Source organism: Streptomyces inhibens (genome assembly GCF_022221585.1).
Taxonomy (GTDB): Bacteria; Actinomycetota; Actinomycetes; order Streptomycetales; family Streptomycetaceae; genus Streptomyces; species Streptomyces inhibens.
In genome coordinates this window covers 8,148,913-8,205,902 of record NZ_CP084681.1, presented here as the reverse complement: position 1 = coordinate 8,205,902, position 56,990 = coordinate 8,148,913, and the positions used below count along the sequence as shown (strand labels likewise).

52 protein-coding genes and 1 tRNA gene are annotated in these 56,990 nt (G+C 71.2%); 16 read left to right on the top strand and 37 right to left on the bottom strand.

The genetic code is table 11. The annotated features are described in order from the left end of the window. Positions 1–25: 25 nt before the first annotated feature. From KI385_RS36815 to KI385_RS36780, 8 genes are all read right to left on the bottom strand, one after another. Entirely contained in the window at positions 26–631 is a 606-nt protein-coding gene (locus KI385_RS36815) for a GAF domain-containing protein (protein WP_238576358.1), read from the bottom strand. Further along, the gene (locus KI385_RS36810; RefSeq protein ID WP_128508163.1) at positions 628–1,248 is read right to left on the bottom strand and encodes a GTP-binding protein; all 621 of its coding nucleotides are present in this window, start codon (positions 1,246–1,248) and stop codon (positions 628–630) included. The genes KI385_RS36815 and KI385_RS36810 overlap by 4 nt, the downstream gene beginning before the upstream one ends. After that, positions 1,226–1,624, bottom strand: coding sequence for a DUF742 domain-containing protein (locus KI385_RS36805; RefSeq protein WP_238576357.1), 399 nt, complete (start codon positions 1,622–1,624; stop codon positions 1,226–1,228). Before KI385_RS36805 ends, KI385_RS36810 begins: the two co-directional genes overlap by 23 nt. A gap of 2 nt (positions 1,625–1,626) precedes the next feature. Further along, positions 1,627–2,076 carry a roadblock/LC7 domain-containing protein gene (locus KI385_RS36800; RefSeq protein ID WP_128508161.1) on the bottom strand — a complete coding sequence of 150 codons (450 nt, stop codon included), beginning with the start codon at positions 2,074–2,076 and terminating at the stop codon, positions 1,627–1,629. Then, on the bottom strand, positions 2,066–4,177 hold the full coding sequence (locus KI385_RS36795; protein ID WP_238576356.1) for a sensor histidine kinase: 2,112 nt from the start codon (positions 4,175–4,177) through the stop codon (positions 2,066–2,068). The genes KI385_RS36800 and KI385_RS36795 overlap by 11 nt, the downstream gene beginning before the upstream one ends. Before the next feature lie 156 nt (positions 4,178–4,333). Continuing rightward, positions 4,334–5,545 (bottom strand): MBL fold metallo-hydrolase, encoded by a 1,212-nt coding sequence (locus KI385_RS36790; RefSeq protein ID WP_238576355.1) that lies wholly within the window; start codon positions 5,543–5,545, stop codon positions 4,334–4,336. 340 nt (positions 5,546–5,885) lie between these two features. Next, positions 5,886–6,740, bottom strand: coding sequence for a GNAT family N-acetyltransferase (locus KI385_RS36785; RefSeq protein ID WP_238576354.1), 855 nt, complete (start codon positions 6,738–6,740; stop codon positions 5,886–5,888). Positions 6,741–6,893: 153 nt separating this feature from the next. Then, complete coding sequence (locus KI385_RS36780; protein WP_238576353.1) at positions 6,894–8,300, bottom strand: NAD(P)/FAD-dependent oxidoreductase; 1,407 nt, start codon at positions 8,298–8,300, stop codon at positions 6,894–6,896. A gap of 427 nt (positions 8,301–8,727) precedes the next feature. On the opposite strand from KI385_RS36780, the gene KI385_RS36775 reads away from it, so the two are divergent. Next, positions 8,728–9,744, top strand: a complete 1,017-nt coding sequence (locus KI385_RS36775; protein ID WP_238576352.1) for a carbohydrate kinase family protein — start codon at positions 8,728–8,730, stop codon at positions 9,742–9,744. On the opposite strand, the gene KI385_RS36770 is transcribed toward KI385_RS36775, so the two are convergent. After that, positions 9,720–10,700, bottom strand: coding sequence for a DUF6745 domain-containing protein (locus KI385_RS36770; protein ID WP_238576351.1), 981 nt, complete (start codon positions 10,698–10,700; stop codon positions 9,720–9,722). The genes KI385_RS36775 and KI385_RS36770 overlap by 25 nt on opposite strands. Positions 10,701–10,887: 187 nt before the next feature. Then, entirely contained in the window at positions 10,888–11,214 is a 327-nt protein-coding gene (locus tag KI385_RS36765) for a hypothetical protein (RefSeq protein ID WP_238576350.1), read from the bottom strand. A 168-nt stretch (positions 11,215–11,382) separates the two neighbouring features. Between KI385_RS36765 and KI385_RS36760 the strand changes: the two genes are divergently transcribed. The 5 genes from KI385_RS36760 to KI385_RS36740 all read left to right on the top strand — a co-directional run bounded on the left by KI385_RS36760 (position 11,383) and on the right by KI385_RS36740 (position 16,820). Beyond that, entirely contained in the window at positions 11,383–12,342 is a 960-nt protein-coding gene (locus KI385_RS36760; protein ID WP_238576349.1) for an STM4015 family protein, read from the top strand. Further along, a complete protein-coding gene (locus KI385_RS36755; protein WP_238576348.1) occupies positions 12,343–13,560 on the top strand; it encodes an STM4014 family protein in 1,218 nt (405 codons plus the stop codon). A gap of 100 nt (positions 13,561–13,660) precedes the next feature. Continuing rightward, a complete protein-coding gene (locus KI385_RS36750; RefSeq protein ID WP_238578009.1) occupies positions 13,661–14,467 on the top strand; it encodes an STM4013/SEN3800 family hydrolase in 807 nt (268 codons plus the stop codon). Then, a complete protein-coding gene (locus tag KI385_RS36745; RefSeq protein WP_238576347.1) occupies positions 14,464–15,876 on the top strand; it encodes an STM4012 family radical SAM protein in 1,413 nt (470 codons plus the stop codon). Before KI385_RS36750 ends, KI385_RS36745 begins: the two co-directional genes overlap by 4 nt. 11 nt (positions 15,877–15,887) lie before the next feature. Continuing rightward, positions 15,888–16,820: an STM4011 family radical SAM protein gene (locus KI385_RS36740; RefSeq protein WP_238576346.1), complete on the top strand. Its 933-nt coding sequence runs from the start codon at positions 15,888–15,890 to the stop codon at positions 16,818–16,820. On the opposite strand, the gene KI385_RS36735 is transcribed toward KI385_RS36740, so the two are convergent. Genes KI385_RS36735 through KI385_RS36725 form a run of 3 tightly spaced genes read right to left on the bottom strand, consistent with a single transcriptional unit; the run spans position 16,793 to position 18,843 of the window. Beyond that, a complete protein-coding gene (locus tag KI385_RS36735; protein ID WP_238576345.1) occupies positions 16,793–17,698 on the bottom strand; it encodes an SAM-dependent methyltransferase in 906 nt (301 codons plus the stop codon). The two genes, KI385_RS36740 and KI385_RS36735, sit on opposite strands and share 28 nt — an antisense overlap. Continuing rightward, entirely contained in the window at positions 17,695–17,973 is a 279-nt protein-coding gene (locus KI385_RS36730; protein WP_088801073.1) for a DUF397 domain-containing protein, read from the bottom strand. Before KI385_RS36730 ends, KI385_RS36735 begins: the two co-directional genes overlap by 4 nt. A 3-nt stretch (positions 17,974–17,976) precedes the next feature. Beyond that, positions 17,977–18,843: a helix-turn-helix domain-containing protein gene (locus KI385_RS36725; RefSeq protein ID WP_238576344.1), complete on the bottom strand. Its 867-nt coding sequence runs from the start codon at positions 18,841–18,843 to the stop codon at positions 17,977–17,979. Positions 18,844–18,979: 136 nt separating this feature from the next. Between KI385_RS36725 and KI385_RS36720 the strand changes: the two genes are divergently transcribed. Next, positions 18,980–19,441 (top strand): ATP-binding protein, encoded by a 462-nt coding sequence (locus tag KI385_RS36720; RefSeq protein ID WP_238576343.1) that lies wholly within the window; start codon positions 18,980–18,982, stop codon positions 19,439–19,441. 69 nt (positions 19,442–19,510) lie between these two features. Here the strand turns inward: KI385_RS36720 and KI385_RS36715 are convergent, their stop codons facing one another. After that, the gene (locus tag KI385_RS36715; RefSeq protein ID WP_238576342.1) at positions 19,511–20,311 is read right to left on the bottom strand and encodes an SGNH/GDSL hydrolase family protein; all 801 of its coding nucleotides are present in this window, start codon (positions 20,309–20,311) and stop codon (positions 19,511–19,513) included. Positions 20,312–20,573: 262 nt separating this feature from the next. On the opposite strand from KI385_RS36715, the gene KI385_RS36710 reads away from it, so the two are divergent. Further along, positions 20,574–21,383 carry a tyrosine-protein phosphatase gene (locus KI385_RS36710; RefSeq protein ID WP_238576341.1) on the top strand — a complete coding sequence of 270 codons (810 nt, stop codon included), beginning with the start codon at positions 20,574–20,576 and terminating at the stop codon, positions 21,381–21,383. 31 nt (positions 21,384–21,414) lie between these two features. Then, complete coding sequence (locus KI385_RS36705) at positions 21,415–21,834, top strand: GNAT family N-acetyltransferase (protein WP_238576340.1); 420 nt, start codon at positions 21,415–21,417, stop codon at positions 21,832–21,834. 74 nt (positions 21,835–21,908) lie between these two features. Here KI385_RS36705 and KI385_RS36700 read toward each other — a convergent pair whose 3' ends face one another. The 17 genes from KI385_RS36700 to KI385_RS36620 all read right to left on the bottom strand — a co-directional run bounded on the left by KI385_RS36700 (position 21,909) and on the right by KI385_RS36620 (position 42,320). Next, complete coding sequence (locus tag KI385_RS36700; RefSeq protein ID WP_238576339.1) at positions 21,909–23,075, bottom strand: serpin family protein; 1,167 nt, start codon at positions 23,073–23,075, stop codon at positions 21,909–21,911. 20 nt (positions 23,076–23,095) lie between these two features. Then, positions 23,096–24,478, bottom strand: coding sequence for an aspartate aminotransferase family protein (locus KI385_RS36695; RefSeq protein ID WP_238576338.1), 1,383 nt, complete (start codon positions 24,476–24,478; stop codon positions 23,096–23,098). Then, the gene (dxs, locus tag KI385_RS36690; RefSeq protein ID WP_238576337.1) at positions 24,475–26,355 is read right to left on the bottom strand and encodes a 1-deoxy-D-xylulose-5-phosphate synthase; all 1,881 of its coding nucleotides are present in this window, start codon (positions 26,353–26,355) and stop codon (positions 24,475–24,477) included. The genes KI385_RS36695 and dxs overlap by 4 nt, the downstream gene beginning before the upstream one ends. 133 nt (positions 26,356–26,488) lie before the next feature. Next, positions 26,489–27,514 (bottom strand): adenosyl-hopene transferase HpnH, encoded by a 1,026-nt coding sequence (hpnH, locus tag KI385_RS36685; protein WP_128502666.1) that lies wholly within the window; start codon positions 27,512–27,514, stop codon positions 26,489–26,491. Positions 27,515–27,519: 5 nt separating this feature from the next. Next, positions 27,520–28,188 (bottom strand): phosphorylase family protein, encoded by a 669-nt coding sequence (locus KI385_RS36680; RefSeq protein ID WP_238576336.1) that lies wholly within the window; start codon positions 28,186–28,188, stop codon positions 27,520–27,522. Next, positions 28,188–30,236, bottom strand: a complete 2,049-nt coding sequence (gene shc, locus KI385_RS36675) for a squalene--hopene cyclase (RefSeq protein ID WP_238576335.1) — start codon at positions 30,234–30,236, stop codon at positions 28,188–28,190. The genes KI385_RS36680 and shc overlap by 1 nt, the downstream gene beginning before the upstream one ends. A 105-nt stretch (positions 30,237–30,341) precedes the next feature. Then, entirely contained in the window at positions 30,342–31,463 is a 1,122-nt protein-coding gene (locus KI385_RS36670; RefSeq protein ID WP_425357019.1) for a polyprenyl synthetase family protein, read from the bottom strand. After that, a complete protein-coding gene (gene hpnE / locus KI385_RS36665) occupies positions 31,460–32,917 on the bottom strand; it encodes a hydroxysqualene dehydroxylase HpnE (protein ID WP_425357018.1) in 1,458 nt (485 codons plus the stop codon). The genes KI385_RS36670 and hpnE overlap by 4 nt, the downstream gene beginning before the upstream one ends. A gap of 100 nt (positions 32,918–33,017) precedes the next feature. After that, positions 33,018–33,971, bottom strand: a complete 954-nt coding sequence (gene hpnD / locus KI385_RS36660) for a presqualene diphosphate synthase HpnD (RefSeq protein WP_425357017.1) — start codon at positions 33,969–33,971, stop codon at positions 33,018–33,020. Then, the gene (hpnC, locus tag KI385_RS36655) at positions 33,968–34,834 is read right to left on the bottom strand and encodes a squalene synthase HpnC (protein WP_238578007.1); all 867 of its coding nucleotides are present in this window, start codon (positions 34,832–34,834) and stop codon (positions 33,968–33,970) included. The genes hpnD and hpnC overlap by 4 nt, the downstream gene beginning before the upstream one ends. Positions 34,835–35,283: 449 nt before the next feature. Next, on the bottom strand, positions 35,284–36,087 hold the full coding sequence (locus KI385_RS36650; RefSeq protein WP_238576332.1) for an ABC transporter ATP-binding protein: 804 nt from the start codon (positions 36,085–36,087) through the stop codon (positions 35,284–35,286). Next, positions 36,080–37,009, bottom strand: coding sequence for an ABC transporter permease (locus KI385_RS36645; RefSeq protein ID WP_238576331.1), 930 nt, complete (start codon positions 37,007–37,009; stop codon positions 36,080–36,082). The genes KI385_RS36650 and KI385_RS36645 overlap by 8 nt, the downstream gene beginning before the upstream one ends. 78 nt (positions 37,010–37,087) lie before the next feature. Then, entirely contained in the window at positions 37,088–37,960 is an 873-nt protein-coding gene (locus KI385_RS36640; RefSeq protein WP_238578006.1) for a glycosyltransferase family 2 protein, read from the bottom strand. Positions 37,961–37,974: 14 nt separating this feature from the next. Continuing rightward, positions 37,975–38,754: a CDP-alcohol phosphatidyltransferase family protein gene (locus KI385_RS36635; protein WP_128509965.1), complete on the bottom strand. Its 780-nt coding sequence runs from the start codon at positions 38,752–38,754 to the stop codon at positions 37,975–37,977. Then, positions 38,732–39,793, bottom strand: a complete 1,062-nt coding sequence (locus KI385_RS36630) for an iron-containing alcohol dehydrogenase family protein (protein ID WP_128509964.1) — start codon at positions 39,791–39,793, stop codon at positions 38,732–38,734. The genes KI385_RS36635 and KI385_RS36630 overlap by 23 nt, the downstream gene beginning before the upstream one ends. After that, complete coding sequence (locus KI385_RS36625; protein WP_238576330.1) at positions 39,781–40,518, bottom strand: phosphocholine cytidylyltransferase family protein; 738 nt, start codon at positions 40,516–40,518, stop codon at positions 39,781–39,783. Before KI385_RS36625 ends, KI385_RS36630 begins: the two co-directional genes overlap by 13 nt. Then, positions 40,515–42,320, bottom strand: a complete 1,806-nt coding sequence (locus KI385_RS36620) for a DUF5941 domain-containing protein (RefSeq protein WP_238578005.1) — start codon at positions 42,318–42,320, stop codon at positions 40,515–40,517. The genes KI385_RS36625 and KI385_RS36620 overlap by 4 nt, the downstream gene beginning before the upstream one ends. Before the next feature lie 547 nt (positions 42,321–42,867). On the opposite strand from KI385_RS36620, the gene idi reads away from it, so the two are divergent. After that, entirely contained in the window at positions 42,868–43,479 is a 612-nt protein-coding gene (gene idi, locus KI385_RS36615; RefSeq protein WP_238576329.1) for an isopentenyl-diphosphate Delta-isomerase, read from the top strand. On the opposite strand, the gene KI385_RS36610 is transcribed toward idi, so the two are convergent. The 4 genes from KI385_RS36610 to KI385_RS36595 form a co-directional block, all read right to left on the bottom strand. Continuing rightward, complete coding sequence (locus KI385_RS36610; protein WP_238576328.1) at positions 43,454–43,945, bottom strand: ATP-binding protein; 492 nt, start codon at positions 43,943–43,945, stop codon at positions 43,454–43,456. The two genes, idi and KI385_RS36610, sit on opposite strands and share 26 nt — an antisense overlap. A gap of 137 nt (positions 43,946–44,082) precedes the next feature. Next, complete coding sequence (locus KI385_RS36605) at positions 44,083–44,739, bottom strand: HdeD family acid-resistance protein (RefSeq protein ID WP_238576327.1); 657 nt, start codon at positions 44,737–44,739, stop codon at positions 44,083–44,085. 161 nt (positions 44,740–44,900) lie between these two features. Further along, a tRNA-Met gene (locus tag KI385_RS36600) sits at positions 44,901–44,974 on the bottom strand. Positions 44,975–45,057: 83 nt separating this feature from the next. Beyond that, positions 45,058–46,701 (bottom strand): ABC-F family ATP-binding cassette domain-containing protein, encoded by a 1,644-nt coding sequence (locus KI385_RS36595; protein WP_238576326.1) that lies wholly within the window; start codon positions 46,699–46,701, stop codon positions 45,058–45,060. Positions 46,702–46,755: 54 nt separating this feature from the next. Here KI385_RS36595 and KI385_RS36590 point away from each other — a divergent pair, with 54 nt between their 5' ends. Further along, complete coding sequence (locus KI385_RS36590) at positions 46,756–47,526, top strand: enoyl-CoA hydratase/isomerase family protein (protein WP_238576325.1); 771 nt, start codon at positions 46,756–46,758, stop codon at positions 47,524–47,526. A gap of 33 nt (positions 47,527–47,559) precedes the next feature. Here KI385_RS36590 and KI385_RS36585 read toward each other — a convergent pair whose 3' ends face one another. Both KI385_RS36585 and KI385_RS36580 read right to left on the bottom strand, forming a co-directional pair. Next, a complete protein-coding gene (locus KI385_RS36585) occupies positions 47,560–48,204 on the bottom strand; it encodes a DJ-1/PfpI family protein (protein WP_238576324.1) in 645 nt (214 codons plus the stop codon). Positions 48,205–48,268: 64 nt separating this feature from the next. Beyond that, a complete protein-coding gene (locus tag KI385_RS36580; RefSeq protein ID WP_238576323.1) occupies positions 48,269–49,240 on the bottom strand; it encodes a GlxA family transcriptional regulator in 972 nt (323 codons plus the stop codon). A gap of 145 nt (positions 49,241–49,385) precedes the next feature. On the opposite strand from KI385_RS36580, the gene KI385_RS36575 reads away from it, so the two are divergent. The 5 genes from KI385_RS36575 to KI385_RS36555 all read left to right on the top strand — a co-directional run bounded on the left by KI385_RS36575 (position 49,386) and on the right by KI385_RS36555 (position 56,935). Next, entirely contained in the window at positions 49,386–50,255 is an 870-nt protein-coding gene (locus tag KI385_RS36575; protein ID WP_238576322.1) for an SCO6745 family protein, read from the top strand. Positions 50,256–50,404: 149 nt separating this feature from the next. Beyond that, entirely contained in the window at positions 50,405–52,873 is a 2,469-nt protein-coding gene (locus KI385_RS36570) for a Tex family protein (RefSeq protein WP_238576321.1), read from the top strand. A 113-nt stretch (positions 52,874–52,986) separates the two neighbouring features. Further along, on the top strand, positions 52,987–53,565 hold the full coding sequence (locus KI385_RS36565) for a hypothetical protein (RefSeq protein WP_238576320.1): 579 nt from the start codon (positions 52,987–52,989) through the stop codon (positions 53,563–53,565). A 95-nt stretch (positions 53,566–53,660) separates the two neighbouring features. Continuing rightward, positions 53,661–55,067, top strand: a complete 1,407-nt coding sequence (locus KI385_RS36560) for a DUF2201 family putative metallopeptidase (RefSeq protein WP_238576319.1) — start codon at positions 53,661–53,663, stop codon at positions 55,065–55,067. After that, the gene (locus KI385_RS36555; protein WP_238576318.1) at positions 55,064–56,935 is read left to right on the top strand and encodes an AAA family ATPase; all 1,872 of its coding nucleotides are present in this window, start codon (positions 55,064–55,066) and stop codon (positions 56,933–56,935) included. The genes KI385_RS36560 and KI385_RS36555 overlap by 4 nt, the downstream gene beginning before the upstream one ends. Positions 56,936–56,990: the final 55 nt, after the last annotated feature.

Here is a 56,990-nt window from a genome sequence, read left to right as displayed (position 1 = left end):
TGCCGCCCGGCCCGGGGCGGTCCGGTCAGGAGACGTCGCTCTGCCGCTGCTCCATCTGATGGATCTGCTCGACGAGTTCGGCGGCCATCGACTTGATGGTCTCCAGCCCCTCGCGCCCCCAGGGGCGCGGTTCCAGATCCACGACGCAGACGGTGCCCAGCGCCATGCCCGTACGGTCGATCAGCGGCGCGCCGAGGTAGGAGCGGATACCGATCTCGTCGACGACGGGATTGCCGGCGAACCGCGGATAGTCGCAGACGTCTTCGAGGACCAGGGCCTTGCGGCGGACGATGACATGCGGGCAGTAGCCGTGGTCCCGGTCCATCACCCGGCCCGGCTGGGCGCTGGCGGGTGCCGGTCCCAGCTCGACGGCCTGGTCCTGGGCGGGCGTGTAGAGACCGGCGAAGTACTGCCGGCGCTCGTCGATGAAGTTGACCATCGAATACGGCGCCCGGGTGGTCCGGGCGAGCTTGCGCGCGAACTCGTCGAAGGCCGGCAGCGGGGAGTCGCCGATACCCAGGGCGCGCAGCCGGGCGACGCGCGCCGGGGCCTCGTCGTCCTCAGGGGTGAGCAGCAGATGACGCGTCGGATCGAAGGACATGTACGGGACGCGGGAGACGGGGTGGTTCATGGCAGCTCCGGGGTCGCGGCGAGGGCAGGGGTGAGCAGATGCTGGACGAGCGAAACCAGGATGTGGGTGGCCGAGCTGCACCGGCGGGCGTCGCAGAGCACTACGGGGATGTCCGGATCGAGGTCTATGGCGCTGCGGACCTCGTCCGGGTCGTAGTGGTAGGAACCGTCGAACTCATTGACGGCGACGATGAATTGGATGCCGCGCCGCTCGAAGAAGTCGACGGCCGCGAAGCACTGGTCCAGGCGCCGGGTGTCGGCGAGGATGACCGCGCCGAGCGCACCGTTGGACAGCTCGTCCCACATGAACCAGAAGCGCTGCTGCCCCGGCGTCCCGAAGAGATAGAGGATGTGCTCGGGGGTGAGGGTGATCCGTCCGAAATCCATGGCGACGGTCGTGGTGTTCTTGTCCTCGACGCCTGCCAGATCGTCGGTGTCGACGCTGATCTGGGTGAGGAGCTCTTCCGTACTGAGCGGCTCGATCTCGCTCACCGCTCCGACGAAGGTCGTCTTGCCGACCCCGAAACCGCCCGCGACCAGGATTTTGAGCGCGGCGGGAAAGAGGTCGGGCGAGGGATCCCCCTGGGGTCGGGGGTCACAGTCGTTTGCGAAGTCCATTCAGCACCGCCTCCAGCAGGGCTCGGTCGGTACGGGACGCGGGCCCTGCCGAAACGGCCGCGGGGGCCCGCGCGGTGAGCGCCCCGCAGTCGACGAGGTCGGCGAGGAGCACTTTGGTGACCACGGCGGGCAGCCGTATGTGGGCGGCGATCTCGGCGACCGAGACCGGCCCGCCGCACAGCCCCAGCACCTGGGCGTAGTCGGGGCCCTGGCAGGCGGCGGGCCGGCGGCCGGTGGCCATCACCATCGTCAGCAGGTCGAAGTGCGCCGTCGGACGGGTCCGGCCGTTGCTGATGGTGTACGGGCGGACCAGCCGGCCCGCCGCGTCGTCGTACCACGGTTCCCCGCCCTGCCGCCGTCGGCGACGCACGGTCATGGTCAACGACCGCCCGCGGGCGCTTGTTGACGCGCGGGGGTGGACAGATACGAGCGCACGCTTTTGACCAGCATCGACATCTCGTAGCCCAGCACCGCCACATCGGCTTCGCGCCCGGCGAGCACGGCCAGGCAGGCGCCCGATCCGGCGGTGGAGACGAACAGGAAGGTGGATTCCAGCTCGACGACGACCTGCAGGACGTCGTCGCCGTCACCGAAGCGCACACCGGCGCTGCGGGCGAGGGAGTACAGGCCGGAGGACAGGGCCGCCATATGGTCGGCACTGTCCGGGTCGAAGCCATGGGCGGCCTTGACAAGGCCGTCCGAGGACAGCAGGAGCGCGCTCCGGGCGTGCGGCACACGCTGTACGAGCCCGGTCAGCAGCCAGGACAGATCGGTGTGCTGGCCTCCCTGCAGCTGCGAATGTGCCTGCGCACGCACATCACTCACCATGGTTGCGGTCGTCTCCTCGGGGGCGGGCCATCGGGGCGTCGTGGTCACGGTCGTAGAGCAGGTCGTTGCCGCCCAGGCTGCTGGTGTCGCCGCTCTGGGCCGGGGTGGTGCCGTTGGTGCCGGCGGAGTAGCTGTCGTCGGCGAGGCTGAAACCGCGCCGGAAGGCGGCCATCAGACCGGGGTCGTGCTCGGGCTCCGGGCCCGTACGGGGCGTCGCGGACGGCAGGATCGGGTCGCCGCGCAGCTCGGGGACGAGGTGCGTCTGCTTGCGCCGCCGGGGCAGCCGCGGGCGGGCGCCGTTGTCCACTGCGGGCGGCGGCGGGGGCGGCAGCACGACGGGGCCGGGGTCGGCTCGGCCGGCGGGGGTGCTCTCGGCGGCGTCGGGGGTGTGGGTGTCAGGGGTGTGGGTGTCAGGGGTGTGCGCCTCATGCACAGGGACTTCGGGGAGCCGGCTACCCGATGCGCGGACCAGCCGACGGCGGGTGGAGCCGGAATCGGGGGCGAGGTCGATGTCGATGTCGATGTCGATGTCGATGTCGGCGGGGGCCGGCGTCGGCGTCGGCGTCGGCGCCGTACGGTCGCCGTAGTCGCGCTGCGGTGTGTCGTACGCATGATCGGGGGCGGGAGTGGGACCGGGGATGGTGACGGTCCGGTGCCCCCCGCCGATGTCATGGCGGTCGTAGCGGTCATAGCCGCTGTCCTGGTCGTCTTCGTAGACGTCGCCGTACCCGTCGTCGTAGCCGTCGTGCTCGCGCGCCGGGTCGGTGTCCGGGGATCCGGTGCGCGACGCGCCCTCTCCCCCCGCCTCGGCGCTGCCCGAATCCGCGCCGAGCAGCCCCTGCGGCACGATCAGCACGGCCTGCACCCCGCCGTAGATGTTGCTCTGCAGCCGGACGACGATGCCGTGCCGCCGGGCCAGCGAGGAGACCACGAAGAGTCCGATCCGGCCGTCGCTCAACAGCTGGGCGACATCGATGTGTTCGGGGTCGGCCAGCAGGGCGTTCATCCGCGTCTGCTCGTCCGCCGACATGCCCAGACCGCGGTCCTCGACCTCGACCGCGAGGCCGGCGGTGACAAGTTGGGCGCGCAGCAGGACCGGGGTCTGCGGGGCGGAGTAGACCGAGGCGTTCTCGACGAGTTCGGCGAGCAGATGGATGACGTCGGCGACGGCGTGCCCGCGCAGGGTGCCCTCGATCGGCGGCACCAGCTTGATCCTCGGGTACTGCTCGACCTCGGCGATCGAGGAACGCAGCACCTCGGTCATGGAGACCGGCCGGCTCCACTGACGACGCGAGATGGCGCCGCCGAGGACGGCGAGGTTCTCGGCGTGCCGGCGGATGCGGGTGGCCAGGTGGTCGACGTGGAACAGGCCCTTGAGCAGGTCCGGGTCCTCGACCTGGTTCTCCAGCTCGTCCAACAGCTCGATCTCACGGTGCACCAGGGACTGCAGCCGGCGGGCGAGGTTCACGAAGACCTCGACCTTCTGCTCGCTGCCGCTGGCGTTGCTGCGGGCGATGGCGACCGCGTCGATGACGGCGGACGCGGCGGCCCGGCCCGCGGCGGCCATTTCGTGGGCGAGCAGATCGAGGGTGTCGCCGGTGGGCACGAGAGCCGGCTCGGGCTCGCGGCGCTGGAGCCATTCGCCCTGTCGTACGCGGTCCAGCAGGTCGTACAGATCGGACTGGCTGCGGGCGCAGACCTGGCGCAGCCGGGCATAGCGGGTGACGGCGGCGCGGGCCTCGGAGTTGGCGGCGGCGCCCGCGGTCAGCACGATGACGCAGACCACGGCGAGGCCGCCGGACAGCACCACCCACTCACGGCCGGTGATCCGGGCGCCGCCGGCCTGGACGACGAAGGCGGCAACGCCGGTACAGATGACGGCGGTGAGGAGGCAGGGGACGGCGGCGAGCCGGACCAGCCGGGACCGTATCGCCGAGTCGGCGGCCGACTCGGGGAACGAGGCCCGGCCGTGCCGTCCGCCCTCACGCTCCCGCCGCCGGGCGGAGGCGGGTACGGGGGCGGCCCCCGGGGAACCCTGGGCCCATGGGGACCTTGGAGCCTCCTGGGACGTCTGGGTCCCCTGGGGGAATGCGGTAGGCATCGGCGCCCTCCGGATCGGCCGTTGGCAGTTCGCGGAGCACGCACGCTAGTTGTTGCAGGGGTGGGGTTCGGACCCACTTCGAGGTTTCGCTACCCCTCGCCACCTCCTTGGGTGGGCGTCACGCGCACGTCAGTACGAATCAATCCGAACTCCCGTTCAGAAAGAGGGAGTTGACGCCTCTGCGGATGCCTCTTTCGGTGACTCCAGGACGGCGCTCGGTGCCGCTGCGCGCGCCGGGGGCCAGCTCGGCCAGCCCTGCACGGGCGGCACGGCCACCGCACGCCACCAGGGCTCCACGATCTGCTCGTCGGCGGGCTCGAACGGTTTGCCCGGCGGGGGCGCGGCCACCTTCGCGCCGGCCCGGCGCGCCGCCGCGACCGTACGCTCCACGGGCTCCGACCACGGATGCGGCGCGAGATTGAAGGTGCCCCAGTGGATCGGCAGCAGCACGCCTTCAGGGGTACCGCCCGAGAGGTCGGCGTGTGCCCGCAGCCCCTCCTCCGGGGTCATATGGATGTCCGGCCAGAAGTCGCTGTACGCGCCGATCTGAATCATCGTCGCGTCGAACGGGCCGTGCTGCGCGCCGATCTCCGCGAATCCGGAGAAGTAGCCGGTGTCACCGCTGTGGTAGATCCGGTGGTCGGGTCCCGCGACCACCCAGGAAGCCCACAGGGTGTGCTGCGGGCCGCGCAGACCGCGGCCGCAGAAGTGCTGGGCGGGGGTGGCGGTGAGGGTCAGCCCGCCGATGTGGGTGGACTCGTGCCAGTCCAGCTCGGTGATCCGCTCCGCGGGCACGCCCCAGAATTCCAGGTCGGCACCGATCCCGAGCGGCACGACGAAGGCCGCGCCGGTGGCGGTCAGGCCCTGGATCGTCGGCATGTCGAGATGGTCGTAGTGGTCGTGCGAGATCACCACGACATCGACCGGATCGAGCGCGTCCAGCTCGACGGGCACCGGATGCATCCGCTTGGGGCCGGCCCAGCTGAACGGCGAACAGCGCTCGCCCCAGACCGGGTCGAAGAGCACCCGCCGGCCGTCTATCTCGGCCAGCACGCTCGAATGGCCCATCCAGGTGAGCCGCAGCCCGGAGGCGGGCGGCCGCCCCCAGTCCGCTTCGGTCGGGCGGTGCACCGGAATCCGGCCGACCGGCGCCCGGCGCAGCCGCCCCTCACGACTCAGCTGGGTACGCGCCATCGGCAATGCGGAGCCGTGGAGCAGTTGCCTGGTTTGCACCGGATTGCGGAACTGGCCGTCCACGAACTGCGGCGACCTGCGCATCCTGGCCAACCGCTCCCCTGTGGGCTCGGCGCCGAAGCTCGCGGGGCGCAGCGCGGAAAGTCGAGTGCGGCGGGGTCGGGAACCGGTCACGGCACCTCCATGGTCGGGGCAGTCGCGAAGTGAACGGGCCGCGTGAGCGGTGGGTTCCGGCGCACCGGGCCACACGGCGCCCTCGTACGGTTTGCGCACCACGACACCCGGACTCCACACCATCACCCTCCCGCACAAACCGCGCGACCGGCCGTGACATTCCGGAACGGGGGTGTGAGGTGTTCCGGCGGGCCGCGCGGAGGGGGCGGGCGCGGGGGCACTACCGGGCCGCGCAACTCGGGCGCGTCCGGTGCGGTGAGCGCGGGCCCGGCGATGGCAGGCGAGCGCATCGTCCGCCCGGGGGCCGGTCGCCGCGATCGTCCAGGCCCGGGGCGGGCCGCTAGCCGCTCCCGAACTCCAGGACGAGATGATCCTCGACGGGCCGGTAGCCGAGCCGCTGGTAGAGGGCGTTGCTGGTCGGGTTGGCGAGGTCCGTGAAGAGCAGCAGCTCATGCACCCCCTCGTCCCGTGCGGCGCGGGAGACAGCGGCGGTCGCCGCCCCCGCATAGCCGCGTCCGCGCAGCTCGGGCGGGGTGTAGACGGGAGCGACCCGGGCCATGCCGAAGAGCGTGCGGGTGACCCCCGCCATCGCGACGGGGCGGCCGTCGGCCTCCCACAGCAGGCAGCGGCCGTGGGCGATACGGTCGTCGACCGCTCGGGCGTCACGGGGCGGCGGATCGCCGACCTCCGCGGCGAAGGCCGCGAACCAGGCGAGCAGGAGGTCCCGGTCGGCCGTCGTGGCGAGCCGGGCCGCACCGGGAGGTGCGGGGGCCGGTGGCGTCAGCTCGCCCAGCCGGTAGAGCCGGTGGTGTTCGGCGGCGCGCACCGTGCCGCCGTGCCGTCGCTGCCAGGCCGCGGCGACCGCCTCGGCCGTCGCCCGGCCGGCGTTCACGCCCGGTAGCGCGAGCTGCTCGTGTGCCAGCACGTCCACCAGCTCGGCCGCCGCCCCGTCCGGCATCGGCGAGAGCAGCACCGTACGCGGCGGCGTCCACACGAACGCGGCTCCGACCGCTGACCGCCCGTCCCGCCGCCACCAGCCGAACGACGGTGCGCCCTCCCCGTAGGCATCCGTGCCGATCACCCGCAGGGAGGATGCCACCGACAGCAGCACGGTGTGCTCGGCCGGCCGGCCGCGCAAGAACGTGCCGGCGGCCGCCTCGAATGCGTCGAGGTCCCGGGTCGTGGTCCAGGTCATGCCACACCTTCCCGTGGATTCCCGGCCGGCCGCATCCGGTTTTCGGGGCGGGCTCCGGGGCCGGTTCCTGCCTTCGCACGGTCACGCCATCACGCCATCACGCCGTCACGCCGTCACGCCGTCACGCCGTCACGCCGTCACGCCGTCGAACGGTCACACGCCTTCGACGACGAGGGGCGGACTCGGAAGGCCGGGGCGGCGGGGCAGGAAGACGGTGCGCAGGACGATACGCGGGGCGACGAGGCGGGCGGGCGGCGCGGTGAGGCAGAAGACGTCCCGCCAGATCGCGCCGACGACGGGGTCGATGGCGGCGCGGGCGAACAGCCGGTCGAGGTACCACGTGCTCAGCCGCTCGCCGAGGCTCGCCTTGGTGTCGTCAGGGCTGGCATACGGCCGGTCCGCGCCGACCGCGGCGAGCCAGGCGGGTTCCACCGCACGAGCCACCGCCCGCTGCGCCTCGGCGATGACCCCGGGGCGCAGACCGCCACCGTCCGCGAGCGTGCTGCGCACCGCCAGCGCGCCGAGCGCGGCGACCGACATCCCCTGCCCGTACACGGGGTTGAAGGTGCAGCCGGCATCCCCCAGGACGAGGAACCCTTCGGGGAGGGCGCCGGGCCGCTCGAAATGGCGGCGACGGTTGTAGGTGTCGCGGAAGCCGTGCACCGGCGAGAGCGGTTCGGCCTGCGCGAGCAGTTCATGGACGTACGGATCGCCGATCGTGGCACTGAAGGCGGTGAACTCCGCCGCGTCCGTGGGCGGGTGGTGCCCGCGCACCCCGGACAGCGTCAGCAGCCACTTGCCGTCCTCGACCGGTACGTAGGCGGCGCCGCGCGGGCACTCCGGCCAGCCGGGGATGTTGACGCCGGCGTCGGGCGCGGTGTCCGGGTCCTTGGGGCGGTACATACGGGTGGCGTAGGCGAGCCCCGCGTCCACGGTCTCCTCCTGCGGCGCGGACCTGCCCAGTTCGGCGTACCACTGGGGCGTACGGGAACCGCGGCCCGAGGCGTCCACGACGAGCGAGGCCGACAGCACCCGCCCGGATCCCTCGGCGCGCTCGCCGTCCCGCGACCGGACGCGTACCCCGGTCACCCGGCCGGCGTCCCCGGTCAGCCCGACGGCCTCGGTCGCCTCCAGAACCTCGACGCGGGTGGGCGAGTCGGCGGCCGCCCGCAGGACCCGCTCCCGTACGACCGCGTCCAGCACCGGCCGGGTGACGCTCAGCGTGAGATGACGGCGCTCGTCGAAGCGACGCTGCCAGCCGGTGGGTGTACGGGTGAGCAGATCGCGCGGCAGACAAAGGCTGCGCGCACCGGCCTCGGTGAGCGCGGCGACCGTGCCGGGCAGCAGCTCTTCGAGGGCATGCCGGCCGCCGCTGAGGAGAACGTGCAGATGGCGGGCCTGCGGGACGCCCTTGCGGAAGGCGCGCCCCTCGGGGTAGCGGTCGCGCTCGACGACTGTGATCGCGTCGACGTGTCCCACCAGGGAGGTGACGGCCAGCATTCCGGCGAGCCCGCCACCGATCACGATCGCGGTGCGCCCGCCATTGGAGTGCTCTGCCATCCCTGCCTCGCTCCCCCGCCGGCCGGCCCGTCGGCCGAACCGCCTGCTCGTTGCCGGTACCGGATCCGGTGCGCCATGTCCGGGATCCGCTCGCCGGGCCCGGAACCGGTCACCGTCCGCGGAACCTGATCACTGACGCTCTCAGACTTCAGCGCACACAACACCGATGTCAACGCCCCTTTCTGCCAACCGACTCGATGGGGCCACAGGGTTCACCGCGGGCCACCGGCCCTCGCCCGCTCATCACCGGCCACGGACCGTCGGCACGGCTTCTTGCGCGTCCTTTCCTCCCTCGCATCACCTCAGTCCCCGACATCCCGCTATGAGGTGAGCCGGCGTCTAGACTCCCGGCTGCGGACGTACCTCGTCCGGCAACGGTCTCACCAGCAAGGGATTCGTCTCACCAGCAAGAGATTCAAGGACGCTTGTGACATTCCAGCAGGTTTCTGAGCCGTCTGACGTATATGACGTACTCGTCGTCGGTGGAGCGGGCGTGGACACCATCGTGCCGGTCGGCGCGCTGCCTCTGCCGTCCGCCGATTCCCATCCGGTGCCGCCCATTCGTGAATGGGTGGGGCACACCGGCACCGGCGTCGCGCTGGGCTGCGCGGCGCTCGGACTCGCCACCGGTTTCGTGGACTTCATCGGCGACGACCACCCCGGCAGCCTGGTCCGCGAACGGCTGGCCGGTACCGGCGTCGACTTCCGGCCGCTGATCTCTCCGCACGGCACCCGGCGTGCGGTCAACCTTGTCGCCCCCGACGGCCGTCGGATGTCGTTCTACGACGGCCGCGACCCTGTCGACCTGCGCATGCCCGCCGAGCACTACCTGCCGGCTCTGCGCCGCGCCCGGCACGTCCATCTGTCGATCATGCACTTCACCCGCTTTCTGTATGACGACATCGAAGCGCTGGGCCTCCCCGTCTCCACGGATCTGCACGACTGGGACGGCCTGACGGACCATCACCGGGAGTTCGCGCTCCGCTCGGATGTGGTGTTCCTCAGCACGGCCGGGGCGGGTGAACGGATCGGGTCCGTCATGCGCGAGATCCTCCACGACGGGCGCGCCGAGGTGGTGATCGCGACGGCCGGTGCGGGCGGCGCCTACCTCCTCACCCCCGACGACCGCACCCCGCGACTGGTGCCGGCCGCGGTCCCGCCCGGCCCCGTCGTGGACAGCAACGGCGCGGGCGACGCCTTCGCCTGCGGTTTCCTCTACGGCCGGCTGGCGGGCCGGCCGCTCGAGGACTGCGCGCGCCTGGGCGCCGTAGCGGGGGCGTATGCGTGTACCTCGCCGGGCACCCACACCACCCTGGTCGGCCCGGACGATCTCCGTGCCGTGCTCGCCGATACCTCGGCCGCCGCCAGCGTCACCGCACCGCACGGTGACGGACCCGGACTTCCGGAGCCGCCGGCAGCTCAGGTCTCCCGCACCGGGGCATAGGCCTCCGCTCCCAGTCCGAAGGTCCAGGCGACGCCTTCCCGCGCCGTACGGGTCCAGGGCGGCACCCGCAGCCAGTAGGTGCGGTGGGTGCCGTCCGGCTCCGGCGTGGAGTTGACCACCTCGACCATCGCCACCGGCTCGTCGTCGTCGAGTTCGATACGCCACAGAATGCCCGCCTCGTCGCGGTGCCTCGGCTGCGCTCCGGACTCTTCGAGGTAGCGGTCATAGCCGTAGAACTCCAGCATGACCCGGCGGAGTTCGGCGTTCTCCTCCTTCCGTATGTGCTCCGGTGTGAGGTCGGCCAGCCCGTCCAGGAAGGTTGCCGGGACCGGCATCCCGCGCCAGGCGTACAGGGCGAAGCCGTCGGGGAAGGCGAGCACCGGGCCGTCGCCCCGGTCCAGCCGCCCGGCCTCGTCGCGATGCAGCTCGACCGGTCGCTCGGCGATGATCGCCACCTTCTCGTACGGCCACCACCACCCGGCGGTGCGGGCCACGGCGGCGATGCCCGCCAGCCGCTCTCCCGGCCCCGCGAGCGCGGCGAGCCAGGGCGCGTCATGCTGTCCATGGACCGCGTCCAGCAGCGCCAGCCGCACCGCGGGCTCACCCCCGGGCGTTTCGGCCAGCGCCTCGACGACGCCGGTGCGGATCCGCTCGGTGAGCGCCCGGGTGGTGTCCCACAGCCGTCCGCCGGTCAGCTCCCATCGCTCACCCCAGCCGGCCCGGCCCAACTCGTCGTGCAGCGCGGCCCGTTCGGCTGCCCAGGGCCGGGTCCGCACCGCGTCCCGCACACTCACCCCCAGCTCGGCCCGCGACGCTGCCAGCACCCGCGCCGTCGCCTCCCTCGGCGATCCGGCCCACTCCACCCGCTCCGGCTCCGCGAGCCCGGCGAGGCGATAGGCCAGCCGCACCCCCGCCTCCGCGGCCACCCGGTCCGCCGGCCCGGTCGCGGCCGCCACCGCACGCCACCCCGCCTACGCGGCGCCCCGACCGTCCCCCTGACCCTCTTCGGCCCCCCGCATACCCAACTCCCCGTACCCACTTGCCATTTCGCCGCTCACCCTGCCGTCCCCCGTTCCCCCTGCTGCTGCCGCCTCGTGCCACCCCCGTGGCTCCGTATCCCCCGCGTGCCCCGCCGGACACGCCTTAGTCCGCCACCAAGCGCACCGAGCCCGGCACGTACTCGCGCTGGCGCACCACGCGGTACCAGCCCTTGGGCAGCGATATCGCGGCATGCTCCTCGTGCACCACCCGGCCGCCCTCGGGCAGATGCAGCAGCGCGGGCCCGAACGCTCCCGTCTCGCGCCTCAACGCACCGGCGCCGACCACCGCATGGGCATGGCCGGTGACCTCGCCCAATGCCAGCACCATCCGCCCCCGGACATCCCGCGGTTCTTCCGGCAGCCCGCTCACATGCTCCGACAGCGCGGCTTCCGCAACCGGCACGATCAGCACATCTCCCTGTCGGAACACGGCTGCTCCCTCCCCCTCGTTCGCACTCTTCCGCTCTGCCGAAAACGTTAGGGAGTGGGTCTGACAATCGGCTCTGACCTGCGGAAAGCCGGGGGAGAGTTCGTCATACGTGGCCGGCGACCCGGGCGCCGGCGGCGTTGTCAGTGGCGGTTGATAGGAATAGCGGCCATGAGCATCCACCAGCACGTGGAAGAGTGGGACGGCCTGCCCGTCCACGACTTCCCGCAGGCCACGGACGATATGTCCGCCCTCCCCGAGCCCGGGGCGGTCGCCTGGCGGCTGTCCGTCCATCCGTACGACGACAGCGACGACGAGACGTTCGAGCAACGCTGGCAGCGCTTCACCGAGAGCGTGGAGCTGTCGGGCGTCCGCGCGCTGATCCTGGGGCAGTGGGGCGAGGTGTACGACGAGTCCTCGGAGGTCGTCGTGGCGGCGGTCGTCGCGGCCAAGGACCGGCTCACGGGCCTGCGCGCCATCTTCCTCGGCGAACTGGTGGCGGAGCAGGCGGAGATCTCCTGGATCCAGCAGTCCGATGTCGCACCGCTGCTCACCGCCTTCCCCGCGCTGACGCGTCTGACCGTGCGCGGCGGCAGCGGCCTGGTCTTCCCGCCGGTGCGGCATGATGCGCTGCGCGAGCTGCGGTTCGAATCGGGCGGGCTGCCGGCCGCCGCGGTCCGGGGGATATGCGAGAGCGACTTCCCCGCACTGGAGTCGCTGGTCCTGTGGCTGGGTGTGCCGGAGTACGGCGGCGATTACGAGATCGGCGATCTGGCCGCGGTGCTCTCGGGCAGCCGTCTGCCCGCGCTGCGCCATCTGGGGCTGCAGAACAGCGAGATCCAGGACGAGATCGCCACGGCGATCGGCTCGGCCCCGGTCGTGGCCGGCCTCCAGACGCTGGATCTGTCGATGGGCACGCTCACCGATGCCGGCGCGGAGGCGTTGCTCGCCGGCCAGCCGCTCACCCACCTCAAGAAGCTCGACCTGGATCACCACTACCTCACCGACGCGATGGTGCACCGGGTGCGCGAGGCGCTGGAACCCAGCGGCGTCGAGATCGTCATCGACGAGCGGGGCGAGGAGGACGAGGACGACGGCACGGTGTGGCGCTATGCCGCGGTGACCGAGTAGATGACCGCCCTCGCCCGCCCCGCCGCCCTCACCGGGGCCTCCACCGCCGCCGTCACCCGCGCCTCCACCGTCGCCCGCTCCGCGGCCGGTGGCCTGCCCCGCTTCGCCGTGGTCGGCAACCCCGAGAACCGCCGGGTGACGCTGTTCGCCGATGCGGTCCGCGCCGCGGGTCTGCCCGCGCCGCGCCTGCTGGCCTGGGCCGATGTGCTGCGCGACGGCGCCCGGTTCACGCCGGGCGAGATCGTACGGATCGACTCGCCCGGGGAGAACGCCGAGGTCGAACGGCTGCTGCGAGGGCCCGCCGACCCGACCCGGGTCGAGGGCACCGCGCGGTGGTACACCCGCTTCACGGCGGCGGTGCGGGAGGTCGCCCGTGCCGCCTCTGCGGGCGGCGCCACGCTTTTGGACGATCCGGCCGAGCTGGCGGTGCTCTTCGACAAGCGGCGATGCCACGGCGTGTTGCGTACCGCGGGAGTGCCGGTTCCCGAGTCGCCCACGTCGGGGCCGGGCGCCGCGACCGTCGGCAGCTGGGCGGAGGCCAGGTCGGTACTGGGTGCGGCCGGGTTGCGGCGGGCGTTTCTCAAGCCGGCACACGGCTCCTCGGCGTCCGGTGTGCTGGCGCTGGAGAGCGACGGCCGAGGGCGCTTCCGTGCCACGACCTCGGTCGAACTGGGCCCGGACGGCAGCCTGTTCAACTCCCTGCGGGTGCGTCGTTACGGCAGCGAGCCGCAGATCGCCGCCATCGTCGACGCGCTGGCACCGGACGGTCTGCACATCGAACGCTGGATTCCGAAGGCGGCGCAGGCCGGCCGGGTCGCCGATCTGCGGGTGGTGGTCGTGGACGGCCGGGTGACCCATGCCGTCGTCCGCACGAGTCTTTCACCGATGACCAATCTCCATCTCGGTGGGGCGCGCGGTGATCTCTCCGCGGCGCGGGCGTCCGTCGAGGCGTCGGGGGCCCGTTGGTCCGATGCGCTGGCCGTCTGCGAGGCGGCCGCCGCCTGCTTTCCGCGCACTCTGTGCGTGGGTGTGGATCTGCTGCCCAAGACGGGCTGGCGGGGCTTCGTGGTGGGCGAGGTGAATGCCTTCGGCGATCTGCTGCCCCGGCTGACCGGCCTCCCGGGAAGCGGGGCCGAGGGCCTGGACACGTACGGCGCGCAGGTCGCCGCCGTACGCAGCACACGAGGAAAGAGCGGAACGTACCGTGCACGCCCCTGAAATACCTGCGCACGCCCCTGAATCACCAGCGCACGCCCCTGAACTGGTGGCCGCGGCGGCCGGCACGGCCGAGACCCCGGACAGCGACGAGAACCTCGACATGAACGAGATCGTGGGCAGCCACGACCTCCTTCTCCTCACTCTCGACACGCTGCGCCACGACGTGGCGCAGGAGCTGGCGGCGGACGGCCGGATACCGCATCTGGCCCGGTATCTGCCCGGCGGCCGCTGGGAGCGCCGGCACGCCCCCGGAAGCTTCACCTACGCCTCCCACCAAGCGATGTTCGCCGGTTTTCTGCCGACCCCGGCAGCTCCGGGACCGCATCCCCGGCTGTTCGCCGCGCGGTTCGCCGGCAGCGAGACCACCGCGCCCGGCACCTGGGTCTTCGACACCCCCGACCTGGTCTCCGGCCTGGCCACGGCCGGCTATCGCACGGTGTGCATCGGCGGGGTGGGCTTCTTCAACCGGCAGGCGGCGCTGGGCTCCGTGCTCCCCGGGCTGTTCCAGGAGAGCCACTGGGAGCCGGAGTTCGGTGTCGCCTCCCCCACCTCGTTCGAAGCACAGGTCGCTCGCGCCGAAGAGGTCGTCGCCGCGCTCCCGGCGCAGCAGCGACTGTTCCTGTTCGTCAATGTCGCGGCGCTGCACCAGCCGAACTGGTTCCATCTGCCCGGCGCCACCCGCGAGGCCGGTGACAGTCGCGCCACCCACGCCGCCGCGCTGGAGTACGTGGACCGCCATATCGGCCGGCTCTTCGCCGCCGTGAGCAGCCGCCGCCCGTGCTTCGCCATCGTCTGCTCCGACCATGGCACGACCTACGGCGAGGACGGCTATACGGGCCACCGCCTCGGCCATGAGGCCGTCTGGACCGTCCCCTACGCCCAGTTCACGATCGAGGCCGCCCGATGACCGCCACCGAAACCGCCACCGCCGCGCGCCCGCTCGGCTCGCCGGCCCCTGCCCCTGCCCCTGCCCCGACCGCCGCCCCTCCGTACTCGCCGTACGAGAGCTATGTCTACGCCTACCCCCACAAGACCGCCTACCGCCGGCGCCCGGACCGTCCGGCGCTGCGTGACCTGTGGGCGGCCGAGCCGCAGGACGCGCTCTCGCTCTATCTCCACATACCGTTCTGCGAGGTGCGCTGCGGCTTCTGCAATCTCTTCACCCGTATCGGCGCCCCGGGGGACATGACCTCGGCGTATCTGGACGCCCTGGAGCGCCAGGCGGTGGCCGTCCGGGACGCGCTGCACACCGATGCCCGGTTCGCCGCGGCGGCGTTCGGCGGCGGCACACCCACGTTCCTCAGCGCCGCCGAGCTGGCGCGGCTCTGCGATATCGCGGAGCTGCGGATGGGCGCCGAGCTGCGCACGGTGCCGCTCTCCGTGGAGACCTCCCCGTCGACCGCCACCGCGGACCGCCTGGGTGTGCTGGCCGAGCGCGGTGCGACCCGGATCAGCATCGGGGTGCAGAGCTTTGTCGAGGCGGAGGCGCGGGCCGCGGTCCGTCCGCAGCGCCCGGCCGAGGTGGCGGCAGCCCTGGACCGGATCCGGGAGTCGGGCGTCCCGGTGCTCAACATCGACCTGATCTACGGCATCGACGGCCAGACGGAGCGCAGTTGGCAGCGGTCCCTGGACACCGCGCTGGGCTGGCGGCCCGAGGAGCTGTATCTCTATCCGCTGTATGTGCGTCCGCTGACCGGCCTGGGCCGCAAGGATCCCGCGGCGCCCGACCCGGAGTGGGACGCCCAGCGGCTGCGGCTGTACCGCTACGGTCGCGACCATCTGCTGGCCGCCGGCTATGAGCAGGTGTCCATGCGGATGTTCCGCCGCCGGGACGCGGCCACGCCCACCGCGGGCGGTGCCGACCACGCCTGCCAGACCGACGGCATGATCGGTCTGGGCTGCGGCGCCCGGTCCTACACCTCGGCCCTGCACTACTCCTTCGACTACGCCGTCGGTATGACCCGGATCCGTTCGATCATCGACGACTATCTGTCCCGCCCGGCCGCGGACTTCGCACACGCCGAATTCGGCTGGGAGATGACCGGGGACGAGGCGCGCCGCCGCCATCTGCTGCAGTCGGTGCTCCAGGCGGAGGGCATGGCGGTCGCGGACTACCGTGCCCGGTTCGGCGGTTCGCCCGCGGACGACTTCCCGGCGGAGCTGGCGCGCTGCGCCGAGCGTGGCTGGCTGGACGATTCCGCGGCCCCGGGGCTGCTGCGGCTGTCCCCCGAGGGGCTGGCGCATTCCGATGCCCTGGGCCCGATGCTGTTCTCGCCCGCCGTACGGTCCCGCATGGCCGCCTACGACCTCAAGTAAGGCCCGCAGCCATGGACTTGACGATTCTCTACCGCGGCCCGCTGGCGTCCTGCGACTACGACTGCCCGTACTGCCCGTTCGCCAAGCGGCGGGACAGCCGCGAGCAGCTGCGCGCCGACCGCGCGGCGCTGGCCCGCTTCGCCGACTGGGCAACGGCGCAAGGAGAAGGGGACGCGACCGGTCCCGGTGACCGGCTGTCGATCCTCTTCACCCCCTGGGGCGAGGGTCTGGTCCGCTCCTGGTACCGCCGCACCCTCGCCGAACTCAGCCGCCTCCCGCACATCCGACGGGTGGCGATCCAGACCAATCTCAGCTGCCGCACGGACTGGCTGGCCGAGGCGGACCTCGACACGCTGGCCCTGTGGTGCACCTACCACCCGGGCCAGACGCCGTACGACCGGTTCCTGGCGAAGACCCGGGAGCTCGCCGCGCGCGGCGCCCGCTTCAGCGTGGGCATCGTGGGCCTCCCCGGCCATCTCGACCATGCCCGCAGGCTCCGCGCCGACCTTCCCGAGCAGGTGTATCTCTGGGTCAACGCCGCCGAGGGCCACGGCTATACGGACGAGGATGCCGCCCTCTGGACGGAGCTCGATCCGCTCTTCCCGTTCAGCCGCCGGCCGCACGAGAGCGCCGGTCTCCCCTGCCGGACGGGCGAGTCGGTGATCTCGGTGGACGGCGACGGCACGGTCCGCCGCTGCCATTTCGTCCGCGCCGAGCTGGGCAATCTCTACGACGGCAGCTACCGCGCGGCGCTGCGCCCCCGCCCCTGCCCACTGGCCGTGTGCGACTGCCATATCGGCTATGTCCATCTGGAGACACTGCCGCTGTACGACGTGTTCGCGGGCGGGGTGCTGGAGCGGATCCCCGGGGCCGCGGCGCCGGCCGGCCGGGGAGCCCGGTCCGTGCGCCTGGCGGGTCAGGCCTTGCGGCCCACCCCACCGTAGAAAATGGTGTTGTTGAGGTCCTGCGGGCTGGGCACCTCGCCGTCCGGCCGCCACAGCGGCACCCGTACGACGCCCGGCTCCAGCAGCGCGAACGGCCCGAAGAGCGGCTCGATCTCGGCCTTGGAGCGCAGATTGAGGGTGGCGGTGGCGCTCTTGTAGACGTTGATGACACCGTCACGCGCCTGCACGTCCGTGCGACCCTCCGCGTATGCCTCGTAGGGCTCACCGGTCGCATGCGACAGGACGAGATGGCTGCCCGCGGGGAGCGCATCGGCGAGGGTCGCGACCAGGGCGGCGGGGTCCTCGTCGTCCCGGACGAAGTGGAGTACGGCGACCAGCAGCAGCGCCACCGGCCGGTCGAAGTCGATCAGCTCCCGGACGGTCGGGTGGTCCAGGATCGCCTTGGGGTCGCGGACATCGCCGAGCACGAAACCGGTGCGCTCGGTGTTGGTCAGCCGGGCCCCGGCGTGGGTGGCGACGATCGGGTCGTTGTCGACGTAGACGACGCGGGTGTCGGGGGCGGTCTCGCGGGCCACCTCATGGGTGTTGGGCGAGGTGGGGATGCCGGTGCCGATGTCGATGATCTGGCGGATGCCACCGGCGACGAGTTCGCCCACCGCCCGGCGCAGGAACGCCCGGTTGGCGCGGGCGCTGTGCCGTACCTGGGGGTGGACCTCGATGACCCGCTCCGCGGCCACCCGGTCGACCTCGTAGTTGTCCCAGCCGCCGAGGTAGTAGTCGTACATCCGGGCCGGGTGCGGCCGGCTGGTGTCGATCTCCTCGGCCGAGAAGCCCGAGTGCTCGGGTCCTTGGACGTACGGTCCGATCTCCGGGACTTCGGAGTCCGGTGCCCCCTGGGGTATGTCCTGCTCGCTCACGCCGTCCTCCGTTCGGTGCGCCGACCCGGCGCCGCGGAGAGCAGGAAGTCGGCGTGGCCGGCCTTCGCGCCCTCGATGAAACTCACCATTTCGTGGTGGGTGTAGATCAGCGCCGGGCCGTCCGGGTCGGTCGACTGCCGGAGCGCGATCCGGCCGTCCCCCAGCCGCATGGCCTCGACGCACTCGCCGCCGTTTCCGCCGCTCCACGGCTTGTGCCAGCCCTCGGTGCCCAGTTCTTTGGCGGGCATGCCGTTGTAGATGCGTATGCGATCCATGGTTCAGATCTCCTTGCGAAAGCCACCCAGAATGGCCTCGGTGGTGTGTGCCGGCGCGGCCTGCGCACACATCCGGTCCAGGGCCTCCAGGTACTGCGAGACGTCATTGCGCTGGTCGAAGTACACGGCTCCGACGAGGCTTTCCGCGTAGGCGATGTCCGGGAGTTCCGGGATCGGGAAGCGGAAAATGTGGAATGGTCCGTACATGGCGGGGTGCGGGCCCGCGGCGAAGGGCATGATCTGCAGCCGGACGTTCGGCAGCGCGGCGCCCTCCATCAGCCGGGTGATCTGGTCACGCATCACCTTGGGCCCGCCGATCGGGCGTCGCAGGACGGTCTCGTCCATCACCACCCACAGCATCGGTGCGTTGTCGCGGGTCAGCAGGGACTGCCGTTCCATGCGCAGCGCGACGATGCGGTCGATGTCGGCCCCGGAGGCGTGCGGCATACCGGCCCGCAGGACGGCCGCGGCGTACTCCTCGGTCTGCAGCAGCCCGGGGATGTAGTGCGGTTGGTAGGCCCGGATGAGGTTGGCCTCGCTCTCCAGGCTGACGAATGCGCTGAACCACTCGGGCAGTACGTCCCGGAAGCGGTGCCACCAGCCGGGCTTGTTGGCCTCGCGGGCAAGGGAGAGAAAGCCCTCGATCTCGTCCTCGTCGGTGACGCCGTAGGTCGCCAGCAGCTTCTCGACGTACGGGAGTTTGAGGCCGACCTCGGCCTTTTCCATGCGTCGAATCGTGGCGTGGGTCACATCGAGGGCCGCCGCGGCCCGTTCGAAGGAGAGTCCCGCCTTCTCGCGCAGGTCCTGCAGTCGCTTGCCGAGCACCACCCGCAGGACGGTCGGCGCGCCTGCCGACCGTGGGTCCGCCACGTCCGATCGCCTCCAACTGACTTCAGTGATCAGCAGTGTGTCATGCCGTCAGCAACACGAACAGACTGCACTTACGATTCTGCAAATTGCAGAGTGATCCTTGCCATCGGTGACCAACATCGCACATAGTTACGTCGTGGCTTCCTCCAACAACGCTCCTTCGTTAGGGCGCTGTGGCGGCTCCGTCGCCCAGTACCCGCAGGACGCGTTCCACTTGCCGGCGCGACGCACGTCCGTGCCCGAGGCGCGCAGACGCGTCAGTGCGCTGCTGCGCGAGTGGGGCGCGGATCAACCAGTCCGCGACGACGTGGAGTTGGTGGTCTCCGAGCTGTTCACCAATGCGGTACGGCACACCGACAGCGAGACGGTCGGCTGCGAGCTCACCCTCGTCGGGGCACACATACGCATAGAGATCACGGACCAGGGCGGGCCGGGAGTTTCGGCCCCGCATCTCCAGCCCGGCAGCGTGGACAAGGAGTGCGGACGAGGGCTGTTTCTCGTCGGCGCACTGTCCGAAAGCTGGGGGTCGCGGCCGGCCGACGGCGGTCGGGGCCGGGTCGTCTGGGCGGACCTGCCGTACTCTTCGCACGCACACTGAGGCCCCGCTCCGCATCGGCGAAACGGGGCCTCCGTCATGCCATGGGGCCGCTCTCGGGCCGTGGCCGTATTACAGCGGCAGCAGATCGGGCCGCTTGGGCTCGACATGGTCGCCGGAGGACTCACCGCGCAGCCGGCGTCCGATCCACGGCACCAGATGCTCACGCGCCCAATGGATGTTGTCCCGCCGCGCCTCGGCCGCCGACCGCTCGGCCTCCGGGGGCCACGGCTGGTCCGGGTCGGCCGGCACCCGCAGACCGAGCACCTGGGCCGCGCGCAGCGCCACCCGGGTGTGGCCGTCGGCCGACAGATGCAGCCGGTCATCGCTCCAAGCCCGCCGGTCCTGCACCGACTTCAGCGACCACAGGTCCAGGACCGGGCAGTCATGCCGGTCCGCGATGGCCCGGACGTGCGCCGTGTATGTCGCGATCTTGCCACGCAGATGCTTGAGCACGGGGACACCGCGGGTGTCGAAGCCGGTGCAGAGCAGGACCGTGCCGACCGTCTGACGCAGGTCGGCGACCGCCGTCTCATAACGCTCGGCGACCGCGTCCGGGTCGGAGCCCGGCCGCAGGATGTCATTGCCGCCGGCACAGAATGTGACCAGCGCGGGGGCGAGCTGTTTCACCCGGGGCACCTGCTCCTCGATGATCTGGTCCAGGAGTCGCCCCCTGACCGCGAGGTTCGCGTAGCGGAAGTCCCCTTCGGCCTGCTGGTCCGAGAGAAGGACCGCCAGCCGGTCCGCCCAACCGATGTACGCCCCGTCAGGGCCGGGATCCCCGACCCCCTCTGTGAAGCTGTCCCCGACGGCTGCGTACGACCCGATGGCGCCGTGGGCGCCGTTGCTGATGTTCTTCGAATCGTCTGCCACGTCAGGACATACTTCACCTTGAGAAGTGACTTACGCCACCGTAACCAGGGGTTGACGAGGGGTGATTAATACCACCAGGTCAAATTCTCCTCAAATTGGAATAATGATCGATCACACACTGCTCCTCGAGCGCCGCAACGCACACCTTCACACCACTGATGCGCTTGTTACGACCTGATTGTCTATTGCATCAATGTCGTATCGTCGGGGATGCCTCGCCTCGTCGACGAGCAGCGTCGGCGAACGACCACAAGGAGCGCCCGTGACGCAGCAGACGCCGCAGGTCCCCCAGGCCCAGCCCGAGCTCGCGGAGGTCCGCAACTTCCGCGACGTGGGCGGACTGCCGACCGTGGACGGGCGTCGCGTACGGGAGGGCAGGCTGTTCCGCAGCGGACACCTTGCCCATGCGACCGAGGCGGACGCCGACTTTCTGGCCGGCCTCGGGCTGCACACCATCTTCGATTTCCGCAATGCCTCGGACATCAAGCTGGAAGGCCCCGATGTCGCGCTCCCCGGCGTTCGCAACGTGAACATTCCGCTCACCGACCCGGCCGACGGCGCAGAGTTCTGGACGATGGTGCGCGACGGTGAGCTGGAACAACTGCGCTCCGCGCTCGGCGACGGCAAGGCCGCGGCCCGTATGGCCACGACGTACCGCCACATCATCACCACCCGTACCGAGGACCACAGCCGAGTGCTGCACGCCCTCGCCGAGGACAGCGTCCCCGCGCTGATGCACTGTGCGGCCGGCAAGGACCGCGCCGGGCTCTCCGTCGCGGTGACCCTGCTGGCGGTCGGTGTGGAGCGGGACGCCATCGAGGCGGACTACCTCAAGTCCAACGACCCGCACCGCCGCTACAAGATCCGCCGCTCCGACAACTCCGCGGTCGGGATGTCGCAGGAGGTCATGGAGCTGCTCGCGCCGCTGTTCGGGGCGCATGTCGACTACCTCACGGCCGCCTACGACACGATCGAACGGACCTGGGGCTCGACGGAGAAGTACCTCGCCGAGGGCCTGAAGCTGACGCCCGCCACCCGCGAACGACTGCGGAACCAGCTGCTGACGGACTGACGATAGGCCGCCTGCGGCAGGCTCCACAGGCATGATCGACAACTATGAGTTCTCGGGCGACCCGGCCCGTCTGGACGCCGCGCTGGTCCACCGGTGGCTCTCCACCGACGCGTACTGGGCGCTGGGCCGTACGCGTGCCCAGCAGGACCAGGCGATAGCCGGTTCGCTGAACTTCGGTGCCTACGACACCGTGACGGGCGCCCAGGTCGCCTACGCCCGGGTGATCACCGACCGGGTCACCTTCGGCTGGCTCTGCGATGTCTACGTCGCCCGTGAGGTGCGCGGCAAGGGGATCGGCAGGGCGCTGGTGGCAGCGGTCCGCGACCACCTGGCGCCGTACGACCTGCGCCGCATCCTGCTGGCCACCTCCGACGCCCACGGGGTCTACGAGAACGCCGGCTTCCAGCCGCTGGAGAACCCCGGCCAATGGATGGCCTACGGCCGCCAGTAGCGCCCGTTCACCGGCTCCGTTCCCTGACGACGCGGTGCTCTTACGGCCGCCGTGCTCTTACGGCTCCGTGCCCCTTACGGCTCCGCGACCCATCCCGCGACCAGGACCAGCCCCGATGCCCGGTGCACCGCGAGGAAGCCGAAGGGCCGGTCGTAGCGGGCCGAGATCTGCTGTGCTCGGTACGGCGGGGGCGGGGGCACGGAGCCCGCGGCGGCCGGCATGACCGTGACCGCGGCCGCGCGGAAGCCGAGCGCGCCGAAGGTCGCGGTCGCCGTCTGCTGGGCGGCCGACACCGCGAGCGGCCGCTCGCTGATCCCCGGGAAGTGTCCGCGGGAGGTGTCGGAGGCGGTGGTGAGCCCGAAGAGGGCCGCGTGCTTCAGCAGATCGTGGTCGCCGTCGACGGTGAACCGCGTGGCGGTGAGGTCGAAGCACGGGACGCCGTCGTAGCTCGGCACGGTCGTCACCGTCAGCCCCGGCCCGGCGCCCTCGGTCAGCTCCGCACCGGACGCCGTCGGGTAGGCGCCGTCCAGGGCGGCGACACCGTGCCGCAGCACCTCGCCGCCCGGCGTCTTTGGCCCGCCGAGCAGCAGATGGACGTCCAGGCCGTTGTCGCCGGCGACCCGAACCACGGTCAGCGGACCGGCCGGTGTCTCATGGACCGCTACCTGCTCCACCTCCGGTCCGGAGCGGCTCAGGGTGCTCAACTCCCGCCCCGCCCAGGGCCCTTCGGCCACCCGGGCCGGGTACTCCTGGAAGGGCTGCACCCAGGTCGTACGCACCAGCAGCGCGCTCGCCAGCACGAGCAGCATGTCGGGGGTCACCTGCACCGGCATCTGCTCGATCAGCCCGTCGGTGTGCCGGCGCGCCCAGGCGTCCATCGCTGCCTGGTCCGCGGCCGGGTCGGCGGTGAGCTCGCCGTGCAGATCGAGCGGCAGGCGCTCCAGCCATTCGGGGTGCAGCGCGAGCGTGCGCCGGGCCCACAGCGCCGCCGCGGCATGGACACCGTCCGCGGCGTCCAGCGCGGCGAGCAGCTCACAGCCTTCGCGTACGGCGTGCTCCGCGTCGGTGCCCAGCGCCTCGGCCAGCTCCTTGCGGGCCGGGCCGGCCGAGGGTCCGGCGAGCAGGGCCAGCAGCGGCCAGACGCCGGCCGCGGTCAGCACCGTGCCCCGCTCCCCCACCGTCTCCCGCACCCAGCGAGCCGTCATGTCATTGACGGCACGCACCGTCGTCGCGGCGACCATCTCGTCCCCCACCTGCGTCGTCAGCGGTTGGCGACCGCCTGCTTGACCAGCGTCCGCCCGAAGTCCCACATCAGGCCGCCGCCACCGTGGGCGTCGTCCATGACGGCCGTGAACGCCTCCATGAAGCGGTCCACCTCCCGCTCGCCGATGATCAGCGGCGGGATCAGCTTAATGACCTCCAGGTGGTCGCCGGAGACCTGGGTCAGGATGCGGTGCCGTTGCAGCAGCGGCACCACGACCATCTGCGCGAACAGGCCCTTGCGGGCCGCCTGGAGCATCATCCAGCGGCTGCGCAGACCGAGCGACGTGGGACGGCCGAACTCGATGCCGATCATCAGGCCACGGCCCCGTACGTCATGCAGCAGCTCGTACTTGTCGATCAGCGCGGCGAGCCGGGAGCGCAGCAGCTCGCCGGTGTGCCGGGCGTTCGCGACGATCTGCTCGTCCTCCATCACGGAGAGGACCGCGAGGCCGGCCGCCATCGCCTGGGCGTTGGAGCCGAAGCTGGCGGAGTGCACCAGCACCCGGTCCATGGACGAGTAGACCTTCTTGAAGATCCAGTCCTTGCCGAGGGTCGCGCCGACCGGGACATAGCCGCCGGACAGCGCCTTCGCCACACACACCAGGTCCGGTTCGACGCCGTCCTCGTGCTGGTAGGCGAAGAAGTCACCGGTACGGCCGAGGCCGGTCTGCACCTCGTCGGCGATCAGCAGGGCCTTGTGCCGGTGCAGCAGCTCCTGTGCGGCGCACAGGAATCCGGGCGGGGTGGGGTGTACGCCCTTGCCCTGGATGGGTTCGACCACGAATCCCGCCACATCGCCGCGCTTCAACTCCCGCTCCAGCGCGGCCAGATCGCCCATCTCGACGGCGGTGTCGGGCAGCAGCGGGGCGAAGCCGTCCCGGAAGCCGTCCTCGCCGTTGACCGACAGCGAGCCGGTGGTCAGGCCGTGGAAGGCATGGGTGCAGTAGAGGATGCGCGGCTTGCCGGTGGCGTAGCGGGCGAACTTCAGGGCGGTCTCGACGGCTTCGGTGCCGCTGTTGCCGAAGAAGACCCGGTCGAGGTGAGGCGCGTAGGAGAGCAGCTTCTCGGCGAGCAGGCCGGGCAGCGGCTGGCAGTCGAAGCGGGTGAGGTCGGGCAGTTCGGCGTCGAGCACATCGTGCAGCGTCTGCCGGACGACCGGGTGGTGCCGGCCGAGGCCCATCACCCCGAACCCCGCGAGCATGTCCAGATAGTCCTGGCCCTCGCTGTCCCAGAAGTAGGCGCCCGCGGCCCGCTCGTAGACCTTGTCGAAGCCGATGGTGTGCAGCATGCGCGGGAGCTGGTGGTTGAGATGGCGGCTGTGCAGGTCGTAGCGCTCACCGCCGCGCTCGGCGAGCAGCTCGGTCAGATCGAATCCGGTCACGAGGTGCTCTCCTTACGGGCCAGCGCGCCGCTGATCCGGCCTGCGATCTCCGCCGGGGTCAGACCGAGATCGGCCAGCAGCTCACCGCGCTTGGCATGCGCCAGAAACTGCTCGGGGATGCCGAAGGTGCGCAGCGGCACATCCACGTCCGCGTCCCGCATCGCCTGGCCGACCGCCCAGCCGACGCCGCCGTTACGGCTGTTGTCCTCGACGACGGCCACCATCGCATGCTGCGCGGCGAGTTGCCAGATGGCCTCGTCGACCGGCTTGACCCACCGCGGGTCGATGACGGTCGCGTCGACGCCGCGTGCCGCGAGCAGCTCGGCGACCCGCAGACAGACCGGCGCCATCACGCCGACGGCGACCAGCAGGACATCGGGGTGCGGGGTGCGGTGGAGGACGTCCACGCCGCCGATCCGGTCGACGGCCGGGATCGGGTCGTCCACCGACTCCTTGGGGAAGCGGATGACGGTCGGTGCGTCGTCCACGTCCAGGGATTCCCGCAGCTGGGCGCGGAGCTGGTCGGCGTCGCGCGGTGCGGCGATCCGCAGGCCGGGGACGACGCCGAGCACAGACAGGTCCCAGATGCCGTTGTGCGAGGCGCCGTCGGTGCCGGTGACCCCGGCCCGGTCCAGGACGAAGGTGACACCGCACTTGTGCAGCGCGACATCCATCAGGACCTGGTCGAAGGCGCGGTTGAGGAAGGTGGCGTAGACCGCGACGACGGGGTGCAGTCCGCCGGTGGCCAGCCCCGCCGCAGACACCGCGGCATGCTGTTCGGCGATGCCCACGTCCCACACCCGGTCCGGGTAGGCCTCGGCGAACTTCCCGAGCCCGACCGGCCGCAGCATCGCCGCCGTGATGGCGACGACGTCCTCGCGCTCGGCGCCGATGCGGACCATCTCGTCGCCGAAGACAGAGGTCCAGGAGGGGGCGTCGGGCGGTGCGACGGGCGCGCAGGTCAGCGGGTCCATCACACCGACGGTGTGGAAGTGGTCCGCGTCGTCCTCAAGGGCGGGCGGATAGCCGCGGCCCTTCTCGGTAAGACAGTGCACCAGCACCGGCCCGTGGAAGCCCGCCGCGCGGCGCAGCGCCGACTCGACGGCCGCGATGTCATGGCCGTCGATCGGGCCGACGTACTTCAGGCCCAGGTCCTCGAACATGCCCTGGGGCGCGAAGGCGTCCTTGAAGCCCTTCTTCGCGCCGTGCAGCGACTCGTAGAGCGACCGACCGACGACGGGGGTGCGCTGGAGGACGTCCTTGCCCCAGGCCAGGAACTTCTCGTAGCCGTCGGTGGTGCGCAGGGTGGCGAGGTGGTTGGCCAGGCCGCCGATGGTCGGCGCGTAGGAGCGCTCGTTGTCGTTGACGACGATGATCAGCGGGCGGTCCTTCGCGGCGGCGATGTTGTTCAGCGCCTCCCAGGCCATTCCGCCGGTCAGCGCGCCGTCACCGATGACGGCGACGACATGGTCGTCCTTGCCGCGCACCTGGTTGGCCTTGGCCAGGCCGTCGGCCCAGCCCAGGACCGTCGAGGCATGGCTGTTCTCGATGACGTCGTGGGCGGACTCGGCCCGCGAGGGGTAGCCGGACAGGCCGCCCTTGGCCCGGAGCTTGGAAAAGTCCTGACGCCCCGTCAAGATTTTGTGGACGTACGACTGATGACCGGTGTCCCACAGGATGCGGTCGGCGGGCGAGTCGAAGACCCGGTGCAGGGCGATGGTCAGCTCGACCACGCCCAGGTTGGGGCCCAGATGGCCGCCGGTGCGGGCGACGGCCTGCACGAGGAAGTGCCGGATCTCCCCGGCGAGTTCGGCCAGACGGTCCCCGGGAAGCGCCTTGAGGTCGCGTGGTTCCCGGATGTGTTCCAGCATCGTCACGTTCGGTCCGCCTCTACATGGTTCGGCTGACGATGACCGGCCCGGCCCGCCTCGCGCGCGGGCAAGGGCGCGAGAGGGGCCGGACCGGGCGCCGGGGAGCCTCCATGGCGCAGGCTCACCGCTCTTCATCAGGTCACGGGCGGTTTCCCGCCACGGTCTCCCTGGCGGCTCTGAGGGATTCCTTGAGGGAGCCCATGGTGGCGAGGACGGCAGTGGGCTCGTAGCCGCAGTGCGCCATGCAGTTGGCGCAGCGCGGGTCCTTGCCCCGGCCGTACTTCTCCCAGTCGGTCTCCTCGATGAGCTCGCGGTACGTCGGGACGTAGCCGTCGCTCATCAGGTAGCAGGGGCGCTGCCAGCCGAACAGCGAGTAGTTGGGAATCGCCCAGGCGGTGCACGGGAAGTCCGCCTTGCCTTCCAGGAAGTCCAGGAAGAGCGGGCTGTGGTTGAGCCGCCAGCGGCGCCGGTTACCGCCGGCGAAGGCCTTCTTGAACAGCTCCCGGGTCTGCTCGACGCCCAGGAAGTGCTCCTGGTCGGGGGCCTTCTCGTAGGCGTAGGCGGGCGACAGCATCATTTCGTCGACCTGCAGATCGTCATTGAGGAAGTTGAGGACCTCGATGATGGTCTGCGGGGTGTCGGTGTTGAAGAAGGTGGAGTTGGTGGTGACCCGGAAACCGCGCCGCTTGGCTTCCTTGATCGCCGCCACCGCCTCGTCGAACACGCCTTCCTTCGCGACGGATTCGTCGTGCCGCTCACGCATTCCGTCGATGTGCACCGCGAACGCGAAATACGGCGAGGGGCTGAAGCTCTCGATCTTCTTGCGCAACAGCATGGCGTTGGTGCACAGGAAGACGTACTTCCTCTTCGCCACCAACTGCCGCACGATTTCGTCGATCTGCGGGTGCATCAAGGGCTCGCCGCCCGCGATGGAGACCATCGGGGCACCGGACTCCAGCACCGCGCCGACCGCCTGCGCCACCGGCATCCGCTGCTTGAGGACCCCCGCGGGGTGCTGGATCTTTCCGCAGCCCTCGCATTTCAGGTTGCAGGCGAAGAGCGGTTCCAGTTCGACGATGAGCGGGAACTTCTCACGCCGGCGAATCATCTTCTGTTCAAAAAGATAGGTCCCGACCCGGATGGACTGACGGAGCGGCATGGCCATCTGGCTCACCTCCTGGGGAGCAGCAAAGAACGGTGCCATTCGTAGAAAACAGGAAGGACGGAGCGCAGCACACGGAAGGCTGATATTCCACCGCGCACGGTGCCGATGCGTACGAGTTCATGTTCTGGAGCGTCCACGACCACTCGGACGGCCGCAACCGGACGGCTGCCGGCGCGCATCGCCGTACGGAGCGTGGCGGCGGATTCCATGTCCACCGCGACCGCACCGGCGGCGTGCAGCTCGGCCCGCTCGGCACCGCGTACGACATGGTCGGAGCCGCGCAGCAGGCCGCTGTGCACCCTCAGGCCGCGCTGCCGCAGGGCCTGGAGCAGTGGGCCGTTGTCACGGCAGCGCACGTCCGGTGCGCCCGGCTCGTGGCCGCGGGTGGCCTCGGCGACGACCACGTCCCCGGGCTGCATCCCGGGGGCGAGGCCGGCGCAGAAGCCGCTGGCGACGACGGGGGAACGTGCGGTGACCGCGCCCTCACCCAGCGCTTTGGTCAGGGCGCGTTCGGCCGCCTGGGGGCCCATGCCGGTGCGCAGCGTCACCAGCCGCGGGCCGGCTCCCCCCACCTTTTCACCGCGGCCACCACCGCGCAGCGCGAACCGCTCGATGCCCAGCGCACAGGCGACCAACAGCGGCGGGTCCGCGTCCGGCGGGGGCCGTCTCGACATCAGGACCCCACCGGCGCGCAGGCCGGTCCCCCGTTGACGTAGCGGCCCAGGGCCGTCAGCGGGAAGACCTGACGGTAGAGGTGGTAGTTGATGGAGAAGTCCCAGGGGAAGCCCGTACCGGTGAAGTACGGCTCGTCCCAGGAGCCGTCCTCGCGCTGGGTGTCGATTAGCCAGCGCACTCCGCGCCGGACCGCCGCACTGTCGCGTTCACCGGCCGCGAGCAGCGCCATCAGCGCCCATGCGGTCTGCGAGGCGGTCGAAGCGCCGCGCCCCGCCCACTTCTCCTTGTCCCGGTAGGAGCGCTGGTCCTCGCCCCAGCCGCCGTCCTCGTTCTGCACCCGCCCCAGCCAGCCGACGGCCCGGCGGACCGCGGGGTGCGAGCCGGGAACACCGGCCGCGGCGAGCGCGGGGAGCACCGAGCCGGTGCCGTAGACGTAGTTGGTGCCCCAGCGGCCGAACCAGGCGCCGCTGGGCTCCTGTTCGGCCAGCAGCCAGGCGATCCCGCGGCGGGTGCGCGGGTCATGGGTGCGCCCCACGTCGGCGAGCATCTCGACGACATGGGCGGTGACATCGGCCGACGGCGGGTCGATGACCTCGCCGAAGTCGCAGAACGGCAGCCGGTTGGGGAACGGGCTGGTGTTGTCGACGTCGAACGCGCCCCAGGCCCCGTTCTTCGACTGCATACCGAAGTTCCAGCGCACCGCGCGGCTCACCGCGGCGTCGACCCGCTGCGGATCGGGGTGCTTGACCCGGCGCAGCGCGAGCACCACCTCAGCGGTGTCGTCGATGTCCGGGTAATTGTCGTTCTCGAACTCGAACGCCCAGCCACCGGAGGGGAGTTGAGGCCGCTTCACGCTCCAGTCGCCGGGCCGGTCGATCTGCTCGGCGAGCATCCAGTCGACGGCCTTGACCAACTGCGGGTGGTCGGCGGGAAGTCCGGCATCGGCGAGCGCGATGGTGGCCAGGCAGGTGTCCCAGACCGGGGACTGACAGGCCTCGATCATCCGGGTGGGGGCGCTCCCCCTGGCTGCCCCGGGGGGACCGTCCTCGCGCCATACGGCGAACCGGTCCAGGGATGCGAGGCCGGTGCGCAGCACGGGGTGGTCGAGGTCGTAGCCGAGGAGGTGCAGGGCGATGATGGAGTAGACGGCGGGCGGCTGGATGCCGCCCCAGCAGCCGTCGTTCTCCTGCCGCTCGATGATCCAGCGGGCGGCGGAGCGCATGGCGGCGCCGCGCAGCTTGCGGAGGGCGACCTTGTGGTAGACGTGCAGCGCCTTGTCCAGGCGCTGGAAGACGCCGTCCCAGCTCGTGGCGGGGGCGAGCGGCCGCGGCGGGTTGGGGTTGCGCGGATCGGTGTGCAGCTCGTCGAGGGCGAACGGCGCGGGGCGTACCGGGCGCTTCGCCGAGACGATGGTCAGTGGCACTATCGTCTGCCGCGCCCAGCACCCGAAGGCGTAGATGCCCAGCGGGAACCACTTGGGGAAGTAGATGAGTTCCGGGGGCAGTTCGGGCAGGTCGTCCCACTTCCACCAGCCGAAGAGCGCCAGCCAGATGCGGGTGAAGACCCGGGCGGCGGCGACTCCGCCCTGCTCGCGGATCCAGGCGGAGGCCGTCGCCATGTGTGGTGCGTCCGGGGCGTCCCCGGCGAGCCGGAGGGCGACATAGGCTTCGATGGTGGTGGAGAGTTCACCGGGCCCGCCGTAGAAGGTGGCCCAGGTGCCGTCCGTGCGCTGCTCGCCGCGGATGTAGCGGGCCGCCGCTTGGGTCAGCTCGGGGTCCTGGATGCCCAGGAACTGACGGAGCAGCAGGTCCTCGGCGTCCATCGTGACGTTGGTGTCGAGGTCGCCCTTCCACCATCCGGCGGGGTCCTGGACGGACAGCAGGTAGTCGGTGGCGCGTGCGGTGGCACGGCGGGCGGCGTCCGCCGTGTCCTGCCGTACCGCGGTCCGGGTGCTGTGGGTTGCTTCGGTTTTCTCAGCGGTGGCATCGCTGGCCGAGGGGGCCCGGGGCGGCAGCGCCCCGGTGCTTCCGTCGGTCGTCGCTGTCATGGCTTCCCCTTCTGCAGTGAACTGTGAAAAGCGTGCTCAGGGATTCCGTCGGCCGGCGCCCGGATGGCACCGGCCGGCGACTGCGATCTATTCGGTGATAGGTGATCATCTCTCTCGTACGACGACGAAGTCCGCCAGCGCGACGAGCTGTCCGCGGACCTTTTCCGGCATGTCGACCTCGTCCAGCGCGGCGATGGCCGTGGCGTGCTGGCGGCGGGCCTCCTGGGAGGTCCACTCGCGGCCGCCGGCCTCCTCGATGAGCGCCGCGCGGGAGGCGAACTCCTCCTCGGTGAAGTCGGCGATCTCGGTCTCGCTCTTCTTCGCGTCGGCCGCCAGGATCTCGGCGAGGCGCTCGGAGGCCGGGCCGCCCGCGGCCAGCGCGGCGACGACCGGCAGCGACTTCTTGCGCTGACGCAGATCGCTCCAGGTCTGCTTGCCGGTGGCGTCCGGGTCGCCCCAGATGCCGAGCAGGTCGTCGACGGCCTGGAAGGCGAGGCCGAGGTGGTAGCCGTACTTCTCCAGGGTGTCCGCGGTGCGGTCGTCGGCACCGCCGAGAACCGCACCGATGGAGACGGCGCAGGCCAGCAGGGCACCCGTCTTGTTGCCCTCCATCTCCAGGCACTCCTCGACGGTGACCCGCTCGCGGTGCTCGTAGGAGATGTCCTGGGCCTGGCCGTCGATCAGCTTGCGGGTGGCCAGGGTCAGCCGGCGGGTGGCGCGGCCGGCGTCGACCGTGCCGAGCTCCAGCAGTATTTCGTTGGCGAGGGCGAACAGCGCATCGCCGACGAGGATGGCCTGCGCCGGGCCGTGCACCTTCCACACCGTGTCGCGGTGCCGGCGCTGCTCGTCGCCGTCCATGAGGTCGTCGTGCAGCAGCGAGAAGTTGTGCACCAGCTCGACGGCGACCGCGCCGGGGATACCGACCTCGGGGGCCGCGCCGGCGGCCTCGGCCGACAGCAGGGCGAGCGCGGGCCGTACGGCCTTGCCGCTGTCGCCCGCGGAGGGGCGGCCCTCGGCGTCGATCCAACCGAAGTGGTAGGCGGCGACGGTGTCCATCGGAGGAGCGAGCCGGTCCACGGCGGCACGCAGCACGGGAGTCGCAAGCGTCCGCCCGCGCTCCAGCAGCGCGGTAACGCTCTCGGTGTCGATAGCTGGGGAAGCCGGATTCACGGTTTCTCCTCTGTTTCCGATGCTCGTGCTCGTGCGAGCGCTCGTACTCGTAGTCATGCCGCCTCCTGAGGCAACTGGCCCTGGGGGAAGCCGAGTTCGGTGAGTGCCTCGCGAGCGGCGGCAGTGCCGCTGCGAACAGCGCTTTCCATGGTCGCGGGCCACCCGGTGGCGGTCCACGCACCGGCCAGGAACAGGCCGGGGGCTTGGGTGCGGGCGGCGGGGCGGAGCCTGCCGACGCCCGGGGCGGGCGCAAAGGTCGCGGTGCGCTCGCGGGTGACGAAGAAGTCGTGGATCCTGGCGCCCCGGGCGGCGGGCAGCAGCCGCTCCAGCTCGGGCAGATAGCGGGCGCGGAGCTTGGCGACCGGCTGGTCGATCTCCTCCTGCGCGGCGGACTGCGAGACGGCCAGATACTGGCAGTGCTCGTTGCCGGCGACGCGCGTCAGCCCCGAGGCGTCGGTGCGGTCGAAGACCCACTGCACGGGGGAGCCGACCGCGGCGAAGAAGGGGCGGCGCAGGACCTTGCGGTCGTAGACGACATGGAGGTTGAGGATCGGGGCGGTGCCGATGTCCAGCAGCCGGTCCTTGCCGTCGAGGGCGCCTTCGGGCAGCAGGGCGTGTGTCTCGCGCTGCGGTACGGCGAGGACGACGGTGTCCGCGGTGAGCTGTTCGCTGCCGTGCGGCCCGTTGTCCACCGAGACCTGCCAGCCGCCGTCCTTGCGTGCGAGGGCCCCGGCGCGGGTACGCAGGGCGATCCGCACACCGGCCTTCTCCAGGGCGGTGCGGGCGAGGGTGTCGTGGACTTCGCCGAGCGGGACGCGGGACCAGCCGATGTCGGCGGCGCCCGGGGCGGACAGCAGCCCGGTCTTGAAGACCTTGGCGGCCAGGCCCATCGAGACGTCCTGGGCACGGGCGTTGAGGGTGGCGATGCCCACCAGGTCCCACAGCGCCTCGACGGCACGCGGCGACTGGCCGTATCGGCGCAGCCAGCTGCCGAAATCCATCTCGTCCAGCGCGGGGTCGGCCGGGTCAAGGCCCTTGAGCGCGAGGGTGGCGCGGACGACCGCGGCCCGTTCGGCCGGTGAGAGGTGCGGGTAGAGCGCGAGGCTGCGGGCGAGGTGCAGCGGGACGGGCAGCGCGGTGCGGCGCAGCCGGCCGAGCCGCAAGCGGTCGGCATCCAGGACCGGGACGTCCATACGCTCCTGCAGCGGCACCAGATGTGCGGCGTCGATCCGCTCCAGCAGCTTGCTGTAGGCGGTGCAGCAGCGCAGATAGACATGCTGGCCGTTGTCGACGGTCAGCTCACCGGCGGTGGAGTCGCGACGGAAGGAGAAGACCAGTCCGCCGAGGCGGGGGCGGCCCTCGACGAGGGTGACCCGCAGCCCCGCGTCGGCCAGTGCGAGGGCCGCGGTCGTACCCGCGAGACCGCCACCGATGACCACCGCGGCCGCCCCGTCGGGACGGCCGGCCGCCCGGTCGTGGTGCCGTTCGGGGCGCGTGGCTCCCGATGTCATGTGCTCTCCCCCCGTACGCCTGTGAGAGACGCAGCCGTCCAGGGGAGGGTTGCCCGCCGTACTGACGCGGGATCACCGCTGTCGTTCGTGGCCCGGCGCATCATCCGCGCCTCCTGACGGCCTGCCGACGGCCGATCGCCCGCGCGTCGAGCCCGGACAGTCCGCGCACCGCGACGAACGCCTTCTCCCGGCCCGGCAGCGAGACCCGGCCGCGCAGCACGGCCTCGGGGTCGGCGGCGATCCGCGTGAGCAGACGGTGGTAGATACCGGCCATCGCGGCCACGCAGGCGCCGCTGCGCCGGTCGAGCATCGGCAGCAGCCGGAAGCCCTCGGCGAACAGCGCGCGGGCACGCTTCACCTCGAAGTGGACCAGGCCGGTGAAGTCGGAGCCGGGCTGCGGGACCGGGCGCTCGAAGCCGTCCGAGCAGCCGAATTTGGCGAGGTCCTCGGCGGGAAGGTAGGTACGGCCGTTGCCGGCGTCCTCCCGAACGTCCCTGAGAATGTTGGTCAGTTGGAGGGCGAGCCCGAGGGTGTCGGCGTACTCGGAGGCACGCTCGGCGTCCTGCGCGCCCGGCACGGTGCCGAACACGCCCAGCGAGAGCCGGCCGATGGCCCCGGCGACACAGCGGCAGTAGACCTTCAGCTCGTCCCAGGTCTCGTAGTTCTCGCCGCGCACATCCATCAGCACGCCGTCGATCAGCTCGTCGAGACCGCCCAGCGGGAGCGGGAAGCGGCGGGCGGCGTCGGACAGCGCGACGGCCACCGGGTCGGTGTCGTCCTCGGCGATCCGGCCGTCCTTGATACGGGCCAGCAGCGCCCGGGTGTCCTCCAGGCGCTGTTGTTTGGCGGTGGGCGCCAGATTGCCGTCGCCGATGTCGTCGACCCGGCGCGAGAAGGCGTAGAGCGCCGACATGGCCTGCCGCTTGTCGGTCGGCAGCAGCCGGATGCCATAAGCGAAGTTGCGTGCCTGCTGCCCGGTGATGGCCTCGCAGTAGCGATACGCAGCGAGCACCGGCGCGGACGCGTGTGCAGTTGCCTCCACGGTCCGACTCACCCCTCTCTTCGCAATGTCGCCGTCACCGCGCGCAGCAGGCTGAGCTTGGTCGGTTTGGGCGGTCCAGGGAGTACGTCGTGATCGGCGGCCGCGACCGCCTGGAGTGCGGCGCGCCCGCCGGCCACAAAACCGGCCAGCAGCAGCTTGAGTCTGCCGTGGACGCTACCCACCAGCGGGGTGCCTTCATTCAGCAGCTCACAGGCGCGTTCCGCCTCGTATGCGATCAGTGCGCGCACCGATGCGCCCCCGCTCGGCGCGGCCAGATCGGCCTCTGTGACGCCGAAGCGTTTCATGTCCTCGGCGGGGAGGTAGATGCGGTCGCGCCCGAGATCCTCGGCCACGTCCTGGAGGTGTTCGATGATCTGCAGGGCGGTGCAGACCGCGTCCGAGCGGCGGATGCGCTCGGGGCTCGCGGTGCCGGTGATGCCGAGGACGAGCCGGCCGACGGGGTTGGCGGACAGCTCGCAGTAGGCCACCAGGTCGTCGTAGGTGCCGTAGCGGCTCACCCGCTGGTCCTGGCGGTTGGCTTCGATCAGGCGGAGGAACGGTTCGGGGGTCAGCGCGCAGCGGCGGACGGTCGGGCCGAGGCGGCGCATGAGCGGGTGGCCGGGGCCGGGGGCGCGGTCGCCGAAGACGCGGTGCAGGTCCGCTTCCAGTGCGTCCAGCAGCGCGGGCCTGTTATCGGCTTGTGCGCGGTCCAGTCCGAGGAGTACGGCATCGCCGCCGCCCGGCGCGAGATCGCCGTCGCCGATGTCGTCGACGAGCCGGGCGAAGCCGTAGACAGCCATCAGATCGGTACGCCAGGCGCGGGGCAGGAAGAACGGCGCGACCGGGAAGTTCTCGTGTGCGGCCTGGTCGAGCACGGTGCGCGTCTGCTCCCGCCCGTCACCTGCCGCCACCCTTCCGAGGAAGGCGCGGCGCGCCCGCTCGTTGTCTCGGCTCACCGGGGGCTGCCCGGCGCATTTCGGTGCCGGAGCGAACCAGTAGCCATTGCCGTCACGTCTCCCGTTCTACACCGCCAAGCTAAAACATCCTATTTCGGACACGCCGCAGCTGGCGGCGCGCCCCGATCGAGCCCACATCGCCCGCCTGGATGAGCATTGCCCGACTTATGCCACTTGTGCCGTTCGATACCCGTACAGCTTACGCCGTACGTCTCGCCCCCGTCCGAGCGGGTACCGAAGCCCGGGACAACGGACCGGTCAACATCCACCGATTCCGAACTGTCCCCGGACCCAGCGGAGTTGACCATCTCTCAACCATCGAAAGCCTCCGCGAGGCGGACCCGCGGAGGCTTCGGATGCGGGAGGGGCTACTTGCCCGTCTCCTTCTCGTACGCCTTGATCACTTCGTCCGTCGGGCCGTCCATCAGCAGCTCGCCGCGCTCCAGCCACAGGACCCGGTCGCAGGTGTCCCGGATCGACTTGTTGTTGTGGCTGACCAGGAAGACCGTGCCGGCTTCCTTGCGCAGTTCGCGGATGCGGGCCTCGGAGCGCTTCTGGAAGCTGCGGTCACCGGTGGCCAGCGCCTCGTCGATCATCAGCACGTCGTGGTCCTTGGCCGCGGCGATGGAGAACCGCAGCCGGGCCGCCATGCCGGAGGAGTACGTGCGCATCGGCAGCGAGATGAAGTCGCCCTTCTCGTTGATGCCGGAGAAGTCGACGATGCTGTCGTAGCGCTCGCGGACCTGGTCGCGGGACATGCCCATCGCCAGCCCGCCGAGGATGACGTTCTTCTCGCCGGTCAGGTCGTTCATCAGGGCCGCGTTGACGCCCAGCAGCGAGGGCTGGCCGTGCGTGTAGACCTTGCCGCGCTCGGCGGGGAGCAGGCCGGCGACCGCCTTGAGCAGCGTCGACTTGCCGGAGCCGTTGGAGCCGATCAGACCGATGGACTCGCCGCGGTACGCGGTGAAGGAGACACCCTTGACCGCGTGCACCTCGCGTACGCCCGACGAGGGCTTGCGGCGGATGATGCGGTTGAGGGCGGCGGTGGCGCTGCCCCTGCCCGCTCCTGTGCCGTAGACGCGGTAGACGATGTGCAGATCGTCCGCGATCACGGTGGGGATCCGGGCCTCGGCCGCCTGCGTCGGCTGGACGCCGTTCTTCTGCTCAGCCACGTCCGTACCGCTCCTCAGCCTTCCAGAAGTACACAAAGCCGACGACGCCCATCAGCAGCGCCCAGCCACCCGCGAACGCCCACACATGCGGGGGCAGCTTGTCCGCCGTGAAGCTGTCGATCAGCGCGAAGCGCATCAGGTCGATGTAGACGGCGGCCGGGTTGGCGTTGAGCAGGACCTCGACGAACGCGGGGACGTGCTTGCCCTTGAGGATCAGGTCGATGCTGAACATCACGCCGGACGCATACATCCACGTACGCATGATGAACGGCATCAGCTGCGCCAGGTCCGGCGTCTTGCTGCCCAGCCGGGCCATGACCATCGCCAGGCCGGTGTTGAACACGAACTGCAGCACCAGCGCCGGGAACACCAGCAGCCACGACCAGGTCGGCATCTGCCCGAAGCCGAGCAGGATCAGCATCAGCACGCCCATGGAGAACAGCAGCTGCTGGAGCTGCATCAGGCAGAACGAGATCGGCAGACAGGCGCGCGGGAAGTGCAGCGCACGCACCAGACCGAGGTTGCCCGAGATCGCCCGCGTACCGGCCATCACCGAGCTCTGGGTGAAGGTGAAGATGAAGACGCCGGTCACCAGGAAGGGGACGAAGTCGGGGACGCCCTTCCTCGTGCCGATCAGCAGACCGAAGATCAAGTAGTACACGAGCGCGTTCAGCAGTGGCGTCGCCACCTGCCAGACCTGCCCCAGCTTGGCCTGGCTGTACTGCGCCGTCAGCTTGGCGCTGGCGAAGGCGGAGATGAAATGCCGCCGGTCCCACAGCTGCCGGACGTACTCCGCAAGGCCGGGACGGGCCCCGCTCTGCGAGAGCCCGTACTTCTGGGCCCGCTGGGCAGGAGTGAGCCCTTCGTCGGAAGATGGCGGGGCACTCATGGCGACCGCACTGTCGTGCGTGGTCTCGCTCACAGTTGACACTTTCGTCCTCAAGGTGCGCTGCCGGGGCCACGCCCCGGTTCGCGCCTGATGCTCTCAGATACGAGCTTGTCAGATGACGGGAGGGCGGCCCAGTCGGGTCAGTCGCCAAACGGTAGCCCACTTCATGGGGCGCCTGGGACCGCACGGGGAGACCCAGCCCTCCTTGAAGCCGCCCAGCCACGCCCGCAGCGCCGGCCGCGACGGCCGGCGGGCGAGGGTGAGCAGAAACCAGACACCGAGATAGACCGGAACCAGCAGGGCGGGAAGGTTGCGTCGGGCCAGCCAGACACGGTTGCGGGCCACCATCCGGTGGTAGACCGCGTGCCGGGCCGGGGCCGTCGTCGGGTGGAACAGGACCATGTCCGACCGGTAGTCGATCAGCCAGCCCGCATCCAGCGCCCGCCAGGCCAGGTCGGTCTCCTCATGGGCGTAGAAGAAGTCGTCGGGCAGCCCGCCGACCTCCTCGAAGACCTTCGTACGGACCGCGTTCGCGCCGCCGAGGAAGGTGGTCACCCGCGAGGAGCGCATCGGGTCCGAGGCGCGCAGCCTGGGTACGTGCCGGCGCTGGGTCTCGCCGGTGTCCGGGTCGGCGATCCGGAAGCTGATGATGCCGAGCTCGGGGTCCGCGGCGAACGCCTGCCGGCACAGCTCGGCGGTGTCCTCCTTGGCCAGCAGACCGTCGTCGTCCAGGAAGAGCAGGACGTCGACGTCGCTGCCGCCGGGCCCGAAGGCCTCGATGCCGACATTGCGGCCGGCCGGGATGCCGACGTTCTCCGGCAGCTCGACGGTCCGTACGCCCTCGGGGAGCTCGGGCAGCGGCGAACCGTTGCCGACCACCGCGATCTCGATCGGGTCGCCCTCCTGCTTGGCGACCGAGTCCAGCAGCGCACGCAGCTCCTCGGGGCGGTTGCCCATGGTCAGGACAACCGCACCGAGGCGCATACGGGGTGCCCCCGTCACTTGAGCCTGCTCGAGGCCAGGATGGACACGAGGTGGAGCAGCGTCTGGACGATCGCGATGCCGGCGAGCACGGCGACGCCGAGACGTGAGAAGAACAGGTCGCCCCTGATCGTGTCCAGGACCGCCAGGACCAGGATCAGCAGGGACGCCTCGATCCCGAGGACGAGCCGGTGGAACTTCAGCGCCGCGGCGGCCTTGCGGGCCAGCGCCATTCCGGACGACCGCGGCTCGGACGCCGCCTCCTTGACCGGCGGCAGCCCGCCCTGGTGACGGGCGACGCCGACGAGGTCGGTCTCGGCCTTGATCAGGATGGCGCCGAGGGCGGCGAGGGTGCCGAGGAAGGCCCACAGCCAGTCGATCCGCCCGGAGCCCCACAGGTCGGCGGCGCGCAGGCCGAAGCCGACCAGGACCGCGGCGTCGCACAGGTAGGCGCCGACCCGGTCCAGGTACACCCCGCCGAGCGAGAACTGCTTCTTCCAGCGGGCGATCTCGCCGTCGACACAGTCGAGCAGCAGGTACAGCTGGACCATCAGCACGCCGAGCACGGCGCCCGTGATCCCCGGCACCAGCAGGGCCGGGGCGGCGAGGACGCCGAAGACGGTCATCAGGTAGGTCAGCTGGTTGGGCGTGACCCGCGTGTTCACCAGGTGCCGGTCGATGCGCAAGGAGATCTCGCGCATGTAGAGGCGACCGGCCCAGTGCTCACCGCTGCGCCGGTCCTTGACACCCTCGGGGTGCACGACCGGGCGGAGTTCAGCTACTGACGGCTTGTGCATAGTCGGCGTAAGCGTCCCTGATCTGGTCGGTGGACAGGTCCAGGTGCTCCAGGATCGTGTAGCGCCCGGGTCGGGTCTTGGGTGCGTACTCGACGGCCTGGACGAACTCCTCGTCGGTGAAACCGATCTCACCCGGCGTGACCGGCAGGCCGTGCCGGCGCAGCACCTCGACCATCAGGTCGCGGGTCTCCTTGTCCCCGCGCAGATGCGTGGCGAACGCGGCACCCAGGCCGCACTGCTCGCCATGGCTCGCCGCCCGCTTGGGGAAGAGGAGGTCGAAGGCGTGATTGATCTCGTGGCAGGCGCCGGAGGCCGGCCGGCTGTCGCCCGCGACCGACATCGAGATGCCGGTGAGGACCAGGCCCTCGGCCAGCACCTGGAGGAAGTTGTCGTCGCCGACGCCACCGGGGTGGCGCAGCACGGCCTCGCCGGCCTGGCGCGCCATGGCGGCCGCCAGCCCGTCGATGTTCTCCCCGGTCTCTCGGTGCGAGAGCTCCCAGTCCGCGACCGCGGAGATGTTGGAGATCGCGTCGCCGATGCCGGAGCGGACGAACCGGACCGGGGCCTCACGGATGATGTCGAGGTCGATCACCACGGCGATCGGGTTCGGCACACCGTAGGAGCCACGGCCGGCGTCGTTGTCGAGGGTGGCGACCGGCGAGCACAGTCCGTCGTGCGACAGGTTCGTCGCGACGGCGACCAGCGGCAGACCGATCCGCGCCGCGGCGAACTTGGCGCAGTCGATGATCTTGCCGCCGCCGAGGCCCACGACCGCGTCGTAGTGCCCCTTCTTCATGGCGTCGGCGAGCTTGATCGCGTCGTCCAGGGTGCCGCCGCCGACCTCGTACCACTCGGCGCCGGGCAGCGCGGGCGAGAGCCGCTCGCGCAGCCGCGCCCCCGAGCCGCCGCTGATCGCGATGGCGAGCTTGCCGGACGCGGAGATGCGCTGATCGGCCAGCAGGCCCGCCAGGTCGTCCAGGGCGCCGGCGTTGATGTCGACGACGACCGGGGACGGAATGAGGCGGGTCAGTACTGGCATGCGATGTCACGGCCCTTCGCGAGGTCGTCGTGGTTGTCGATCTCGACCCACTTGACGTCGCCGATCGGGGCCACGTCCACCTTGAAGCCGCGGTTGACGAGCTCCTGGTAGCCGTCCTCGTAGTAGAGGTCGGGGTCCCGCTCGAAGGTGGTCTTGAGCGCGTCGGCGAGCTCCTCGGCGGCGGAGCCCTCGATGAGGGTGACGCCGATGTACTCGCCGGTGGCCTCGGCCGGGTCCATCAGCTTGGTGATGCGCTGAACGCCCTTCTCGGGGTCCACGATGACCTTCATCTCCTCGTCGGCCAGCTGCTTGACCGTGTCGAGGGCGAGGATGATCTTCTGGCCGTTGCCGCGGGCGGCGAGCAGGGTCTTCTCGACGGAGACCGGGTGCACGGTGTCGCCGTTGGCGAGGATCACATCGTGCTTGATGGAGTCACGGCCGCACCACAGAGAGTAGGCGTTGTTCCACTCCTCGGCCTTGTCGTTGTCGATGAGGGTGAGCTTGAGGCCGTACTTCTGCTCCAGGGCCTCCTTGCGCTCGTAGACGGCTTCCTTGCGGTAGCCGACGATGATCGCGACCTCGGTCAGGCCGATCTCGGCGAAGTTGCCGAGGGTCAGGTCGAGGATGGTGGTGTCCCCGTCGACCGGCACCAGGGCCTTGGGCAGGGTGTCGGTGTAGGGGCGCAGACGCCGTCCGGCGCCGGCAGCCAGCACGAGGCCGATCATGCGGGTTCTCCTTCATCGTGTACGGCGGGTGCTTGGGAGGACACCCAGAAACGGATGCTCTCGATGAGCACCAGCAGCGCCAGGACCACAGCAAGGGCCGTCAGCGCGATTGTGAAACCTGAGGGGGACAGCGCGGCGGCGAGGACGGTGATCACGAGGATCCGTCCCTCATGTCCGCCGGTCGCCCGGACCAGCCACCGGGGCGGGGCTCCGGTGCCACCGCGGATGCGGTAGACCGTGTCGTAGTGATGGTAGGCGACGGCCGCGACCAGCCCGAACGCCGCGGGCAGCGCACCGGGCGCATCCGACCGGGCCGCCAGGACCAGGATCGTGGTGTATTCGCCGGCCCGGAAGAAGGGCGGTACGAGCCAGTCGAGGGCGCCCTTGAGCGGCCGTGCCACGGCCGCGCCGGCCAGCAGCGCCGAGCAGACGGCGACACCGACGGTCAGCCAGGACGTGGGGTCGTCCTCGGAGATCACCCAGACCAGCAGCACCGCGGCCGAGAGAAACGCCATAACGGGGGCGAGGAACGAACCGGTGCGGCCGCGGCCGCGCGCGCTGCCGGCGATCAGCTCGGCGAGCGGGCCGGAGTCGGCGAGGTCTGCCAGCGCCCGGGCGGCGCGGTCGGTGCGCCGGGCCCGGCGGGTCAGCGAGCGCAGCACCCGGCCGGCCGTGGTGTAGCAGGCGGCCAACGCACAGCCGATGAGCAGGGCGTAGAAGACGATGCGCGGAGTGGTGAGCGCGGTGAGCACCGCGATCATGGCCCAGCGTTCGCCGATGGGCAGCACGATCATGCGGCGCACCCAGACCGTCCAGCCGACGCTGTCGAGCTTGTCGGAGAGCGCCGCGGTCGGGCTGGTGTTGGCTGCCGCGTCGTGATTCGCCTCGTTGAAGGAGAAGTCGACGACATGGCGGCAGGTCTGCAGCACCATCGCGCCGAGCGCCAGCGCCCAGACGTCATCGCCGCCACGGGCCGCGCCCAGGGCGAGTCCCGCGTAGTACGCGTACTCCTTGGCCCGGTCGAAGGTGGCGTCCAGCCAGGCGCCCATCGTCGAGTACTGCAGCGAGTAGCGGGCGAGCTGCCCGTCGGTGCAGTCCAGGACGAAGGAGAAGAGCAGCAGGACGCCGGCGGCGACGAAGCCGCCGCGGGTTCCGGTGGCCGCGCAGCCGGCCGCGATCAGCGCGGTCAGCAGGGACGCGGTGGTGACCTGGTTGGGGGTGAGCCCGCGGCGCGCGCACCAGCGGGCGAGGTAGCGGGAGTACGGGCTGATGCAGAAGGTCGTGAAGAACCCGTCCCGGGACTTCACGGCGGTGCGCAGCCGTACGGCCTCGTCGTCGACGGCCGCCACGGCCTCCCGGGCGTCCTCGCGCTGAGCGGGGGTGAGCGCCACGGTGGCGACCAGACTGCCCAGCTCGACGCGGTGCAGGCCGATGCCGTCGCGGTCCAGGGACTCGGTGAGAGTGTCGGTGAGGACGTCCGTCAGGTGGGCGGTGCCGGCGCCGACCGGGATCCTGCCGACCGCGCGGGCCAGCGCGGCGCGGGCCTCGGGCTGCGCGGTGAGCGCGCCCGGCACGGCCGCGGCCGGGAAGCGGGGGTCGGTCAGTGCCAGCCGCAGGGCGTGCTGATGGCCGACGAAGCGGGGGTCGACGACGGCGACCCGCTCCTGTGCGGGCACCGCGGCGATCAGCTCGGCGGCGGACGCGGGATCGTTCGCCGTACGAACGTCAAAGCCCAGCGTGCGCAGGTCGGCTTCGAGCGGCGACCCGGCGACCGGCGGACCGGTGAGGATGGCGGTCGACAGACGAACTCACTCCTTGGATGCTGACAAGGCAGCGCCGGTCGGTCCGCATTCGATACGGACTACCCGGGCAGTGGGCGTGGCACACCTCGCCCCCGGAGGGCTGGGTGGCACGTCGGCAGAGGCTATCGGATCGCCGGATGCGGCCGTTCACCGCGCATTCACCGCACGATCGAGTGACCGTCGGCTGCGCCTGCCGCGATCATCATGGTGGATCGGGTGGCGCATGAACAACTGGCCTGCGGCCCGGACCTCCGATCCGGTGCCGGTTATGAGAGGGCTGGTCACAGGGCGGGCGGCTTGTGCCAGGGCGGGTGTGGCGAGAGCCATCCCAGGTCCGGGGGTGATCGCCGCTGCGCGCCACCGCCGGCGGACCGCGCGGCACCGGCCGCCTCGGCGACGGCGGGCCGGCAGGCGGATGTGGACCATCTCACGGCCGGCGCACTCGGTGGCCGGCACGCGGCCGGTGTTGCGCCGCGCACCCGGTCTGCCGGTGATGCGGACCTGGCTAGGGCAGACTTGGCGTCGAAGACCGACGACAAGGATGGGCATGCCGATCACACCTGCCAACGGACAGACCGCCGGGGACGCGGCGGTGAGCACACCGGGCGACGCCGCCGAACCGATCATGCTCGAGCTGGTCGACGAGGACGGTACGACGATCGGCACCGCGGAGAAGCTCACTGCGCACCAGCCCCCCGGCCGGCTGCACCGGGCGTTTTCGGTCTTTCTCTTCGACGAAAAGGGCCGGCTGCTGCTCCAGCGCCGGGCCCTGGGGAAGTACCACTCCCCCGGTGTCTGGTCCAACACCTGCTGCGGCCACCCGTATCCCGGCGAGGCGCCGTTCGTGGCCGCGGCCCGCCGGACCGCGGAGGAGCTGGGCCTGGCGCCGACGCTGATGGCCGAGGCGGGCACGGTGCGCTACAACCATCCCGACCCGGCCTCCGGCCTCGTGGAGCAGGAGTACAACCACCTGTTCGTCGGGCTGGTGCGGGCAGAGCCGGCGCCCGACCCGGAGGAGGTCGGCGAGATCGCCTTCGTGACGCCGGAGGAGCTGGCCGAGCGGCATGCCGAGGCGCCGTTCTCCGCGTGGTTCATGACCGTGCTGGACGCGGCCCGGCCGGCGGTGCGCGAGCTCACAGGACACTCGGCGGGCTGGTAGCGAGCGGGGTGAGCGGAAGCTCGGCCCAGATGGCCTTGCCACCGTTCACCATGTGCTCGACGTCGCACTTGCCACCCACCTCGGCGGTGAGTGATTTGACCAGCCACAGGCCACGGCCGCCGACATCGCCCTCCTCCGCCTCCAATGCCTTGGGGCGGTAGGGGTGGTTGTCCTCGACGGCGACGCGTAGCCAGTTCGGCCCGATGGTGACCTGTACGGCGATCTGGGGCGAGAGCAGGGCTGCGTGCTGGACGGCGTTGGTGACGAGTTCGGAGACGATGAGCAGCAGGCCGTCCATGATGTCGGCGGCGACGGGCACACGCTGTTCGTCGAGCAGATCCCGGACCGCGTGGCGTGCCTGCGGCACCGAGGCCTCCAGTGCCGGGGCGGTGAACCGCCAGACACCTTCGTACGCGAGCGGGGAGGTCAGCTCTTCGGGGGGTTCAGCGGGGGGTCCTGAAGGCATCCTCACAGGAAGAGTGTTGAGAATGTGTTGGTCCGGACCGGCCCGCTGAACACAAGTCAGCGCCTATCGACGCCTTATGACCGATTCCGAGTGATTCGATCGGCCCGGCGACCAGTCCTGCTCCTTTTGGTCCTCGTTCAAGGACCGCCCGGAGTGGCCGCCGTACGATCCGAGCCATCGGGACCGCCCGGCGGGGAATCGGATCCGGCCATCCTGCCCTCTTCGACCATGCCGACGATCCGTCGGCCGCCGATCCCCATCGCGAACAGGCCGAGCCCGTCGAAGAGCAGCGCCAGCGAGAAGAAGCAGCCGATGACGTACAGGCTGCTGTGCGGCCAGTCGGCGAGCACCAGGACGCCCAGCAGGATGCCGAAGGCGCCCTGCACCAGCGTCCAGCCGAACTGCGGCCCCCGCACCACCACCCCGCCCACCAGGCGGAAGACACCGCCGGCCAGGAAGAGCAGGGCGGCGAACATGGTCAGCGCGGCGGCCGAGACCTCCGGCCGGCAGATCACCACCACGCCCGCCGCGATGTTCAGCGCCGCGACGATCACCGCGAGCCAGAAGAAGTTCGAGCCACGGGACTGGACGGCGTGCAGCAGCCCGACCACGCCGCCGACCAGCAGCAGCCAGCCGAAGAGCAGCATCGTGGTGAGCGTCGCCACACCGACGTAGACCAGGCCGAGCAGCCCGGCGACGACCAGGACGACGCCGAGCACCGCGAGCCGGCCGAAACTGCGGCCCAGCTGCTCGGCCGGCCGGTCGCGCTCAGGGGATCTGGACCTGCCGAACATCGCCGCCTCCTCGTCCCGGTCTTTCGTCCCGATCTTTACGTCCCGGTATACCCGGTATCAGAGGAAACGGCAGGTCAGAGTGGGCCGGCGGCCGCGCGGCGCCGGGCATACAGAACAGCAGGCCCGGTGCCTGAGCACCGGACCTGCTGTTCTGTATTCAGTAGCGGGGACAGGATTTGAACCTGCGACCTCTGGGTTATGAGCCCAGCGAGCTACCGAGCTGCTCCACCCCGCGTCGGTTGTCCCAACAGTACGGGTCGCCGGCCCCAGGACCAAATCGATAATCAGCACGGACGCCCGGAGGCGCCGCGCACGGGTTCACACCGCCCGGTCCGCGATCCGTCCGCCGTCGACCTCGATGCGGCGTGTGGTGTGCACCGCGTCCAGCATCCGGCGGTCGTGCGTGACCAGCAGCAGGGTGCCCGGGTACGACGCGAGCGCGGACTCCAGCTGTTCGATGGCCGGCAGGTCCAGATGGTTGGTCGGCTCGTCCAGGACGAGGAGGTTGACCCCGCTGCCCTGGAGGAGGGCCAGCGCGGCACGGGTCCGCTCCCCCGGCGAGAGCGTGTGCGCCGGGCGCAGCACATGCGCCGCCTTCAGGCCGAACTTCGCGAGCAGGGTGCGGACTTCGGCGGGCGGCAGATCCGGGACGGAGGCCCGGAAGGCGTCCATCAGCGGCTCGTCACCCACGAACAGTCCGCGCGCCTGGTCGACCTCGCCGACGACCACACCGGGGCCGAGCGAGGCCTGTCCGGCGTCCAGCGGGAGCCGGCCGAGGAGGGCGGCGAGCAGGGTGGACTTGCCGGAGCCGTTGGGGCCGGTGATGGCGACCCGGTCCGCCCAGTCGATCTGCAGGTCCACCGGGCCGAAGGAGAAGTCGCCGCGGCGGACCCCGGCGCCGCGGAGGGTGGCCACGACGGCGCCGGCCCGCGGCGCGGCGGCGATCTCCATCCGCAGCTCCCACTCCTTGCGCGGCTCCTCGACGACATCGAGCCGCTCGATCAGGCGCTGGGTCTGCTTGGCCTTGGCGGCCTGCTTCTCGGTGGCCTCCACCCGGCCCTTGCGGCCGATCTTGTCGTTGTCGGGGGCCTTGCGGCGGGCGTTCTTGACGCCCTTCTCCATCCAGTTGCGCTGGGTGTGCGCGCGGGTCTCCAGGGCGGCCTTGGTGTCGGCGTACTCGTCGTACTGCTCACGCGCATGGCGCCGGGCCCGCTCGCGCTCCTCCAGGTAGGAGGTGTAGCCGCCGCCGTAGGTGTTGACCTGCTGCTGGGCGAGGTCGAGTTCGACGACGCGGTTGACCGTACGGGTCAGGAACTCTCGGTCGTGGCTGACCAGGACGGTGGCGGCGCGCAGCCCGGTGACGAAGGATTCCAGCCGTTCGAGGCCGTCCAGGTCGAGGTCGTTGGTCGGCTCGTCGAGCAGAAAGATGTCGTAACGGGAGAGCAGGAGCGAGGCGAGCGAGGCGCGGGCGGCCTGGCCGCCGGACAGCGTCGTCATCGGCTGGTCGAGGCCGACCGAGAGGCCGAGCTGGGCGGCGGTCTCCTCGGCACGCTCGTCCAGGTCGGCGGCGCCCAGCGCGAGCCAGCGCTCCAGGGCCGTGGCGTAGGCGTCGTCCGCGCCGGGACGCTCCTCGACCAGCGCCTGGGTGGCGGCGTCCAGGGCGAGCTGGGCATCGGCCACGCCCGTACGGCGGGCGAGGAAGGCCCGCACGGTCTCCCCGGGGCGGCGGTCGGGCTCCTGTGGGAGGTGGCCGACGGTGGCGGTGGGCGGGCTGAGCGCGAGCTTGCCGTCCTCGGGGGTGTCCAGGCCGGCCAGCAGGCGCAGCAGCGTGGACTTGCCCGCTCCGTTGGCGCCGACGAGGCCGATCACATCGCCGGGGGCGACGACCAGATCGAGACCGGAGAACAGGACGCGCTCGCCGTGGCCGGCGGCGAGGTCTTTGGCGACGAGAGTTGCTGACATCAGACCGCCGATCGTATCCGGCCCGGTCCGCGGCGGTCGCTCTAATATCCGGGCATGGAACCGGGTCTGAAGACGCATGTCAGCGACGGCACAGCCACCGTCACCATCAGCAATACCGGCAAGCGGAATGCGATGACCGTGCAGATGTGGCGGGATCTGCCGCCACTGCTGGAGCGGCTGGCGGGTGATCGTTCCGTACGGTCGCTGGTGCTGACCGGCGAGGGCGGGACATTCTGCGCGGGTGCGGACATCGGGTCGCTGCGGGATGCGGCGGGTGAGTCGCAGGGCCTGGCGGTGGCGGCCGAGGAGGCGCTGGCGGCGTTTCCCGGGCCGACGCTGGCGGCGATACGCGGTTACTGCGTGGGCGGCGGCGCCCAGCTGGCGGCCGCCTGCGATCTGCGGTTCGCGGAGGAGGGGGCGCTGTTCGGTGTGACGCCGGCCAAGCTGGCGGTCGCCTATCCGGCGTCCGCCACCCGGCGGCTGGTCCGGCTGGTCGGGCTCTCCGCCGCCAAGTACCTGTTGTTCTCCGGGGAGTTGATCGACTGTGCGCGGGCGCTGCGCACGGGGCTGGTGGACGAGGTGCTGCCCGAGGGCGAGCTGGGTAAGCGGGTGGCGGAGTTCTCGACCGTACTGGCGAGCCGGTCGCTGCTGACGCAGACCGCGGCCAAGGAGCTGGCCAACGGGACGTGGGACGTACCACCGGCCGAGGCCGAGGAGCGGGGCGCCTACTGGGCCGCGCAGGCGCGCGCCAGCGGCGACACCGCGGAGGGTGCCGCCGCCTTTCTGGAGCGCAGGGCGCCGCGCTTCACCTGGCCTACGGACTGACACCGGGGCAGGCCGTGCGCGCGGAGCCGCCCGCTACTCCTCCCCCGCCAGCAGGAACCGGCTGCGCTCCCGCAGCATCGCGGTGATCTCGGCCGGCGCCTTGTCCGGGGCGCCCGCGTCGTAGGGCGGCTGCGGGTCGTATTCGATGCCGAGCTGGATCGTCTGGGCCACGGAGTCCCCGGCGATCCGGCCCGCCAGCGTCAGCCCCATGTCGATGCCGGACGAGACGCCGGCCGCCGTGACGTACTTGCCGTCGAAGACCACCCGCTCCCCGGTCGGCTCGGCGCCGAGCGCCGGCAGCTGGTCCAGCGCCAGCCAGTGCGAGGTCGCCCGGCGCCCCTTGAGCAGGCCCGCGGCGCCCAGGATCAGCGAGCCGGTGCACACCGAGGTGGTCCAGGTGGTGACGGCGTCCACGGCGCGGATCCACTCGTGCAGCGGGCCGTCCGCCATCTGCGCGAGCTGTCCCGGGCCACCGGGTACGACGAGGATGTCCGGCGCGGTGACCTCGCTCAGCGTGGCGTCGGCGACCAGCCCGAGCGAGCCGAGGTCATTGCGGTGCATGCCGGCGCGCTCGGCGACGAACACCGTCTCCGCCTCCGGCAGCCGGCCGAGGGTTTCGTAGGGGCCGACGGCGTCCAGGGTGGTGAAGCGGTCGTAGAGAAGGATCGCGATCTGCATGGCGGTTCCTGTCGGTAGAGGTGGCGGGCGTAGAGGTGATGGGCGGTCGTTCCGGCAAAGGTGTTCAGGCCGGCCGCGGGCTCGGTCCGGCCGGCTGGAATCGGCGGCGGTATTCGGCCGGGGAGGCACCCAGGACCCGTACGAAGGCGCGTCGCATCGCCTCGGGGGTGCCGTAGCCGCAGCGGCGCGACACCTGCTCGATACCGTCGACGGTGTCTTCCAGGCACCGCCGGGCGGCCTCCAGCCGTACCCGGTCGACATAACGCCCCGGCGTCATACCGACCTCGTCGCGGAAAGCCCGGGCGAAGTGCCTCGGCGAGAGCCCGGCGCGGTCCGCGAGGGCGTCGACGGACAGATCCGACGCCGGGTGTTCGGTGATCCACTGCTGGACGTCGCGCAGCGGCCGCCGCTCCGCCGTCTGGGCCGCGAGCTGGGCGCTGAACTGGGTCTGATTGCCCGGCCGCCGCAGAAAGACCACCAGATGCCGGGCGACGGTCAGTGCGAGATCCCGGCCGAGGTCCTCCTCCACGAGGGCCAGCGCGAGATCGATACCGGCCGTCACACCCGCGGAGGTGGCCAGATCGCCGTCCCGTACGTAGATCGGCTCGGGTTCGACCTGCACCGCGGGGAACCGCTCGGCGAGGGTGTCGCACAGCATCCAGTGGGTCGTGGCACGGCGGCCGTCCAGCAGTCCGGCCTCGGCCAGCAGCAGCGCCCCGCTGCACACGGAGACCTTCCGACGGGCGCGGTGGGCGTTGCCGCGCAGCCAGTCGATCAGCCGGGGGTCGGGGGTGCGGGTGCCCTGGCCGCCGGGCACCAGCAGGGTGTGCGGCGTCCCGGCGTCGGCGAGCGTGCCGTCGGGGACGAGGGTCAGGCCGCTGGTGGTGCGGACCGGGGTGCCGTCCAGGCCGGCGGTACGGATCCGGTAGGCACCCGGGGCTCCCTGGGCCGCACCGTGGAAGACATCGACCGGTCCGGTGATGTCGAGCGCCTGGACACCGTCGAAGAGGACGATCAGCACGTCGCGCTGTTCCATGCCGTCCATCCTGGTCAGCGGGGGCGATGGCGGCAATGACGGATTTCCCACCTTTCCTGCCATCGCAAGGGCCCGGCGGCGTGATCCGGCCAGGGTCCGGTGCCCTGGGACCACCTCCATACCGACGGGTCGGTACCCTGCTTGCATGACCTCTTCCAGCGCACTGCCCGAGCAGGCCGGCCGCGCCTGTCACAACGTCATCAACCCCTTCCACTCCACGCACTACTTCGCGCCGGAGCTCCCCGCCGAGATGGCCAAGGAAGGCATCGACAACCGCAGCGCCGCCTACTTCGCCTGCCGGAGCGCGGCCATGGGTGCGGTGGGACCCGGCACCATCACCGCCACCTTCTACAACTTCAAGCACGAACTCGTCGCCCGGCACGTCCCGCACGTCTGGTCGGTCACCACGCCGCAGAACGTGCTGGCCGTCCGGCTGCGCGCCGCGGACGCCACGCTGCGCCGGCTGCTCGGTGACGAGGCCGTCGAGTCCCCGGAGATGGCGGAGGCGGCGAAGCTGGCGCTGCGCGCCGCCGAGGGCTGCACGCCCCAGGCCCGGCCGCTGTACGCCGCACACGCCGATCTGCCGGTGCCCGACGCCCCTCACCTGGCCTACTGGCACGCCGCGACGCTGCTGCGCGAACACCGCGGCGACGGCCACCTGATAGCGCTGCTGGACGCCGAACTGGACGGGCTGGAGGCGCTGGTCACGCACAACGCCAGCGGCCGCGGGATGAGCTACAAGGGTGTCATGGCGACCCGTGGCTGGTCGGAGGAGGACTGGGCGGCCGCACAGGAACGGCTGCGAAGCCGTGGGCTCCTGGATGCCGAGGGCGAGTTGACCGAGGCCGGTGTCCAGCTGCGCAAGGACCTGGAGCGCACGACGGACCGCCTGGACCGGGCGCCGTACGAGCACCTGGGCGCGGAGGGCGTGGCCCGGCTCACCGAGCTGGCGGCCGGCTTCACCACCGCCGTGATGAACGCCGGCGCGTTCCCCCCGGTGATGTTCGGCAAGTAGGGCTCTCCCAGGGGCGGAGCCTTTGCGGGCCGGGGTGTGCGTGCGCCTTCTCACACCCCGGCGCGCGCGGCTGGGCGGCGCGACAGCCCGGCATGCCACCCGGCACAATGCAGGCTCAGGCAAGCGCTGGAAGGCAGGGCAGGATCAACGTGACGGCATCCACTGAGCCCATCGGGACCCTCGGGTCCATCGAAGCGAGGATCGCCGGGGAGCTCGGCGTCAGGGAGCGGCAGGTGAAGGCCGCGGTCGAACTGCTCGACGGTGGCTCGACCGTGCCGTTCATCGCGCGCTACCGCAAGGAAGCCACCGAGATGCTCGACGATGCGCAGCTGCGCTCGCTCGAAGAGCGGCTGCGCTATCTGCGGGAGCTGGAGGAGCGACGGACCGCGATCCTGGAGTCCGTACGCTCCCAGGGCAAGCTGGACGCCCCCCTGGAGGCGCAGATCCGCGGCGCCGACTCCAAGGCCCGGCTGGAGGACATCTACCTCCCGTTCAAGCCCAAGCGGCGCACCAAGGCGCAGATCGCGCGCGAGGCGGGCCTGGAGCCGCTGGCCGACGGGCTGCTGAGCGACCCTTCGGTGGAGCCGGCGGCGGCCGCCGCGGCGTTCGTGGACGCCGACAAGGGGGTGGCCGATCCGGCCGCCGCCCTGGAGGGCGCGCGGGCGATCCTGACCGAGCGGATCGGCGAGGACGCGGATCTGATCGGTGAGCTGCGCGAGCGGATGTGGTCGCGCGGACGGGTCGCGGCGAAGGTCCGCGCGGGCAAGGAGGAGGCCGGCGCGAAGTTCGCCGACTACTTCGACTTCGCCGAGCCGTTCACCGAACTGCCCTCGCACCGGGTGCTGGCGATGTTCCGCGGGGAGAAGGAGGAGATCCTCGATCTCGCCCTGGAGCCGGAGGACCCCTCGGCGGCGACCGAGGGCCCCAGCGCCTACGAGCAGTCCATCGCGCACCGTTTCGGCATCGCCGACAGGGGCCGCCCGGCCGACAAGTGGCTCAAGGACACGGTCCGTTGGGCCTGGCGCACCCGCGTCCAGGTGCACCTCGGGATCGATCTGCGGCTGCGGCTGCGGCAGGCCGCCGAGGACGAGGCGGTACGGGTCTTCGCGTCGAATCTGCGCGATCTGCTGCTGGCGGCGCCCGCCGGCACGCGCGCCACGATGGGCCTGGACCCCGGTTTCCGTACGGGTGTGAAGGTCGCGGTGGTGGACGCGACCGGCAAGGTGGCCGCCACGGAGACCATCTACCCCCATGTCCCGCAGCAGAAGTGGGACGCCTCGCTGGCCACGTTGGCGCGGCTGGCACGGGAGCACGATGTCGAGCTGATCGCGATCGGCAACGGCACCGCCTCGCGCGAGACCGACAAGCTGGCGGCCGATCTGATCGCCGCCCAGCCGGAGCTGAAGCTCACGAAGGTGATGGTGTCCGAGGCGGGCGCCTCGGTGTACTCCGCCTCCGCGTTCGCCTCGCAGGAGCTGCCCGAACTCGATGTGTCGCTGCGTGGCGCGGTGTCCATCGCCCGTCGGCTGCAGGACCCGCTGGCCGAGCTGGTCAAGATCGACCCGAAGTCGATCGGCGTCGGGCAGTACCAGCACGATCTGTCCGAGGTGAAGCTGTCGCGCTCGCTGGACGCGGTGGTCGAGGACTGTGTGAACGGCGTCGGTGTGGATGTCAACACCGCGTCGGCGCCGCTGCTTTCGCGGGTGTCGGGCATCGGCTCCGGCCTCGCGGAGAACATCGTCGCGCACCGGGACAACAACGGTCCCTTCCGCTCCCGCAAGGCGCTCAAGGATGTGGCACGGCTCGGCCCGAAGGCGTACGAACAGTGCGCGGGCTTCCTGCGGATCCGGGGTGGCGACGACCCGCTGGACGCCTCCAGCGTGCACCCGGAGGCGTACCCGGTGGTGCGCCGGATGGTGAAGACGGCGGGTACCGAGGTCGGTTCGCTGATCGGCAATACGGCGGTGCTGCGCGCCCTTCAGGCCGCGGACTTCGTCGATGACTCCTTCGGTCTGCCGACCGTCACCGACATCCTCCAGGAGCTGGAGAAGCCGGGCCGCGACCCGCGTCCGGTCTTCAAGACCGCGACCTTCAAGGAGGGCGTGGAGAAGATCGGCGATCTGCAGCCGGGGATGCTCCTGGAGGGCGTGGTGACCAATGTCGCCGCCTTCGGGGCGTTCGTGGACGTGGGCGTCCATCAGGACGGTCTGGTCCATGTCTCGGCGATGTCGAAGAACTTCGTCAAGGACCCCCGGGATGTGGTGAAGCCGGGCGACATCGTGCGGGTCAAGGTGCTCGATGTCGACATTCCGCGTAAGCGGATCTCGCTGACGCTGCGGCTGGACGACGAGCACGGCAAGGGCGCGGCGACGGGCGGCGGTGAGCGCCGTGGCGGTGCGGGCGGCGGTGAGCGCCGTGGCGGTGCGGGCGGCGGTGCCGGTGGCGGCCGTGGGCCGCGTGAGGGCGGCCGGGGCGGTGCGCCGCGGCAGCGGCAGGGCGGCGGCGGGCAGCGCGGCGGGGAACGCCGAGGCGGCCGCGATGCCGCGCCGGCCAACGACGCGATGGCGGACGCCCTGCGGCGGGCCGGACTCCTGGGCAAGGAGCGGGGCGGCCGCTGATGCACGACGGCGACCGGCGGCAGCGGGACGGGTTTCGCTGCTGCTGGAGCTGATCGACGCGGCGCAGGCCGAGCGGGTACGCGCCCGGCTCGGCCTGCCCGCGCCTCCGGGGCGTGCCGTTCGGCCCCGGCGCTCCCGGTCCGGTGGCCGTCCATGAGCGGATCGCCGGCGACGCCGAACCGGACATCCGCGTGGCGCACGGCGGCGATGCGGTCGTCGACGCGCTGCGGCGGGCCCGCACGATGCGGCAGGGGCGTACCGCGGCGGTGGCGGTGACCCGCGACGACTGGGACCTCGTCGCCGTCGCGGATCTTGAGGAGCCGCTGCCGGGCTACGCCCGCCGGAATCTCGCGATCCGCATCGACTGCCCGCGGGAGCTGCGCGAACAGTTCGGCTCCCACCCGAAGTTCAGCCACCGCCTGACGCGCGCGGGCATTCTCGACGGTCCCCGGGAACTGGTCGCCGACGTCCGTACGGCCCGGCGGGTGCTGTCCGTCCTTGCCGTCGGCCGGCGGGCGTTCCCGCACCGGCCGGCGGAGGCGCTGGAGCTCCTCCGGCCGCTCGTGCAGGGCGAGTCGGGCGGCGATCCGGAGGCCTGGGCGGTGTGCGCGCAGCTGCTGCCGACCTTCGACGGCACGCTGCCGGAGCTGGTGACGGCGTCGGGCGCGGTGGCGACGGGCGTGGCCGGGTAGTGCGACACCCGCCCGGGTCGCGGCCGGCCCGCCGCGAAGATCCGTTGTCAGTGCCTCCTGATACGAATGGAGGCAGCTGAGAACGGGGGTGGGGCATGGCGTACGGGACGAGGGCGGCGGGGCACCGGCCGGTGGTCGATCCGGCCGACCGGCGGGCCCTGGAGCGCTGGCGGCCGGCGGAGCCGGCGGTGGTGGCCGAGGCGCGGCGGCTGAAGGAGGCCGCGCTGCTGGATTTCGGGCTGACGGACTCCGTCGTCGCGTCATGGATCTACGCCAAGTGCCCGCACCAGATCCCGACGACGGCCGTGGAGAGCGCTGCCGTGGTGGCCGGCGGGGACGGCAGCTGTCCCCTGCTCTACAACCCGGAGTTCTTCGTCCGACTGGGCCTGGAGGGCGTGAAGTTCGTCCTCTTCCACGAGGCCCGGCATCTGGTGCACCGCCATCTGTTCGCCGATCCGGAGCTGCGCGCGGACCCGGTCTTCACCCTCGCCGCCGAGGTCTCCATCAACCACGTCGCGCTGGTGCGGCTCGGCCGCACGGAGCTGCCGCGGATCGACGGCAGGCCCACGGGCGTGGACCCGCGCGAGATCCACGAGGACTATGTCGCGGATCTGACGGCCCAGGGCCTCGACCCCCTCGGCTACGACGACTTCGTCGAGACGGACATGACCGTGTTCACCGAGCTCCGGCGGATGAGCCGGCCGCCCGTACCCGCCGTGCCCTGTGTGCACCTCACCGACCCGGGGACGGCCGGCGGCGACCAGGAGACCATCGACGAGGTGGTGTCCTCCTCGCTCCTCAACTCCCTGCTCGCCGCGCGGCGCGGACATCCGGGCGCGGAGGGGGAGTTGCTCGACCTGATGGACCGTACGGACGGCACCTCGGAGCATGCCAGCCGGGTCTGGGGGCGGCTGGGCGCGGGGGTGCTGCGCGGTGAGACCCCGCGGACACGGAAGGTCGACTGGTGGCAGCGCTGGCTCGTCGATGTCCTCGCCTCGAAACTGCGGGAGGGCGAGCGGCTGGTCTATCCGAAGAAGCGCGGTGCGCTGCTGGCCGCGCTGGGCCACGATCCGATGCTGTCGCGGCGCGGCCCTGTGCGGGACAAGGTCCTGGTGATCGCGTACGACACCTCGGGGTCGATGCCCGACGGGGTGGTCAGCTGGCTGACGGAGCTGGTGGGCGCGATCGACGGGGTGGTGGCCCACTGGCTGTCGTTCGATGCCGTGGTGATGCCGTTCCGGCCCGGTGAGCCGGTGCACGGCGGCGGGGGCACCAGCTTCCAGGCGGTGGCCGATTACGTCGAGGGGCGCACGGCCGTCGACGGCAATCACTTCGAGGAGATACCGGACGCCGTGGTGATGCTCACCGACGGCTACGCCCCGCACATCACCCCCGCCGAGCCGGACAAGTGGATCTGGCTGATCACGGCCGGCGGGGACGACTGGCCCGACCACCACACCCCGCCGATGGCCTGCCACCGTGTGACGACAGGAGACCGATGAGCACGACCACGCCGACCGTACCGACTCCGGCGATCCGCCCCGCGGGCTGGCGGCCGACCGCCACCTACCCCGAGCCCCCCGAGGGCTGGACGGGCGTGTCCCGGCTGGAGTCGTTCATCGACGCGATGATCGATATGGGCCAGACCGGCCAGATATTCGGCGAGCACGGCATCGGCAAGACGGCCACCTTCTTCTCGCATCTGCCCAAGGCGTATCCCGATGCCGAGCTGGTCTTCGTGCCGGCCGCCAATCTCACCCCGGACGATCTGCTCGCCAACGCCCCGGTGCGCGACGCCAGGACGGGCGAACTGGTGCTGCGGCAGCTGGTGATGAGCCAGCTGCGGCCCGGTAAGCCGTTCGTGCTGCTGATCGACGATTCGCTGCAGGCCGGTGCGACGATCCAGTCGCAGCTGATGCAGATCGCCTGCAACTGGACGCTGGGCGAGTACGACCTGCGGGAGCTGGGCTGTATCGGCGTGTTCCTGACGGACAACGAATCGCTGGCGGAGACGGCGGCCCGGCGCAGCGATCTGGCCGTCCTGGACCGCATGGTGACGATCCGGATCACCGCCAATGACACGTCCTGGCGGCACCAGCTCGCGGCGAAGTACCGCGACTGGAATCTGCGCGAGGTCTTCACCGTCTGGGCCGCCCTCGGCCCGGCACTGCGCGAGCTGCTCTCGCCGCGCACCATCGACCACATCCTGGCCAATGCCCGCGAGGGCTTCCCGCTGCGCTGGGGGCTGCCGCTGGTCAACGGCGAACGGCTGCGGCTGGTCGAGCGGCGGGCCGACGGCAAGCCCGGCAAGGACCGTACGACCGAGGTGCTGGACCGGATCGCGGCGGCGGTGGGCGCCGCGAATCCCGCCGCGATCCCCGACCCGGTGCGGGCGGTGGTGCGGGCGGCGCTGCGCAACCGCTGGTCGGTGCTGCTGCAGGGGCCGCCGGGGTGCGGCAAGACGGAGCTGGTGCGCGAGACCGTCCGGGAGGGGCTCGGCGGGCGCGAACCGCTCTACTTCTCGATGCCGGTGACCAATGTCGAAGACCTCTGCGCGCCGATCCCGACCGCCGACGGCTCGCTGGACAATCTCCTGGCCGGGGCGTTCCTGGGCCCGGAGCCCAAGGCGATCGTCTGGGACGAGTACAACCGCCCCAAGGACAAGGCGGCGTTCGCCAAGCTGATGGAGATCACCCAAGAGTGGTCGCTGGCGGGGCGCCGGATCGAGAATCTGCGGGCCCAGATCGCGGTGCAGAATCCGCCGTACCACCTCGGCCGCAAGCTCCTGGTCGCCCGGAACAACATCGCACAGGCGACCCGCTTCACCGCCTCGCTGACGGTCGAGCCGGGCGACATCCCCGCCAATGAGTGGCTGATCGCGAAGTACGGTGCCGTCGCCGAGACGGTGCTGGAGTGGTGGAAGCACGACATCGACGAGGACGGCCGGGCCTGGATCACCAAGCGCACCATCGAGCGTCTGATCAAACTCCATCAGCGCGGGCTGCCGCTGGAGATGGGCACGGTCTATCTCGGCGACGGCGAGTACGCCCCGGTGCCGCTGACCGCCCTCATCGACCGGCTCAATGACCGCCCGGTGACCGGCCTTCGTGAGCTGGCCGAGGAGATCGACGTCTGGGAGGCGCGTCTACGGAAGGCGGCGAGCGAGTCGAGCGAGGGGTCGAACGACAGCGATCTGGTCCATCAGGTTCTGGCCAACGCGGAGTTGTCGCAGCTGAAGAAGCATCGCACCGAGGTGGCCCGGCTGGTCGCCCTGCTCCCGCCGAAGCTGCGTTCCACGTACCTGGTGGGCGCATCGAGCGATGTCCAGCGGTTCTGGATCGAGGTCTTCGCGCTGATACCCCGGCGGTGACAGCGCGCCGGGGTACACGTAATCGCATGGACGGGGTGCGTTCGGCACCGTTAAT

Bases quoted from the DNA above. Each gene is read 5' to 3' on its own strand.
- KI385_RS36815 (WP_238576358.1), bottom strand. From the start codon at position 631: ATGAACCACCCCGTCTCCCGCGTCCCGTACATGTCCTTCGATCCGACG.
- KI385_RS36810 (WP_128508163.1), bottom strand. From the start codon at position 1,248: ATGGACTTCGCAAACGACTGTGACCCCCGACCCCAGGGGGATCCCTCG.
- KI385_RS36805 (WP_238576357.1), bottom strand. From the start codon at position 1,624: ATGACCGTGCGTCGCCGACGGCGGCAGGGCGGGGAACCGTGGTACGAC.
- KI385_RS36800 (WP_128508161.1), bottom strand. From the start codon at position 2,076: ATGGTGAGTGATGTGCGTGCGCAGGCACATTCGCAGCTGCAGGGAGGC.
- KI385_RS36795 (WP_238576356.1), bottom strand. From the start codon at position 4,177: ATGCCTACCGCATTCCCCCAGGGGACCCAGACGTCCCAGGAGGCTCCA.
- KI385_RS36785 (WP_238576354.1), bottom strand. From the start codon at position 6,740: ATGACCTGGACCACGACCCGGGACCTCGACGCATTCGAGGCGGCCGCC.
- KI385_RS36780 (WP_238576353.1), bottom strand. From the start codon at position 8,300: ATGGCAGAGCACTCCAATGGCGGGCGCACCGCGATCGTGATCGGTGGC.
- KI385_RS36760 (WP_238576349.1), top strand. From the start codon at position 11,383: ATGAGCATCCACCAGCACGTGGAAGAGTGGGACGGCCTGCCCGTCCAC.
- KI385_RS36755 (WP_238576348.1), top strand. From the start codon at position 12,343: ATGACCGCCCTCGCCCGCCCCGCCGCCCTCACCGGGGCCTCCACCGCC.
- KI385_RS36750 (WP_238578009.1), top strand. From the start codon at position 13,661: ATGAACGAGATCGTGGGCAGCCACGACCTCCTTCTCCTCACTCTCGAC.
- KI385_RS36745 (WP_238576347.1), top strand. From the start codon at position 14,464: ATGACCGCCACCGAAACCGCCACCGCCGCGCGCCCGCTCGGCTCGCCG.
- KI385_RS36740 (WP_238576346.1), top strand. From the start codon at position 15,888: ATGGACTTGACGATTCTCTACCGCGGCCCGCTGGCGTCCTGCGACTAC.
- KI385_RS36730 (WP_088801073.1), bottom strand. From the start codon at position 17,973: ATGGATCGCATACGCATCTACAACGGCATGCCCGCCAAAGAACTGGGC.
- KI385_RS36705 (WP_238576340.1), top strand. From the start codon at position 21,415: ATGATCGACAACTATGAGTTCTCGGGCGACCCGGCCCGTCTGGACGCC.
- KI385_RS36700 (WP_238576339.1), bottom strand. From the start codon at position 23,075: ATGGTCGCCGCGACGACGGTGCGTGCCGTCAATGACATGACGGCTCGC.
- hpnH (WP_128502666.1), bottom strand. From the start codon at position 27,514: ATGGCCATGCCGCTCCGTCAGTCCATCCGGGTCGGGACCTATCTTTTT.
- KI385_RS36680 (WP_238576336.1), bottom strand. From the start codon at position 28,188: ATGTCGAGACGGCCCCCGCCGGACGCGGACCCGCCGCTGTTGGTCGCC.
- shc (WP_238576335.1), bottom strand. From the start codon at position 30,236: ATGACAGCGACGACCGACGGAAGCACCGGGGCGCTGCCGCCCCGGGCC.
- KI385_RS36670 (WP_425357019.1), bottom strand. From the start codon at position 31,463: ATGACTACGAGTACGAGCGCTCGCACGAGCACGAGCATCGGAAACAGA.
- hpnE (WP_425357018.1), bottom strand. From the start codon at position 32,917: ATGACATCGGGAGCCACGCGCCCCGAACGGCACCACGACCGGGCGGCC.
- KI385_RS36640 (WP_238578006.1), bottom strand. From the start codon at position 37,960: ATGCGCCTCGGTGCGGTTGTCCTGACCATGGGCAACCGCCCCGAGGAG.
- KI385_RS36635 (WP_128509965.1), bottom strand. From the start codon at position 38,754: ATGCACAAGCCGTCAGTAGCTGAACTCCGCCCGGTCGTGCACCCCGAG.
- KI385_RS36630 (WP_128509964.1), bottom strand. From the start codon at position 39,793: ATGCCAGTACTGACCCGCCTCATTCCGTCCCCGGTCGTCGTCGACATC.
- KI385_RS36625 (WP_238576330.1), bottom strand. From the start codon at position 40,518: ATGATCGGCCTCGTGCTGGCTGCCGGCGCCGGACGGCGTCTGCGCCCC.
- idi (WP_238576329.1), top strand. From the start codon at position 42,868: ATGCCGATCACACCTGCCAACGGACAGACCGCCGGGGACGCGGCGGTG.
- KI385_RS36610 (WP_238576328.1), bottom strand. From the start codon at position 43,945: ATGCCTTCAGGACCCCCCGCTGAACCCCCCGAAGAGCTGACCTCCCCG.
- KI385_RS36605 (WP_238576327.1), bottom strand. From the start codon at position 44,739: ATGTTCGGCAGGTCCAGATCCCCTGAGCGCGACCGGCCGGCCGAGCAG.
- KI385_RS36595 (WP_238576326.1), bottom strand. From the start codon at position 46,701: ATGTCAGCAACTCTCGTCGCCAAAGACCTCGCCGCCGGCCACGGCGAG.
- KI385_RS36590 (WP_238576325.1), top strand. From the start codon at position 46,756: ATGGAACCGGGTCTGAAGACGCATGTCAGCGACGGCACAGCCACCGTC.
- KI385_RS36585 (WP_238576324.1), bottom strand. From the start codon at position 48,204: ATGCAGATCGCGATCCTTCTCTACGACCGCTTCACCACCCTGGACGCC.
- KI385_RS36580 (WP_238576323.1), bottom strand. From the start codon at position 49,240: ATGGAACAGCGCGACGTGCTGATCGTCCTCTTCGACGGTGTCCAGGCG.
- KI385_RS36575 (WP_238576322.1), top strand. From the start codon at position 49,386: ATGACCTCTTCCAGCGCACTGCCCGAGCAGGCCGGCCGCGCCTGTCAC.
- KI385_RS36560 (WP_238576319.1), top strand. From the start codon at position 53,661: ATGGCGTACGGGACGAGGGCGGCGGGGCACCGGCCGGTGGTCGATCCG.
- KI385_RS36555 (WP_238576318.1), top strand. From the start codon at position 55,064: ATGAGCACGACCACGCCGACCGTACCGACTCCGGCGATCCGCCCCGCG.